General features: G+C 73.3%; 56 protein-coding genes (1 of these 56 cut by a window edge). 38 read left to right on the top strand and 18 right to left on the bottom strand.

Annotated elements, in window-relative coordinates; all coding sequences use genetic code 11:
* Positions 1–27: the beginning of a glycogen debranching protein GlgX gene (glgX, locus tag IR158_RS19220; protein ID WP_291816102.1), read on the bottom strand. The gene continues 2,181 nt to the left of window position 1, outside the view; 27 of the gene's 2,208 nt are visible here — the first part of the coding sequence; it begins with the start codon at positions 25–27; the stop codon falls past the left edge of the window.
* A 103-nt stretch (positions 28–130) separates the two neighbouring features.
* On the opposite strand from glgX, the gene IR158_RS19215 reads away from it, so the two are divergent.
* Both IR158_RS19215 and IR158_RS19210 read left to right on the top strand, forming a co-directional pair.
* Entirely contained in the window at positions 131–925 is a 795-nt protein-coding gene (locus IR158_RS19215) for an electron transfer flavoprotein subunit beta/FixA family protein (RefSeq protein WP_291816100.1), read from the top strand.
* A 50-nt stretch (positions 926–975) separates the two neighbouring features.
* Positions 976–1,956, top strand: a complete 981-nt coding sequence (locus IR158_RS19210; RefSeq protein WP_291816097.1) for an electron transfer flavoprotein subunit alpha/FixB family protein — start codon at positions 976–978, stop codon at positions 1,954–1,956.
* Positions 1,957–1,995: 39 nt separating this feature from the next.
* On the opposite strand, the gene IR158_RS19205 is transcribed toward IR158_RS19210, so the two are convergent.
* Complete coding sequence (locus IR158_RS19205; RefSeq protein WP_291816094.1) at positions 1,996–2,988, bottom strand: phosphotransferase; 993 nt, start codon at positions 2,986–2,988, stop codon at positions 1,996–1,998.
* 130 nt (positions 2,989–3,118) lie between these two features.
* Here IR158_RS19205 and IR158_RS19200 point away from each other — a divergent pair, with 130 nt between their 5' ends.
* From IR158_RS19200 to IR158_RS19170, 7 genes are all read left to right on the top strand, one after another.
* The gene (locus IR158_RS19200) at positions 3,119–4,324 is read left to right on the top strand and encodes a cysteine desulfurase family protein (RefSeq protein ID WP_291816091.1); all 1,206 of its coding nucleotides are present in this window, start codon (positions 3,119–3,121) and stop codon (positions 4,322–4,324) included.
* The gene (gene mnmA, locus IR158_RS19195) at positions 4,324–5,445 is read left to right on the top strand and encodes a tRNA 2-thiouridine(34) synthase MnmA (protein WP_291816088.1); all 1,122 of its coding nucleotides are present in this window, start codon (positions 4,324–4,326) and stop codon (positions 5,443–5,445) included. The genes IR158_RS19200 and mnmA overlap by 1 nt, the downstream gene beginning before the upstream one ends.
* Positions 5,442–6,461 (top strand): hypothetical protein, encoded by a 1,020-nt coding sequence (locus tag IR158_RS19190; RefSeq protein ID WP_291816086.1) that lies wholly within the window; start codon positions 5,442–5,444, stop codon positions 6,459–6,461. The genes mnmA and IR158_RS19190 overlap by 4 nt, the downstream gene beginning before the upstream one ends.
* Entirely contained in the window at positions 6,458–6,892 is a 435-nt protein-coding gene (locus IR158_RS19185; protein ID WP_291816083.1) for a hypothetical protein, read from the top strand. Before IR158_RS19190 ends, IR158_RS19185 begins: the two co-directional genes overlap by 4 nt.
* 61 nt (positions 6,893–6,953) lie before the next feature.
* On the top strand, positions 6,954–9,386 hold the full coding sequence (gene ligA, locus IR158_RS19180) for an NAD-dependent DNA ligase LigA (RefSeq protein WP_291816081.1): 2,433 nt from the start codon (positions 6,954–6,956) through the stop codon (positions 9,384–9,386).
* 38 nt (positions 9,387–9,424) lie between these two features.
* Positions 9,425–10,735, top strand: coding sequence for an N-acetyltransferase (locus IR158_RS19175; RefSeq protein ID WP_291816078.1), 1,311 nt, complete (start codon positions 9,425–9,427; stop codon positions 10,733–10,735).
* 81 nt (positions 10,736–10,816) lie between these two features.
* Positions 10,817–11,188, top strand: coding sequence for a hypothetical protein (locus IR158_RS19170; RefSeq protein ID WP_291816075.1), 372 nt, complete (start codon positions 10,817–10,819; stop codon positions 11,186–11,188).
* A gap of 38 nt (positions 11,189–11,226) precedes the next feature.
* On the opposite strand, the gene IR158_RS19165 is transcribed toward IR158_RS19170, so the two are convergent.
* Positions 11,227–11,715: a GNAT family N-acetyltransferase gene (locus tag IR158_RS19165; protein ID WP_291816072.1), complete on the bottom strand. Its 489-nt coding sequence runs from the start codon at positions 11,713–11,715 to the stop codon at positions 11,227–11,229.
* Positions 11,699–11,896, bottom strand: coding sequence for a hypothetical protein (locus tag IR158_RS19160; RefSeq protein ID WP_291816070.1), 198 nt, complete (start codon positions 11,894–11,896; stop codon positions 11,699–11,701). Before IR158_RS19160 ends, IR158_RS19165 begins: the two co-directional genes overlap by 17 nt.
* A gap of 218 nt (positions 11,897–12,114) precedes the next feature.
* Between IR158_RS19160 and IR158_RS19155 the strand changes: the two genes are divergently transcribed.
* On the top strand, positions 12,115–12,537 hold the full coding sequence (locus IR158_RS19155; RefSeq protein ID WP_291816067.1) for a pilus assembly protein CpaE: 423 nt from the start codon (positions 12,115–12,117) through the stop codon (positions 12,535–12,537).
* Here the strand turns inward: IR158_RS19155 and IR158_RS19150 are convergent.
* Complete coding sequence (locus IR158_RS19150; protein ID WP_291816064.1) at positions 12,509–13,249, bottom strand: hypothetical protein; 741 nt, start codon at positions 13,247–13,249, stop codon at positions 12,509–12,511. The two genes, IR158_RS19155 and IR158_RS19150, sit on opposite strands and share 29 nt — an antisense overlap.
* Positions 13,250–13,341: 92 nt before the next feature.
* Between IR158_RS19150 and gatC the strand changes: the two genes are divergently transcribed.
* From gatC to IR158_RS19120, 6 genes are all read left to right on the top strand, one after another.
* The gene (gene gatC, locus IR158_RS19145; protein WP_207340856.1) at positions 13,342–13,638 is read left to right on the top strand and encodes an Asp-tRNA(Asn)/Glu-tRNA(Gln) amidotransferase subunit GatC; all 297 of its coding nucleotides are present in this window, start codon (positions 13,342–13,344) and stop codon (positions 13,636–13,638) included.
* Between the two features lies 1 nt (position 13,639).
* Positions 13,640–15,157 carry an Asp-tRNA(Asn)/Glu-tRNA(Gln) amidotransferase subunit GatA gene (gene gatA / locus IR158_RS19140; protein WP_291816055.1) on the top strand — a complete coding sequence of 506 codons (1,518 nt, stop codon included), beginning with the start codon at positions 13,640–13,642 and terminating at the stop codon, positions 15,155–15,157.
* Complete coding sequence (gatB, locus tag IR158_RS19135; protein WP_291816053.1) at positions 15,157–16,668, top strand: Asp-tRNA(Asn)/Glu-tRNA(Gln) amidotransferase subunit GatB; 1,512 nt, start codon at positions 15,157–15,159, stop codon at positions 16,666–16,668. Before gatA ends, gatB begins: the two co-directional genes overlap by 1 nt.
* A 145-nt stretch (positions 16,669–16,813) precedes the next feature.
* Entirely contained in the window at positions 16,814–17,362 is a 549-nt protein-coding gene (locus IR158_RS19130) for a GNAT family protein (protein ID WP_291816050.1), read from the top strand.
* Positions 17,363–17,370: 8 nt separating this feature from the next.
* Positions 17,371–18,312, top strand: a complete 942-nt coding sequence (locus tag IR158_RS19125) for a 2-hydroxyacid dehydrogenase (RefSeq protein WP_291816048.1) — start codon at positions 17,371–17,373, stop codon at positions 18,310–18,312.
* Positions 18,313–18,372: 60 nt separating this feature from the next.
* Complete coding sequence (locus tag IR158_RS19120) at positions 18,373–19,920, top strand: peptide MFS transporter (RefSeq protein ID WP_291816046.1); 1,548 nt, start codon at positions 18,373–18,375, stop codon at positions 19,918–19,920.
* A gap of 60 nt (positions 19,921–19,980) precedes the next feature.
* Here IR158_RS19120 and IR158_RS19115 read toward each other — a convergent pair whose 3' ends face one another.
* Positions 19,981–21,009 carry a LacI family DNA-binding transcriptional regulator gene (locus IR158_RS19115; protein ID WP_291816045.1) on the bottom strand — a complete coding sequence of 343 codons (1,029 nt, stop codon included), beginning with the start codon at positions 21,007–21,009 and terminating at the stop codon, positions 19,981–19,983.
* A gap of 98 nt (positions 21,010–21,107) precedes the next feature.
* Here IR158_RS19115 and IR158_RS19110 point away from each other — a divergent pair, with 98 nt between their 5' ends.
* From IR158_RS19110 to ilvD (IR158_RS19090), 5 genes are all read left to right on the top strand, one after another.
* Entirely contained in the window at positions 21,108–22,412 is a 1,305-nt protein-coding gene (locus IR158_RS19110; RefSeq protein WP_291816043.1) for an extracellular solute-binding protein, read from the top strand.
* Between the two features lie 5 nt (positions 22,413–22,417).
* The gene (locus tag IR158_RS19105) at positions 22,418–23,464 is read left to right on the top strand and encodes a carbohydrate ABC transporter permease (protein WP_291816042.1); all 1,047 of its coding nucleotides are present in this window, start codon (positions 22,418–22,420) and stop codon (positions 23,462–23,464) included.
* Entirely contained in the window at positions 23,461–24,342 is an 882-nt protein-coding gene (locus tag IR158_RS19100; RefSeq protein WP_291816040.1) for a carbohydrate ABC transporter permease, read from the top strand. Before IR158_RS19105 ends, IR158_RS19100 begins: the two co-directional genes overlap by 4 nt.
* A gap of 120 nt (positions 24,343–24,462) precedes the next feature.
* Positions 24,463–26,745 carry a glycoside hydrolase family 3 N-terminal domain-containing protein gene (locus tag IR158_RS19095; protein ID WP_291816038.1) on the top strand — a complete coding sequence of 761 codons (2,283 nt, stop codon included), beginning with the start codon at positions 24,463–24,465 and terminating at the stop codon, positions 26,743–26,745.
* A gap of 139 nt (positions 26,746–26,884) precedes the next feature.
* Positions 26,885–28,747, top strand: coding sequence for a dihydroxy-acid dehydratase (ilvD, locus tag IR158_RS19090; protein ID WP_291816036.1), 1,863 nt, complete (start codon positions 26,885–26,887; stop codon positions 28,745–28,747).
* 7 nt (positions 28,748–28,754) lie between these two features.
* Here ilvD (IR158_RS19090) and IR158_RS19085 read toward each other — a convergent pair whose 3' ends face one another.
* Positions 28,755–29,297, bottom strand: coding sequence for a hypothetical protein (locus IR158_RS19085; RefSeq protein ID WP_291816034.1), 543 nt, complete (start codon positions 29,295–29,297; stop codon positions 28,755–28,757).
* 67 nt (positions 29,298–29,364) lie between these two features.
* Here IR158_RS19085 and ilvD (IR158_RS19080) point away from each other — a divergent pair, with 67 nt between their 5' ends.
* Positions 29,365–31,083, top strand: a complete 1,719-nt coding sequence (gene ilvD / locus IR158_RS19080; RefSeq protein WP_291816032.1) for a dihydroxy-acid dehydratase — start codon at positions 29,365–29,367, stop codon at positions 31,081–31,083.
* Positions 31,084–31,227: 144 nt separating this feature from the next.
* Positions 31,228–32,916 (top strand): carbohydrate-binding domain-containing protein, encoded by a 1,689-nt coding sequence (locus tag IR158_RS19075; protein ID WP_291816030.1) that lies wholly within the window; start codon positions 31,228–31,230, stop codon positions 32,914–32,916.
* A gap of 20 nt (positions 32,917–32,936) precedes the next feature.
* On the opposite strand, the gene IR158_RS19070 is transcribed toward IR158_RS19075, so the two are convergent.
* Positions 32,937–33,497, bottom strand: a complete 561-nt coding sequence (locus IR158_RS19070) for a TetR/AcrR family transcriptional regulator (protein ID WP_291816028.1) — start codon at positions 33,495–33,497, stop codon at positions 32,937–32,939.
* An 82-nt stretch (positions 33,498–33,579) separates the two neighbouring features.
* Here IR158_RS19070 and IR158_RS19065 point away from each other — a divergent pair, with 82 nt between their 5' ends.
* Both IR158_RS19065 and IR158_RS19060 read left to right on the top strand, forming a co-directional pair.
* Positions 33,580–35,319: an alpha-glucosidase gene (locus IR158_RS19065; RefSeq protein WP_291816026.1), complete on the top strand. Its 1,740-nt coding sequence runs from the start codon at positions 33,580–33,582 to the stop codon at positions 35,317–35,319.
* Between the two features lie 45 nt (positions 35,320–35,364).
* Positions 35,365–35,940: a pyridoxamine 5'-phosphate oxidase family protein gene (locus tag IR158_RS19060; RefSeq protein WP_291816023.1), complete on the top strand. Its 576-nt coding sequence runs from the start codon at positions 35,365–35,367 to the stop codon at positions 35,938–35,940.
* Between the two features lie 52 nt (positions 35,941–35,992).
* On the opposite strand, the gene IR158_RS19055 is transcribed toward IR158_RS19060, so the two are convergent.
* The 4 genes from IR158_RS19055 to IR158_RS19040 are packed head-to-tail and all read right to left on the bottom strand — an operon-like array spanning position 35,993 to position 39,374.
* Positions 35,993–36,709, bottom strand: coding sequence for a hypothetical protein (locus tag IR158_RS19055; protein WP_291816021.1), 717 nt, complete (start codon positions 36,707–36,709; stop codon positions 35,993–35,995).
* 22 nt (positions 36,710–36,731) lie between these two features.
* A complete protein-coding gene (locus tag IR158_RS19050; protein ID WP_291816020.1) occupies positions 36,732–37,766 on the bottom strand; it encodes an FAD-dependent oxidoreductase in 1,035 nt (344 codons plus the stop codon).
* 7 nt (positions 37,767–37,773) lie between these two features.
* The gene (locus tag IR158_RS19045) at positions 37,774–38,292 is read right to left on the bottom strand and encodes an isoprenylcysteine carboxyl methyltransferase family protein (protein WP_291816018.1); all 519 of its coding nucleotides are present in this window, start codon (positions 38,290–38,292) and stop codon (positions 37,774–37,776) included.
* Positions 38,293–38,294: 2 nt separating this feature from the next.
* Positions 38,295–39,374: a 3-oxoacyl-[acyl-carrier-protein] synthase III C-terminal domain-containing protein gene (locus IR158_RS19040; protein ID WP_291816016.1), complete on the bottom strand. Its 1,080-nt coding sequence runs from the start codon at positions 39,372–39,374 to the stop codon at positions 38,295–38,297.
* Between the two features lie 51 nt (positions 39,375–39,425).
* On the opposite strand from IR158_RS19040, the gene IR158_RS19035 reads away from it, so the two are divergent.
* From IR158_RS19035 to IR158_RS19005, 7 genes are all read left to right on the top strand, one after another.
* On the top strand, positions 39,426–40,307 hold the full coding sequence (locus IR158_RS19035) for a UbiA family prenyltransferase (protein WP_291816014.1): 882 nt from the start codon (positions 39,426–39,428) through the stop codon (positions 40,305–40,307).
* A 321-nt stretch (positions 40,308–40,628) separates the two neighbouring features.
* Entirely contained in the window at positions 40,629–42,497 is a 1,869-nt protein-coding gene (locus IR158_RS19030) for an acetolactate synthase large subunit (protein ID WP_291816012.1), read from the top strand.
* Positions 42,498–42,513: 16 nt separating this feature from the next.
* Positions 42,514–43,038 carry an acetolactate synthase small subunit gene (ilvN, locus tag IR158_RS19025; RefSeq protein ID WP_291816010.1) on the top strand — a complete coding sequence of 175 codons (525 nt, stop codon included), beginning with the start codon at positions 42,514–42,516 and terminating at the stop codon, positions 43,036–43,038.
* A gap of 72 nt (positions 43,039–43,110) precedes the next feature.
* Positions 43,111–44,139, top strand: coding sequence for a ketol-acid reductoisomerase (gene ilvC / locus IR158_RS19020; protein WP_291816008.1), 1,029 nt, complete (start codon positions 43,111–43,113; stop codon positions 44,137–44,139).
* Positions 44,140–44,297: 158 nt separating this feature from the next.
* Positions 44,298–44,846: an ASCH domain-containing protein gene (locus IR158_RS19015; protein ID WP_291816007.1), complete on the top strand. Its 549-nt coding sequence runs from the start codon at positions 44,298–44,300 to the stop codon at positions 44,844–44,846.
* A 53-nt stretch (positions 44,847–44,899) separates the two neighbouring features.
* Complete coding sequence (locus IR158_RS19010) at positions 44,900–45,964, top strand: 3-isopropylmalate dehydrogenase (RefSeq protein WP_291816005.1); 1,065 nt, start codon at positions 44,900–44,902, stop codon at positions 45,962–45,964.
* 127 nt (positions 45,965–46,091) lie between these two features.
* Positions 46,092–47,198, top strand: a complete 1,107-nt coding sequence (locus tag IR158_RS19005; RefSeq protein ID WP_291816002.1) for a branched-chain amino acid aminotransferase — start codon at positions 46,092–46,094, stop codon at positions 47,196–47,198.
* A 24-nt stretch (positions 47,199–47,222) separates the two neighbouring features.
* Here IR158_RS19005 and IR158_RS19000 read toward each other — a convergent pair whose 3' ends face one another.
* Positions 47,223–47,810, bottom strand: a complete 588-nt coding sequence (locus IR158_RS19000; RefSeq protein WP_291816000.1) for a hypothetical protein — start codon at positions 47,808–47,810, stop codon at positions 47,223–47,225.
* Positions 47,811–48,212: 402 nt separating this feature from the next.
* Here IR158_RS19000 and cimA point away from each other — a divergent pair, with 402 nt between their 5' ends.
* The 3 genes from cimA (at position 48,213) to IR158_RS18985 (ending at position 51,980) form a co-directional block, all read left to right on the top strand.
* A complete protein-coding gene (gene cimA, locus IR158_RS18995; protein WP_291815997.1) occupies positions 48,213–49,862 on the top strand; it encodes a citramalate synthase in 1,650 nt (549 codons plus the stop codon).
* Between the two features lie 97 nt (positions 49,863–49,959).
* Positions 49,960–50,868 (top strand): hypothetical protein, encoded by a 909-nt coding sequence (locus IR158_RS18990; protein WP_291815994.1) that lies wholly within the window; start codon positions 49,960–49,962, stop codon positions 50,866–50,868.
* 35 nt (positions 50,869–50,903) lie between these two features.
* Positions 50,904–51,980 (top strand): biotin/lipoate A/B protein ligase family protein, encoded by a 1,077-nt coding sequence (locus tag IR158_RS18985; RefSeq protein ID WP_291815992.1) that lies wholly within the window; start codon positions 50,904–50,906, stop codon positions 51,978–51,980.
* Positions 51,981–52,012: 32 nt separating this feature from the next.
* Here IR158_RS18985 and IR158_RS18980 read toward each other — a convergent pair whose 3' ends face one another.
* The 3 genes from IR158_RS18980 to IR158_RS18970 are packed head-to-tail and all read right to left on the bottom strand — an operon-like array spanning position 52,013 to position 53,543.
* Positions 52,013–52,372: a DUF202 domain-containing protein gene (locus IR158_RS18980; RefSeq protein ID WP_291815989.1), complete on the bottom strand. Its 360-nt coding sequence runs from the start codon at positions 52,370–52,372 to the stop codon at positions 52,013–52,015.
* On the bottom strand, positions 52,369–52,749 hold the full coding sequence (locus IR158_RS18975) for a DUF202 domain-containing protein (RefSeq protein ID WP_291815986.1): 381 nt from the start codon (positions 52,747–52,749) through the stop codon (positions 52,369–52,371). Before IR158_RS18975 ends, IR158_RS18980 begins: the two co-directional genes overlap by 4 nt.
* 41 nt (positions 52,750–52,790) lie before the next feature.
* On the bottom strand, positions 52,791–53,543 hold the full coding sequence (locus tag IR158_RS18970) for a YggS family pyridoxal phosphate-dependent enzyme (protein WP_291815982.1): 753 nt from the start codon (positions 53,541–53,543) through the stop codon (positions 52,791–52,793).
* Between the two features lie 147 nt (positions 53,544–53,690).
* Here IR158_RS18970 and IR158_RS18965 point away from each other — a divergent pair, with 147 nt between their 5' ends.
* The 3 genes from IR158_RS18965 to IR158_RS18955 all read left to right on the top strand — a co-directional run bounded on the left by IR158_RS18965 (position 53,691) and on the right by IR158_RS18955 (position 56,083).
* Entirely contained in the window at positions 53,691–54,242 is a 552-nt protein-coding gene (locus tag IR158_RS18965; protein ID WP_291815979.1) for a YqgE/AlgH family protein, read from the top strand.
* 150 nt (positions 54,243–54,392) lie between these two features.
* The gene (locus tag IR158_RS18960; RefSeq protein WP_291815976.1) at positions 54,393–55,583 is read left to right on the top strand and encodes an MFS transporter; all 1,191 of its coding nucleotides are present in this window, start codon (positions 54,393–54,395) and stop codon (positions 55,581–55,583) included.
* A 101-nt stretch (positions 55,584–55,684) separates the two neighbouring features.
* A complete protein-coding gene (locus IR158_RS18955) occupies positions 55,685–56,083 on the top strand; it encodes a YccF domain-containing protein (protein WP_291815973.1) in 399 nt (132 codons plus the stop codon).
* Positions 56,084–56,091: 8 nt separating this feature from the next.
* Here IR158_RS18955 and ybaK read toward each other — a convergent pair whose 3' ends face one another.
* Both ybaK and IR158_RS18945 read right to left on the bottom strand, forming a co-directional pair.
* Entirely contained in the window at positions 56,092–56,592 is a 501-nt protein-coding gene (gene ybaK, locus IR158_RS18950; RefSeq protein ID WP_291815971.1) for a Cys-tRNA(Pro) deacylase, read from the bottom strand.
* A gap of 17 nt (positions 56,593–56,609) precedes the next feature.
* A complete protein-coding gene (locus IR158_RS18945; RefSeq protein ID WP_291815968.1) occupies positions 56,610–57,221 on the bottom strand; it encodes a VIT1/CCC1 transporter family protein in 612 nt (203 codons plus the stop codon).
* Positions 57,222–57,481: the final 260 nt, after the last annotated feature.

Genomic DNA, 57,481 nt, shown 5'->3' with positions numbered 1-57,481 from the left:
CCGGCCGGTCGTCGCGGTGTCGCTCACGCGCCCATCGTGCCAGGGCGCGGGTCCGAGGCGTGTCCCGGGTGCTTCCACCAGGCGAACACCGGAGGCGAGGGCCGGGGGTGCGGGCGGTAACGTTCCCCGGGTGAGGATCGTCGTCTGTGTGAAGTTCGTGCCCGACATCCAGTCCGACCGGCAGCTCGGTCCCGACGGGCGCGTCGTGCGCGACGGCGGTGACGGCACCCTGAACGAGCTCGACGAGAACGCCGTCGAGGCCGCGCTGGCGCTCGCGGAGGAGCACGACGGGCAGGTGGTCGTGCTGACCGTCGGACCCGACGACGCCGTCGACGCCGTCCGCAAGGGCCTGCAGATGGGCGCCGACGAGGCCGTGCACGTCCTCGACGACGACATCGCCGGTGCCGACGCGATCGGCACGGCGACGGTCCTCGCGGCGGCCGTGCGGCGCCTGTCCGCCGACGCGCCGGTCGACGTGGTCGTCACGGGGATGGCGGGCCTCGACGGGCTGACGTCGTTGCTCCCGACCGCGATCGCCGAGGTGCTCGACCTGCCGGCGCTGCCGCTCGCGTCGAGCCTGACGGTCGACCCGATCGCCCGGACGGCGACGGTCACGCGCCGCCTGGACCACGCCACGGAGACCCTGACCGCGGACCTGCCGGTCCTGGTGTCCGTCACCGACGGGCTCAACGAGCCCCGGTACCCCAACTTCAAGGGCATCATGGCCGCCCGCAAGAAGCCCGTGACCACGTGGACGCTCGCGGACCTCGGCGTCGACCCCGCGACCGTCGGTGCTGCGGGCGCGCGCACGCGCGTGCTCGACGCCGCTCCCCGCCCGGCGCGCGAGGACCGCGTGCTGGTCACCGACACCGGTGACGCCGGCACCCGGCTGGCCGCCTGGCTCGTCGAGCGCAAGCTCGTCTGACGCCGGTCCCCACCCACCCCGACTGCTCGCACCACCCCGGAGGACCCGTCGTGACCGTCACCCCCGTGCTCGTCCTGCTCGACCACGCACCGGACGGCTCGCTGCGCCCGTCGGTGCGTGAGCTCCTGACCCTCGCGCGTGACATCGCGGGCGAGGCGGGCGTGCACGGCGTGTGGGCGGGTGACGAGGACCTCGACGTGGCGCTGCCCGTGCTCGCGGCCCAGGGCGTGTCGACGGTCCACCGCCTCGTCACCGCTGGCGACGTCCACCTGTCGGCGGTCCTCGCGGACGGGCTGGAGGCGGCGCTGGCCGCGTCGGGCGCGTCGGTGCTGCTGCTCGTGTCCTCGTTCGAGAACAAGGAGGCGGCGGCGCGGCTCGCGGTGCGCACCGGTGCGGGGGTCGTGACGGACGCCGACGGGCTGACGGTGCAGGACGGGAACGTCGTCGCGCACAAGACCGTGCTGGCCGGCACCTGGACGACGCGGTGCGCCGTCACCGCCCCGAGCGCGATCGTCACGGTCAAGGCCAACGCGGTGCCGGCGCAGGACGCCGCCTCGTCGTCGTCCCCGCAGGTCGTCGACCTCCCCGTCGAGGTCCGTGCCGGTTCGACCCGCGTGCGGCTCGTGGAGCGGACGGAGCACGCCGCGTCCGGCCGCCCGGACCTCGGCTCCGCGAACGTCGTGGTCGTCGGTGGGCGCGGTACCGAGGGTGACTTCACGGCCGTCGAGGAGCTCGCGGACGTGCTGGGCGGGGCGGTCGGCGCGACGCGCGTCGCGACCGACGAGGGCTGGATCGGTCACGACGCGCAGATCGGGCAGACCGGCGTGACCGTGTCACCGCGGCTCTACGTGGGCGCCGGCGTGTCCGGAGCGGTCCACCACCGCGGCGGCATGCAGGCCTCGGGCACGATCGTGGCGGTCAACTCCGACCCGGACGCGCCGATCTTCGAGATCGCGGACTTCGGGATCGTCGGGGACCTCTTCTCGGTGCTGCCGCAGGCCGCCGCCGAGCTGCGCAGGCTGCAGGGCTGAGCCCCGCGGGGCCGTCGGCGTCGGGGACGGACGAGCGGGTCAGCTCAGGTCGCGGAGCCAGCGCAGCGTCGCGCCGGCCTGGGCCGCCTGGAAGGCCCGCAGGTTGGGGATCCCGGGCGGCGCAGGCTGACCGGACGACCACGCGAAGTACCCGGCGAGTCCGGCGAGCGCGGCGCGCAGGTCGTCCGTGCTCACGCCCTGCGACGCCTCGCTGCGGGAGAACAGCCACGCCGGGTCGCCCGCGCCACCCTGCAGGGCCACGCTCGGCAGCATGAAGGCGAGGTCGATCCACGGTGCGCCCACGCTCGCGTGCGGCCAGTCGATCAACCACACGCGGTCGTGACCGTCCTCGATCATGACGTTGTCGGCGCGCAGGTCCCCGTGGACGAGCGTGTCGCCCGCCACGACGCGCAGCGCGTCCTGCTCCCACCGGGCCAGGTCGTCGAGGTGCTCCGCCGCCCACCGGCCGGGCTCGTCGACCAGCCCGGCGACGCGCTCGCGCTGCGCGGCCGTGGTCTGCTGCATCCTGCGCCAGCCGGTGAAGTCGTCGCGCAGGAGGTCCTCCGTGCGCGGCAGGTCGTGCCCCGGCGTCGGCGTGCACCGGGCCAGGTCGTCGAGCGCCGCGAGCACGAGCGCCAGGTCGTCCGCACGCCACGGGAGCTCGGGGGAGCGGCCGTGGACCGCGTCGAAACCGAGCAGCACCCAGTCGCCGTCGTCGTCCCACCAGCGCAGCGACGGCGCGGGAACCTGCGGCGGCAGCGCGCGCGACGCCCGGATCTCGGCGCGCGCGAGCTCCGGGGAGTGCGGGTTCTGGTCGGAGGACACGGCCTTGACGAACACCGCGCGCCCGTCGGTCAGCTCGAGCACGGCGCAGAACCCGGGGGAGAAGCCGCTGGTCGCGGACATCTCGGCCGTCACGCGGGCGCCAGCCAGCGTCTCGATGCGCTCGCGCACCGCCCGCGGTAGGTCACGCCAGTCGAGCCGCTGTCCGCCGAAGGCGAGCGGCAGCGCCATGACGTCGTCGGCACTCACGCGCCCATCCTGCCAGCAACCGGGCGTCCTGGACCCCAGCATGGTCGGTCACGGTGCGCAGGGGACGTGGCGGGAGCCGGTGGATGAGGTGCGGGGCGTCGCGAGCTGGACGCGTTCGTAGACTGGGGGAGTGAGTGCTCCCCGCCCCCGTGCGGTCTACCTCGACCATGCGGCGACCACGCCGATGCGCCCCGCGGCGCTCTCCGCGCTGACGGCGGCGCTCGCGCACACCGGCAACCCCTCGTCGCTGCACACCGCGGGTCGTGCGGCGCGCCGCACGGTCGAGGAGGCGCGCGAGCGGCTCGCCGCCGCGGTGGGTGCGCGACCGAGCGAGGTCGTGTGGACGGCCGGTGGCACCGAGGCCGACAACCTCGCGGTCAAGGGCCTGTTCTGGGCGCGTCGGACGGGTGACACGGCCCGTCGTCGCGTGGTCGTGTCCGCGGTCGAGCACCACGCGGTGCTGGACCCGGCGTTCTGGCTGGCGGAGCACGCGGGTGCCGAGCTCGTGCTGCTGCCCGTCGACGGCGACGGGGTCGTCGAGGTCGACGCGCTGCGTGCCGAGCTCGAGGCGCACGGCGACACGGTGGCGCTCGTGTCGGTGATGTGGGCCAACAACGAGGTCGGGGCGCTGCAGCCCCTGGACGACGTGGTGGCCCTGGCGCACCGGTACGGCGTGCCGGTCCACGCGGACGCGGTGCAGGCGGTCGGGCAGGTGCCGGTCGACCTGGACGCGTCCGGGCTGGACGCGCTGACCCTCAGCGGCCACAAGGTCGGGGGCCCCGGCTCGACGGGCGCGCTACTGGTCCGGCGGGGCCTGGAGCTGACGCCCGTGCTGCACGGCGGCGGTCAGGAGCGCGGCGTGCGGTCCGGGACGCTGGACCCGGCGCTGCTGGCGGCGTTCGCCGCGGCCGTGGACGAGGCCGTCGCCGAGCGCGAGGCCCACGCCGCGCGCGTCGGTGCGCTGCGCGACGACCTCGTGCGGCGGGTCCTGGCGGAGGTGCCGGGTGCGACGCTGCGCGGTCCCGCCGACCCGGCCCGTCGCCTGCCCGGCAATGCGCACGTGACGTTCGCGGGCTGCGAGGGCGACTCGCTGCTGTACCTGCTGGATGCCGCGGGCGTCGAGGTCTCGACGGGCTCGGCCTGCCAGGCGGGCGTGCCCCGCCCGTCCCACGTGCTGCTCGCCATGGGCGTGGGGGAGGACGACGCACGCGGTGCCCTGCGGTTCTCGTTCGGTCCCACGTCCACCGCGGACGACGTCGACTCCGCGCTCGCCGCGCTGCCGGGTGCCGTCGAGCGTGCCCGTGCGGCCGGGCTGACGTCGCTGGTGGGTGCCTGATGCGCGTGCTCGCGGCGATGTCCGGCGGCGTCGACTCGGCGGTCGCGGCCGCGCGCGCCGTGGACGCGGGCCACGACGTCGTCGGCGTGCACATGGCGCTGTCGCGCACCCCGGCGCAGGAGCGCACCGGCTCGCGCGGCTGCTGCTCGATCGAGGACGCGTCCGACGCGCGCCGTGCGGCCGACGTGCTCGGCATCCCGTACTACGTGTGGGACATGTCGGAGCGGTTCGAGAAGACGGTCGTCGCGGACTTCCTCGCGGAGTACGCGGCGGGCCGCACCCCGAACCCGTGCGTGCGGTGCAACGAGCACGTGAAGTTCGCGGCCCTGCTCGACAAGGCGCTCGCGCTGGGGTTCGACGCGGTGTGCACCGGCCACTACGCGCGGGTCGTCGACGGCCCCGGCGGCGTGCGGGAGCTGCACCGCGCGGCCGACGCGGCCAAGGACCAGTCGTACGTGCTCGCCGTCATGGGGCCCGAGCGCCTGGCACGCGCCGTCTTCCCGCTGGGTGACGTGGCCTCGAAGTCCGAGGTTCGCGCCGAGGCGGTCGCCCGCGGACTGTCGGTCGCCGCCAAGCCCGACTCGTACGACATCTGCTTCGTCGCCGACGGCGACACCCAGGGCTTCCTGCGCCGCGCGCTGGGCGAGCAGCCCGGCGAGATCGTCGACGAGCAGGGCGAGGTCCTGGGGACGCACGACGGGGCGTACGCGTACACGGTCGGGCAGCGTCGTGGGCTCGCACTCGGCCGCCCGGCCGCCGACGGCCGCCCCCGGTACGTGCTCGCGATCGAGCCCGTGCAGCGGCGCGTCGTGGTCGGTCCGGCGCAGTCCCTGGACGTCGCGCAGGTCAGCGGGGACGCCGCCGTGTGGTTCGGGGACGTCCCGGCGGTCGGCTCGGTGTGCACGGTGCAGGTCCGTGCGCACGGCGCCGACGTCCCCGCCCGCGTGCTGGATGCCGACGGGGCGACCGTCACGGTCGACGTCGCCGGCACCGGGCTGCGCGGCGTGGCCGCCGGGCAGTCGCTCGTGCTCTACGACGGCACGCGGGTCCTCGGCCAGGCGACCGTCGCGGCGACGCGTACCGCCGCGGACCTCGTGGCTGCAGCGGAGGCCGGCGCGTGACCGCCGTCAGCGGTATCGGCCCCTGGCCCGGGACCGACGCGCTCGAGGCCGCGACCACGGTCGTCGGCGACCTGGTGGACACCCCGGACGAGGTCGACGGTCTGCCGTTCGCCGTGCTGCTGCCGGCGCGCGGACCGTGGGGCGACGCCACCGGCGCCGCGATCGCGCTGCTCACCGACCTGCCCTCGGAGCTCGGGCCGCACGGGTGGAAGCTCGCCGACCGGCCGGGGCGCGACCTCGAGCGGGCCCGGGCCTTCGCGCGCGAGGACCTCGACGCGCTCGCGGTGGCCGCCCACGGCTACGCCGGCGGCTTCGTGCTGCCGGTCCTGGGGCCGTTCACGCTCGCGGCGGACGTCTACCTGGCGCGGGGCGACAAGATCCTCTCCGACCCCGGCGCGCTGCGGGACGTCGTCGTGTCGAGCAGCGAGGGGATCGCCGCACGGGTCGCGGACCTGCGGCGCGTGGTGCCCGGTGCCGACGTGCGCGTGCTGCTGCGCGAGCCGCTGCTCGCGCCCGTGCTGGCGGGCGCCGTCCCGGGGTTCTCGGGCCGCGCGCCGCTGCGACGGGTACCGGGACCGGTCGTCGCCGAGGGCCTCAGCGCGCTCGCGGACACCGTGCGTGCCGCCGGGGCGTCCACGGTCGCGGTGCACGGCGGCAGCGCCTGGTCCGCGCTCGCGGCCGTGCGCGCGTCGTCGGTGGACGCCGCCGCGCTCGCGGTCGGCGGCATCGGCGAACGCGGTTGGGAGGAGGTCGCGGGGGTCGTCGAGGCCGGCAAGGTGCTCTGGGCGGAGCTGCCGTCGCAGGCGTCGTCGCAGTGCGCCGGTCCGGACGTCGCCGGCCAGGCCGACGTCCTGCTGCGACCGTGGCGCACGGTGGGTCTGCCCGCCGGCGGCCTGCGGGACGTGGTGCTCCTCGCCGGGGCGCCGCCCGAGGGTGCCACCCCCGACGGTGCGCGTGGCGCGCTCGCCGGGCTCGTGCGGGCCGCGGGCATCGTCGCCGAACGGGCCGAGGCATGAGCGCCGGGCTGCCCCGCCGCCGTGTCACGTCGCGGCGTCGTGCACTCGCGCTGCTCGTCGCGTCGGGGCTCGCGCTGGTCGGGCTCGTCGTGCTCGCGGTCGGGTGGTTCGGCATCGGCACGACGACCCTGCGGGCGTCCGCCGCGGGCACCGAGCCGTGCGTCGCCGCGTACGAGGGCGGCGCGGGTGTGCAGATCCGCTACGAGCTGCTGCCCGCGCGTGCCGTGTGCGTGTGGGAGGTCGAGGGGACGCGGCAGGAGGTGGTCGTCGCGTCGGTGCCGGTGGCCGTGACGGCCGGTGCCCTGGTCCTCGCGGTGGGCGGGATCGCCGGGACGGTCGCCGCCCTGCGGCCGGTGCGGACCGTGCACCGGGCCTCCGGAGCAGGGCGGGACGGACGGACGGGCGCGGCACCGACCGTCGAGCCCTCATGACGTCGACGCGACCGACGCACGCCGGTCCGCCGGTGTCGGTGGCGCACGTCATGATGGGCACGTGAACGACGCGACCCCTGTGACCGACCAGCAGGACGTGCCGGCCGAGGCCCGGCACCGGTGGACGGAGCTGGCCGAGCAGGTCCGGGCCGACCAGTTCGCCTACTACGTGCGTGACGCGCCGAGCTCGTCCGACGCCGCGTACGACGCGCGGATGCGCGAGCTCGAGCGGCTGGAGGACGAGCACCCGGGCCTGCGGACGCCGGACTCGCCCACGCAGCGCGTCGGTGGCACGTTCTCCACCGAGTTCACGGCCGTGGACCACGTGCAGCGCATGCTGTCGCTCGACAACGCGTTCTCGCGCGAGGACCTGGTGGCGTGGGCGGAGCGGGTGCACCGTGACCTCGAGGGCGCCGGACCGGTCGAGTACCTGTGCGAGCTAAAGATCGACGGGCTCGCGATCGCGCTGCTGTACGAGAAGGGGCGCCTGGTGCGCGCGGCGACGCGGGGCGACGGCCGCACGGGCGAGGACGTGACGCTCAACGTCCGCACGATCCCGACGATCCCCGACGTGCTGGCGGGCGACCCCGCGACCCACCCCGACCTCATCGAGATCCGCGGCGAGGTCTTCCTGCCCGTCGAGGCGTTCGGTGAGCTCAACGAGGCGCAGGTGGCCGCCGGGAAGGCGCCGTTCGCCAACCCCCGCAACGCCGCCGCGGGGTCCCTGCGCCAGAAGGACCCGCGCGTCACGGCGTCACGCCCCCTGCGGATGTACGCGCACGGCATCGGGGCGCTGACGTGGGGGGAGGGGCGCGGCACCGGGATCGACCGGCAGTCGCAGGTGTACGACCTGCTGGCGGGCTGGGGCGTGCCGACGTCCTCCCACAGCCGTGTGGTCTCCGGGCTCGACGACGTCTGGGCGCGCATCGTCCACTTCGGCGAGCACCGGCACGACGTCGAGCACGAGATCGACGGAGTCGTCGTCAAGGTCGACGACATCGCGCTGCAGCGCCGCCTGGGCGCGACCAGCAGGGCGCCGCGGTGGGCGATCGCCTACAAGTACCCACCGGAGGAGGTCAACACGCGGCTGCTGGCGATCGAGCTCGGCATCGGCAGGACCGGCCGCGCGACGCCGTTCGCCGTCATGGAGCCCGTGCTCGTGGCGGGCAGCACCGTGCGGCAGGCGACGCTGCACAACCAGGACGTGGTCCGGGTCAAGGGTGTGCGCGTCGGCGACATGGTGGTGCTGCGCAAGGCCGGCGACGTCATCCCGGAGATCGTCGGGCCCGCGCCCCAGGCCCCGGACGACGACGTGCCACGCGTCGAGTGGCACATGCCCGCGGACTGCCCCGAGTGCGGGACGCCCCTGCGCCCGATGCGCGAGGGCGACGTCGACCTGCGGTGCCCCAACGCGCAGGGGTGCCCGGCGCAGGTCCGCGGGAGGCTCGAGCACATCGGGTCGCGCGGCGCGTTCGACATCGAGGTGCTGGGCGAGGTCACCGCCGCTGCCCTGACGCAGCCCGAGGTTCCCGAGACGCCGCCGGTGCCCAACGAGGCGTACCTCTTCGACCTCGTGGGCTACGGGCCGGACGCGCCCGCGGACGAGGTGGACCGGGTGCGCTCCGCGAGCCTCGCGCGGCTCGCGGAGGTCGAGGTCGTGGTCCGGGACGCGGAGACCGGGCTGCCCAAGGAGGACGCGGACGGCACGGTGCGCCGACGCACGCCGTTCCGGCGCACGCTCAAGCACACGAAGGCGCAGCGCGCGGCCGCCGAGGCGGACGGCCGGACCCTGCCCGACTGGGAGCCCTCGGAGGCGGCGCGCACCCTGCTCGACCAGCTGGACCTCGCGAAGACCAAGGACCTGTGGCGCGCGATCGTGTCGCTGAGCATCCGCAACGTCGGGCCGACGGCCGCCCGGGCACTGGCCCAGGAGTTCGGGTCGATGGCCGCGCTGCGGGCGGTGGTGGACCCGACGGCCCAGGACGGCGGCGAGCTCGACCCGGTGGCCGCGGTGGCGCGGCTCGCCGGGGTCGAGGGGGTGGGGCCGACGATCGCCCAGTCCCTGCTCGACTGGTTCGCCGAGCCGTGGCACCGCGAGATCGTCGACCGCTGGGCGGCGGCGGGGGTCGTCATGGCCGACGCAGCCGACGAGTCGACCCCGCGCACGCTGGAGGGCGTGACGGTGGTCGTGACCGGGAGCCTCGAGCGCTTCAGCCGCGACGGCGCCAAGGAGGCGATCCTCGTGCGGGGTGGCAAGGCCTCGGGCTCGGTGTCGAAGAAGACCGACTTCGTGGTCGTCGGCGAGAACGCCGGGTCCAAGGAGGCCAAGGCGCGTGAGCTGGGGCTGACCATCCTCGACGAGGCGGGGTTCGAGGCGCTGCTCGCCGGGGGCCCGGGCGCGGTCGCGACGCCTGCGGTCGAGGACGCCGACGGGGCCGCACCCGAGCACGCCACGACGGACGAGGTGGCGACCGGCACGTCGGCGGACCGGTGAGCGCCGCCGCCCCCGCCGGCCCGCCCACCGTGCGGCGCGTGACGGCCGCCGACCTCGCGCAGGTCGGCCAGGTGACCGCCCACGCCTACGTCGCCGACGGGCTCGTCGAGGCGGACCACTGGTACGTCGACGAGCTGCGGGACGCGGCTGCCAGGGCGGCGGCCGCCACCGTGCTCGTCGCCGTGGCGCGCGACGCCGACGGCGCGGCCGGAGAGCGGGTGCTCGGGACCATCACGCTGGCGACACCGGGGTCGCCCTACGCCGAGATCGCGCGCGACGGCGAGGTCGAGCTGCGCATGCTCGCGGTCGACCCCGCGGCGCGCCGGTCGGGCGTCGCCGAGCAGCTCGTCGTGGCGGCGCTGCGCGAGGCCGTCGGTCGCGGTGACCGCCGCGTGGTGCTGTCGACGCTCGAGACGATGCACGCCGCGCACCGGCTGTACGCACGACTCGGCTTCGTCGCCGAGCCGGACCGCGACTGGACCGACGAGCTCACGATGCGCGTGCACGCCTGGCACGCGCCGGTGCCGCCGTCCGCGGCCACCGAGTCCGCGTCGTGGCCACCGCTGCGCGTGGTCGAGGTCGACGGCTGGCGCGTCGGTCTGTCGGGCGGCGTGACCCGGCGTGCCAGCTCGACGCTGGCGCTGCGTGACGTCGACGACCTGGCGGGCACGGTCGGCCGGGTCGAGGGCCTGTACCGCGACGACGGCGCGCCCGCCGTGTTCCGGGTCGGCGACCCCGGGAACCCCGCAGGGCTCGCCGCCCTGCTCGACGCCCGCGGGTACGCGGTCGCCGCCGTCACCGACGTCCTGGTGCGGGACCTGGACGCCACCGTGCGTCCTGCCGACGGCGATCCGGGAACGCTCGGTGGCGGCGTGCGCGTCCGCGCCGCCGACGTCCCGGACGACGTCTGGCTCGACCTGTGGCTCGGCGGCAAGGGCGGCGCGCGCGAGCCGTCCCGTGCGATCGTCGCCGGTGCCCCCGCGCGGTACCTGACCGCGATCGGTGCCGACGGCACGGCGGTCGCCGTCATCCGGGCCGCGGTCGTCGACGACTGGGTCGCACTGTCGTGCCTGCAGGTCGTCCCGCAGGCCAGGCGCCGCGGGATCGGACGCGCGCTGACGCTGCAGGCACTCGCCGCCGCACGGGAGCACGGCGCGCGTCGTGCGTTCCTCCAGGTCGAGGCCCACAACGACCCGGCCTTGCGGATGTACGGGGCGCTGGGCTTCCGCCCTGCGCACCGGTACGCCTACCGCGTGCAACCGGGGCAGGACGTGCGGACCGGGCTGGAAGCCCGCGTGCGCTTAGATCAACCACGATCCACCCACCTGGGACGGGCGGCGAAGTTCTGAAGCCCTGCTCGTCAGGCCAGCCCGTCGCCCGTCGCAGCGTGTCGGAGCCACCGACCCGCGCACTCCTGAGACCGTAACTGCATGACGTACCGCCTGACTGACGCCAGCGTTAAGGTCCGCCTCAACGACGTCGTGCTCACGTACACGACCGAGGGCACCGAACCAACCCGTGGCGCCGTGCTGTACTCCACCACCTTCGTGAGTGAAGCAGGTGACGATGTCCGGCAGATCGGCTTCAAGCTCCTCGACAGCAGACTCATCGCGACCTTCTGGTCCGACCACGTTTCTCCCATGCAGTACGCCGCAGGGCCGAACGTCACTCCACAGCGGATTGGCAACACTCACACGATCGTCTTCCCGCTCGAAGCCCTAGGAAGCATCCGCGCCGGAAGCTGGCACGCGATCCTGAACGTGGATGGCGACGACGTGGACCGCGTCGAAGGATCGCTGTAGGCCCGACTAGCGGCCGTGCGTCGCGTCTGCCGCGCGGATCAGAGGTCACGAACGTATGACTCGTACCCCTCATACGTTCCGAGGAACTCGAAACCGGCGTCGACGCACATCTTCCTGCTCGCCACGTTGCGCGGGTCGACGTGCGTGAACACGCCACAATCCAACTCGTAGCGGGCCTTCGTGCGGCTCATCAGATCCAACGCGACAGTCAGAGCCTCGCGACCGAGGTGCTGCCCCCGGGTCCGCTGTGCACAGGCGACGGCCCAGATCATGAACTGCTGGTTGGTGTCGTCCAGCCCGAAATGAGCCGTGGCGGCGAGACCCTCGCCGTCGAAGCCAAGCAGAAGCGCCTCGTCCGCCGACACGGGGACCCGTAGACCGCGCAGGTGACTCTGCACTTCGAGTTCCCACGGTTTCGGGTGATGCTTGCCGCGGTGCTTCTCGTACTGCTTCTTCGCCGGGTCCGTACAGATGAACTGAGTCAGCGCAACCTTGTGCTCGGCCCGCGCGCTAGACCAGCGCAGCACGCTTCCGGCGAAGCCACTCGGCCACGTCAGACAATTCCTGCTCGCTCGCAACCATCGAGCGGCGGTACCGGCGCGCTAGTTCGACGCGCTCCCAGTCGGTGAGACCGTCCGCGGCAGCGCCATCCGCAACGCGTACGCGAACTTCGCGAACATCGAGGCACATGGTGTCGAGGAGGGCCATAGCCCGGACCATACCCGTGCGACCTGGTAGTAGCTCACTCTGCGAGCCGTTTCACCCGAACTGATGCGACTCAGATCACTACGCGTGCCGGCGAGAGGGAGAACGCGGGGCGCACCGGCAGTCAGGAGAATCGAGAGGCTTGGGGAGTCTGCTGACTAGCCGCGCCCACGGTGCACGTCCGGGCGGCCGATCGCACGCGCACCCTCGATACTGGTCCCATGCTGTCGACGGACAACGCCGTGGCCCTCGAGGCCGCCGGGCTGCAGTGGCACCCTCGAGCCGGTGACCGGTTCGTGATCCGCGGTGCCGACATGGGGGGCGAGGTCTTCACGATCTCCGAGATGGTCGTCGAGGCCCACGAGTACTCGACCGGGACCGTCCTCGGGTTCAACGGCACCACCGAGTGGGCGCTGGACTCCGTGCGCCAGGAGGACGCGCTCTGGCTGCCGCGCGAGGACCAGATGCGTGAGCTGCTCGGGGGCACCTTCCGCAGCCTCGCCCGGTCGACCGACGGGCGGTACCAGGTGCTCGTGGAGGTCGCCGGCGGCCCGGAGCGCGTCTTCACCGCCGACGACGCGGCGGACGCCTATGCCGAGGCGCTGCTCGCCCTCGTCAGCGCGGCGACGTCGCAGGTCGGCTGACCGCAGGCAGGTCCAGCGTCGCGATCTTCTGCCAGATCTTCGTCGACATGCCGCCCGTGACGTTCTCGACGGTGCTGACCGTGTCGAGCACGACTGCGTCCGTCGACTCCTCGGCGCACAGCGCGGCCGCCTTGGCGACCAGGCTGAGCAGCTCGGTGCAGTAGTCGAGGTACGCGGCGAGGCCGTCGGCGTCCAGGCCGACGTCCACGGACTGCGACGTGGTGCGGAACCCCGGGCGCAGCCGTTCGGGGTCCTTGGTGAGCTGGTGCATGTCGATGACGTGCGCGAGCGAGCGCAGCCGGTGCAGCCGGCGCAGCGTCGCCGCGCGCTGCAGCCGCGCGGGGACCGCGAGCAGGAACCACACCGCGATCCCGGCGAACACGGTGTCGTTGATGGCGCTCTCGACCACGGGCAGCCACTCGAAGGCCCGCAGCGACGTGGCGGCGGCGACGGCGTCGCGCACCGCCATCACCAGGGCGAACACGGTCGCCCCGACGACGAGCACGACCGCCACCAAGGACGCGACACGGGCCACGTGCTCGTGCCGCCGGGTCCGGGCCTCCTGCTCACCCACGTCGCTGACGAGCCCCGCGAGCTCGGCGGCGACGTGTCGCAGGTTGCGGTCGGGGAAGCGGGTGGCGATGCGTGCGTGCAGGCGGTCGACCGTGGCGCACACCGCCGCGGGGTCGAGCCGCTCGTAGCGTCCGGTCACGGGCGTCACGGTAGCGGCGGGGTGCCGGCCGTCGGTGGTGCCGCGGCGTAGGGCGGACAGGGGTCACCCACCCACGACTAGACTCATGGACCATGTCCACCCTCTCCCGCGACGAGGTCGCGCGCGTCGCCGCGCTCGCCCGGATCGACCTGACGCCCGCCGAGCTCGACCGGCTGGCGGGGGAGCTCGACGTCATCGTCGAGTCCGTCGCCCGCGTGTCCGAGGTCGCCACCCCGGACGTCCCCGCGACGAGCCACCCGCTGCCCCTGACCAACGTGTTCCGTGCCGACGAGCCGGTCACGCCGCTCGACCGTGACGAGGTGCTCGCCCAGGCCCCCGCGGCCCGTGACGGCAAGTTCCTCGTCCCGCAGATCCTCGGGGAGGAGTGACGTGACCGACCTGACCCGGCTGACCGCAGCCGAGCTCGCCGACCGACTGGCCGCACGCGAGGTGACCAGCGTCGAGGCGACGCAGGCGCACCTGGACCGCATCGCCGCCGTCGAGCCCGCCGTCCACGCGTACCTGCACGTCGCGGGTGACGAGGCGCTCGCGACCGCGGCCGACGTCGACGCGCGACGCGCCGCGGGCGAGGACCTGCACGTGCTGGCGGGTGTGCCGATCGCCGTCAAGGACGTCGTCGTGACGCGGGGCCTGCCCACCACCGCCGGCTCGCGCATCCTCGAGGGCTGGGTGCCGCCGTACGACGCGACCCTCGTCCAGCGCCTCAAGGCCGCGGGCCTGCCGATCCTCGGCAAGACCAACATGGACGAGTTCGCGATGGGCTCGTCCACCGAGCACTCGGGCTACGGCAACACGCACAACCCCTGGGACCTCGACCGGATCCCGGGCGGCTCCGGCGGCGGCTCGGCCGCGGCCGTCGCGGCGTACGAGGCGCCCCTGGCGATCGGCACGGACACCGGCGGCTCGATCCGCCAGCCCGCAGCCGTCACGGGCACCGTCGGCGTCAAGCCGACGTACGGCAGCGTGTCGCGCTACGGCCTCATCGCGCTGGCCAGCAGCCTCGACCAGGCAGGGCCGTGCACGCGCACGGTCCTCGACTCGGCGCTGCTGCACGAGCTGATCGGCGGGCACGACCCGCTCGACTCGACGTCGCTGACCGACCCCGCGACGGGCTACGTCGCGGCGGCGCGTGCCGGCGCGGGCGGCGACCTGCGCGGCGTGAAGGTGGGCGTCATCCGTGAGCTGCAGGGCGAGGGCTACCAGGCGGGTGTGCTGGCACGCTTCGAGGAGTCCCTCGACGCGCTGCGCGGTGCGGGCGCCGAGGTCGTCGAGGTGTCCTGCCCCTCGTTCGCGTACGCGCTGGCCGCGTACTACCTGATCCTCCCCGCGGAGGCGTCGAGCAACCTCGCGAAGTTCGACGGCATGCGCTTCGGCCTGCGCGTCGAGCCCTCCGAGGGCCCGGTGACGGCCGAGCGGGTCATGGCCGCGACCCGCGGCCAGGGCTTCGGCGACGAGGTCAAGCGCCGCATCATCCTCGGCACGTACGCGCTGAGCGCGGGCTACTACGACGCCTACTACGGGTCGGCGCAGAAGGTCCGCACGCTCATCCAGCGGGACTTCGCGGCGGCGTTCGAGGCGGCCGACGTGCTGGTCTCCCCGACGGCGCCGACCACGGCGTTCAAGCTGGGCGAGAAGCTGGACGACCCGCTGGCGATGTACCTCAACGACGTCGCGACGATCCCGGCGAACCTCGCCGGGGTGCCGGGCATGTCGCTGCCGAACGGGCTGTCGGACGACGGCCTGCCGGTCGGGTTCCAGATCCTCGCGCCGGCGCGCGAGGACGCCCGGCTGTACCGCGTGGGGGCGGCGCTCGAGGCGCTGCTCGAGACGAGCTGGGAGGGCCCGCTGCTGGGCCGCGCCCCTGAGCTGGCCGGAGGGGCAGCCTGATGAGCACGACGACCGACGTCGACCTGGTCGACTACGACGACGCGGTGGCCCGGTTCGACCCGGTCATCGGCATCGAGGTGCACGTCGAGCTCGGCACGCGCACCAAGATGTTCGACGGTGCCGCGCAGTTCTTCGGCGAGGAGCCGAACACGCAGATCACGCCCACGAGCCTGGGCCTGCCCGGTGCGCTGCCGGCGGTCAACGGCACCGCCGTCGAGTACGCCATCCGCATCGGGCTGGCGCTGAACTGCTCGATCGCCCAGTCCTGCCGGTTCGCCCGCAAGAACTACTTCTACCCGGACGTGCCGAAGAACTTCCAGACGTCGCAGTACGACGAGCCCATCGCGTACGAGGGCTTCGTCGACGTCGAGCTCGAGGACGGCACGGTGTTCCGGGTCGAGGTCGAGCGCGCGCACATGGAGGAGGACGCCGGCAAGAACACGCACGTCGGCGGCGCCACCGGGCGCATCCACGGCGCGGAGTACTCGCTGGTCGACTACAACCGCGCCGGCGTGCCGCTCGTGGAGATCGTCACCAAGCCGATCACGGGTGCCGGCGAGCGGGCGCCCGAGGTGGCGCGCGCGTACGTGCAGACCCTGCGCGACATGTTCCGCGCGCTCGGCGTGTCCGAGGCGCGCATGGAGCGCGGCAACGTGCGCGCCGACGTCAACGTGTCCCTGCGCGCGACGCCCGACTCGCCGCTGGGCACGCGCACGGAGACCAAGAACGTGAACTCGTTCCGGTCGGTCGAGCGGTCCGTGCGCTACGAGATCAGCCGCCAGGCGGCGATCCTCGACGCGGGCGGCACGATCGTCCAGGAGACGCGGCACTGGCACGAGGACACCGGCATCACGACGGCCGGACGTGTGAAGTCCGACGCCGAGGACTACCGCTACTTCCCTGAGCCGGACCTCGTCCCGATCGTGCCGGACCGCGCGTGGATCGAGGAGATCCGCGCTGCGCTGCCCGAGCTGCCGGCCGCGCGTCGGCGTCGCCTGCAGGGCGAGTGGGGCTACGCCGACGCCGAGATGCGCGACGTCGTCAACGCCGGTGCGATCGAGCTGATCGAGGCCACGGTGGCGGCGGGCGCGAGCCCGGCCGCCGCGCGCAAGTGGTGGATGGGCGAGCTGGCGCGCACCGCGAAGCAGCAGGAGGTCGAGCTCGCGGACCTGCCGATCACGCCGGCCCAGATCGGCGCGCTGCAGCAGCTCGTGGACGCCGGGCGCATCAACGACAAGCTCGCGCGGCAGGTGCTCGAGGGCGTCCTGGCCGGCGAGGGCGATCCCGAGCAGGTCGTCGTCGCCCGCGGCCTGGAGGTCGTGTCCGACGACGGCCCGCTGCTCGAGGCGATCGACGCGGCCCTCGCGTCGCAGCCGGACATCGCGGAGAAGATCCGCGGCGGCAACCTCGGCCCGGTCGGCGCGATCATCGGCTCGGTCATGAAGGCGACCCGGGGCCAGGCGGACGCGGGCAGGGTGCGCGAGCTCGTCCTGGAGCGCGTCAACGCCTGACGGCAGGACCCGACCCGCCCGTCCGGCGTGCGTCGTGTCGCAACCTCCCGGTCACGCGGGATTTGTACGATGCGACGCACGCCGGAGGGCAGTCGGTGGTGGTGTCCCATGCGGAGGCACCGATGGTGAGCCGACGGAGGTCACGATGCAGAAGCCGAGCCTGCAGGGCGAGATGATCGTCCTGCGACCGATCCGGCCCGACGACGCCGACGCGATGTGGGACATGCTCACGGACTCCGAGGGCAACCGTCTGACCGGGACGACGCGCGTCTTCACGCAGGACGAGGTCCGCGCGTGGTGCGCGAGCCGTGAGGCGGCGCAGGGGCGCTACGACTTCGCGGTCACGACCAGCGCGGACGACGAGTACCACGGCGAGATCGTCCTCAACGACGTCGACGAGGACGTCCGGTGCGCCGGGCTGCGCCTGGCCATGCGCCCCGCCTACCGGGGCCGTGGCTACGGCACCGAGGCGATCGAGCTGGTGCTCGGGTTCGCGTTCGACGGGCTCGGGCTGCACCGCGTCGAGCTGGAGGCGCTGAGCATCAACACGCGTGCGATCTCCCTGTACGAGAACATCGGGTTCCGGCGCGAGGGCCGTCGCCGCGACGCGTACCGCGACGGTGAGGGCTGGTGCGACGCCGTCGTGATGTCGATGCTCGAGGACGAGTACCGCGCCGGACGCGTGGGCGGCTGACGACGACCGTGCTCACCGCCACCGTCCCGGACGACGACCTGCTGCACCGGCTCGGTGACCTCGCGGCGGCGCACCCCGACGACCTGCGGCTCGTCCGCTGGGACCTGGAGGGTGCGCTGGACGCCCGGACGGCCGCCGACGTGGACCTGGTCGTGATCCCGCACTACTTCGTCCGTCCCGGCGGCTTCGACGTGCTGCGCGACCTGCCGCGGCTGCGCTACGTGCAGCTGCCGAGCGCGGGCTACGAGCACGCACGCCCGCACCTGCCGCCGGGTGTGGTGCTGTGCAACGGGCGTGGCGTCCACGACGCCGGCACGGCCGAGCTCGCCGTGGGCCTGACGCTGGCCGTGCAGCGTGACCTGCCCCGTGCGGTCCGTGCCATGGGGGAGGCGCGGTGGGACAACCCGTTCGGGCCGTCGCTGGCCGACCGCCGGGTGCTGGTCGTCGGGCAGGGGTCGGTCGGGCGGGCGGTCGTGGCACGGTTCCGGCCGTTCGAGGTGGACCTGGTCCGCGTCGCGCGGACGGCCCGTGACGACGCGGACGGGCACGTGCACGGCGTCGCCGAGCTGGGGGACCTGCTCCCGGAGGCGGACGTCGTGGTGCTGGCGATCCCGCTGACGCGCGAGTCGTACCACCTGCTCGACGCCGCCGCGCTCGCCCGGATGAAGGACGGTGCGCTGCTCGTCAACGTCGCGCGCGGCAAGGTCGTGGACACCGACGCGCTGCTCGTCGAGCTGCGCGCCGGCCGGCTGCGTGCGGCGCTCGACGTCACCGACCCCGAGCCCCTGCCGTCCGACCACCCGCTGTGGCACGCACCGCACCTGCTGCTGACGGCCCACCAGGGCGGCAACACGGACGCCACGTTCCCACGGGTCGCGGCTCTCGTGCGCCGCCAGCTGACCGCGTTGCTGGCGGGCGAGCCGCCCGTCAACGAGGTCGCCCGCACCTGAGACCGCGCGTGCGGGGCCCGCCGGGGTGCGGGCCGCTCACGCCGACGTCACGATGGCGTGATGAGCGAAGCCGCGGACGTGCAGGCCGGGGACGACGCACCGGGGGTGGGGGCCCGCCGCGGCGTGACCTTCTTCGGGCACCCGTTCGGGCTGTTCACGCTCTTCACCACCGAGCTGTGGGAGCGGTTCAGCTACTACGGCATGCGCGCGATCCTCTTCTACTTCCTCACCGACACGTTCGCGAACGACGGGCTCGCGCTCGACGACGCGACGGGCGCGGCGCTCGTCGCCGTGTACGGCTCGGCCGTCTACCTCGTGACCGTCATCGGCGGCTGGTTCGCCGACCGCGTGATCGGCGCACGCCGGGCCGTGCTGGCCGGTGGCGTCGTGATCGCCGCGGGGCACGTCAGCCTGGCGGTCCCCGCGCACTGGACCGCGTACGCCGGGATCATCCTCGTCGCGCTCGGCACCGGCCTGCTCAAGCCCAACGTGTCGAGCATGGTCGGCGAGCTGTACCGGCGGGACGACCCGCGACGCGACTCGGGGTTCTCCATCTTCTACATGGGCATCAACATCGGTTCGTTCTCGGCCCCGTTCCTCGTGCAGCTCGCCCGCGGGATCGGCGGGTACCACGCGGGCTTCGCGGTCGCGGCCGTCGGCATGGCGATCGCGCTGGTGGCCTTCGTCCTCGGTCGCAAGGCCCTGCACGGAGCGGGTGACACGGTGCCCAACCCGCTGACGCGCGCCGACCGACCGGGCGTCGTCCGCATGGCAGGGCTGATCGCCCTGGCCGTGATCGCGGCGACAGGGCTCGCGTGGCTGGTCACCCGGTCGGGTGGGCAGACGAGCGGCGTCCTCGGCGTCGTCATCGACGCGCTGTCCTACCTCGCGTTCGCGGCGCCGATCGTGATGTTCCTGGTGATGTTCCGGTCGCCCCGCGTGAACGCGGCCGAGCGGTCGCGCCTGCGGGCGTACATCCCGCTGTTCGTCGCGGCGATGCTCTTCTGGATGATCTTCGAGCAGGCGTCGAACACGCTCTCGCAGTACGCCCGGGACGACACCGACACGACCGTCTTCGGCGTGACGTTCTCGCCCGTGCTCTACCAGTCCGTGAATCCCGCGTCCATCATCCTGCTCGCGCCGGTGTTCGCGTGGCTCTGGGTGCGCCTGGGGGACCGGCCGTCGACCGCCGTGAAGTTCGCGATCGGGCTGACCCTCGCGGCGCTGAGCTTCGTGTTCCTCGCGGGGGCCTCGGCCCTGGCCGGTGACGGTCGTTCGCCGTGGTGGGTCCTGGTGGTCGTGTACGTCGTGCAGACGCTCGGGGAGCTGTGCCTGTCACCGGTCGGCCTGGCCGCGACGACGCTGCTCGCGCCGCTGGCCTTCCGTGGCCAGGCGATGGCGCTGTGGTTCCTGGCGCCGGCTGCGGGGCAGGCGATCACCGCCCAGCTGATCACCGTGACCGACGGGGTCAGCCGGACCGCCTTCTTCGGTGGGATCGGGCTCGTGAGCCTGGTGCTGGCCGGTGCGATGTTCGCGCTCGCGCCCTGGGTGACCCGGCGCATCCGGGAGGGCGCGGAGACGGACGAGGAGGTCGCTGCGCGTCGGTGACATGGTGCGGTGCGCGCCGGTGCGCAGACCTCACCCCGTCGGCGGCGTGTCGCTCGCCCGTCAGTCGTCGGTGCGCGGTGGTGCGGTCGAGGCGCGGGGGACGAGCTCGGTGGGCAGCCGGCGGTGGTTCGGGACGTCGTTGCCGGCGATCAGGTCGACGAGCAGGACCAGTGCCGCGGCCCCCATCGCCTGCAGGGGCTGCGCGACGGTCGTCAGCGGTGGCGAGCTGAGCGCCGACTCGGGGACGTTGTCGAAGCCGATGACCGACAGGTCGGTGGGGACCCGGAGTCCCAGGTCGCGGGCGACGTCCAGCACGGCCAGCGCCGACAGGTCGTTGGCGGCGAAGACGGCGGTGGGCCGGTCCGGGCGGTCGAGCAGCGCGCGCGCCGGCTCCTGCGACGTCCCCCTGCGGTAGTCGCCCATCCCGACGAGGGTCTCGTCGACAGGGACCCCGGCGTCGGCCATCGCGCTGCGGAAACCCTGGTCACGAAGTCGCGCGGACGCCAGGTCGGGACGGCCGCCGAGGAAGGCGATCCGGCGGTGGCCGAGCTCGAGGAGGTGCCGGGTCGCGAGGACCGCACCTGCGAGGTTGTCGGAGTCGACGGTCGGCAGACCGGTCGGACCGGCGTGCGGGTCGACCGCGACGACGGGCACGCCGGGGCGCGCCTCGACCACCGTCGGGGTCACGATGATGGCGCCGTCGATGAGCGTGCCGGACAGGCGCGAGAGGTACCGACGCTCCCAGCCGACCTCGGCGGAGCCCCCGCCTCCCGAGTACGCCAGCAGCTCGTAACCGGTCGCCATGACCGCGGCGCCGGCGCCCTTGAGGAGCTCTGCGGAGAAGGGCTCGAACTCGGCGACCAGGATGCCGAGGACATTGGTCCGGAAGGACCGCAGCGAGCGCGCGCCGAGGCTCGCCTCGTAGCCGAGGTCCGCGATCACTTCCTGCACTCGCTCAAGTGTGCGCTGTGAGACGCCGTAGCGTCCGTTGACGACCTTGGAGACAGTGGCGACGGAGACCCCGGCGGTTCGGGCGACATCGGCCATCTTGACGCGGGGGAGCGAGTCCACGCGGTGATCATAGGACATCGTGTCGATAACGTTATCGACATCGATTGACACCACTCCTGGACCGCTGTCAACCTAGGCGCCGTCCGACCTCTCAGCGACGACGAGGAGATTCAAAGATGAAGAGGACTGCGGCACTGCGCGCGGTCGCGCTCGGCGCAGCGGTAGCGATGATCGCGACCGCCTGCAGCTCCGGGAGCGCCGGCGACGACGCCACCGATGGTTCCGGCGACGAGAACGTCACCCTCACGTGGTGGCACAACTCGAACACCGGCGCCGGCAAGGACTACTACGACGAGCTGGCCGACAAGTTCGAGTCGGAGCACCCTGGCGTCACGATCGAGGTGAGCGCCCTCCAGCACGAGGACATGCTGACCAAGCTCGACGCCGCGTTCCAGTCGGACTCCGCGCCCGACATCTACATGGAGCGTGGCGGCGGCGAGCTCAAGTCGCACGTCGAGGCAGGTCTGACGAAGGACATCACCGAGTCGGCCGCTGACACGATCTCGGCGATCGGTGGCTCGGTCGACGGCTGGACCGTCGACGACCGCGTGTACTCGCTGCCGTTCTCGATCGGCGTGGTCGGGTTCTGGTACAACAAGGCGATGTTCGCGCAGGCGGGCATCACCGAGAACCCGACGACGATGGACGAGCTGTACGACGCCGTCGACAAGCTGAAGGCCGCGGGCATCGAGCCCATCTCGGTCGGCGCGGGCGACGGCTGGCCGGCGGCGCACTACTGGTACTACTTCGGTCTGCGCCAGTGCTCGAAGGACGCGCTCGAGGCCGCGACGCAGGAGTTCGACTTCACGGACGACTGCTGGGTGCGTGCGGGCGAGAGCCTCGAGGAGCTCATCTCGAAGCAGCCGTTCAACACGGGCTTCGAGGCCACCGAGGCCCAGGGCACGCCTGAGTCGGCCTCCGGTCTCCTCGCGAACCGCAAGGTCGCGATGGAGCTCGCCGGTCACTGGGAGCCCGGCGTCATGCAGGGCCTGACGGAGGACGAGCAGGGCCTCGGCGAGGACACCGGCTGGTTCCCCTTCCCCGAGGTGGAGGGTGGCGAGGGTGACCCCGCCGCGCAGCTCGGTGGCGGTGACGCGTGGGCGTGCTCGGAGAAGTCGCCCGACGTCTGCGTCGACTTCATCGAGTTCCTGCTGGCAAGCGACCAGCAGAAGCGTTTCGCGGAGCTCGACATGGGTCTGCCGACCCTCCCGTCGGCCACGGCCTTCGTCGCAGCGCCTGAGCTTGCTCAGCTGCTGAGCTTCCGCAACGAGGCGCCGTACGTCCAGCTGTACTTCGACACGGCCTTCGGCGAGAACATCGGCGGCGCCATGAACGACGCCATCGTCTCGGTGTTCAACTCGAACGGGACGTCGCAGGGCATCGTCGACGCGATCACGTCCGCAGCTGCACTCGAGCAGTGACCGACGTGGCAGGAGACCTGACCCCCCGCGGGGGGCACGCAACCAGGGCTGCTGCCGCCACCGCAGTGAACCCGGGTGCCACCGACCAGGCCACGGCCTGGTCGGTGGCCTCCGGGCCGCGGGGGCGCGGAGCGTCGTCCAACGCATGGCGCAAGCGCCTCGAGATCTTCTTCTTCGTGGCGCCCGCGCTCCTGCTGTTCGCCACCTTCGTCCTGCTGCCCGTGGTCCAGGCCGCGCGCTACTCGGTCTTCCGGTGGAACGGCCTGGGACCGATGGACAACTTCGTCGGCTTCCAGAACTACGTCATGGCGCTGGGCGACACGATCTTCCAGCGGTCCGTGACCAACAACCTGACGATCGCGGTCCTGTCGATCGCGATCCAGCTGCCGATCGGCGTCCTGATCGCGCTGCTCCTCAACCGCAAGTTCCCGGGACAGACCGCGATGCGCGTCATCGTGTTCGTCCCCTACGTCCTGGCCGAGGTCGTGGCCGGCGTCATCTGGAAGCTCCTGCTGCAGCCGTCCGGCGGCGTCAACGCGTTCCTCGAGGCCATCGGCCTCGGCGGCGTGACGCAGGCGTGGCTCGCCAACTCCAGCGTGGCGCTGTGGACCGTCATGGGTGTCCTCACCTGGAAGTACTGCGGTCTGGCGATCGTCCTGCTCCTCGCCGGCCTCCAGGGGGTTCCCGAGGAGCTCAACGAGGCAGCGTCGATCGACGGCGCGAGCTGGTGGCAGACGCAGCGCAAGATCACGATCCCGCTGCTCGGCCCGACCATCCGCACCTGGATGTTCCTGTCGATGATCGGCTCGCTGCAGCTGTTCGACATGGTGTGGATCCTCACCAAGGGCGGTCCGGACAACGCGACCTCCACCATGGCGACCTACCTGATCCGCCAGGGCACGGAGCGCAGCCAGTACGGCTACTCGTCCGCGGTCGCGATCATCCTCTTCGTCATCTCGTTCGTCATCGCGGGGCTCTTCCAGAAGCTCGTGATGAACCGCGACGCGGGAGACGACAAGCCGAAGCAGCGCCGGAAGAAGGTGTCCCGATGACCTCCGTCGTCGCCCCGCCGTCACGCGGCTCGCGGGGGGCCGCCCGGTCCGGTTCGCAGAGCCGGCGTTCGGTCAGCCCGTGGGTCTACGTCGCCTCCGTCCTGATCGGCGGCATCACGCTCGCGCCCGTCGTGTACGCCGTCCTGAGCGGGTTCCGCTCGAACGGTCAGCTCGGGGCCAACCCGGTCGGCCTGCCGGACCCGTGGATCTTCACCAACTACACCGGCGTGCTGACGTCCGGAAGCTTCTGGCAGTACGCGCTCAACTCGGTCATCATCGCGGCGGTCACCACGGCGATCGTCGTGGTCGCCGGTGTGATGGCGGCCTACCCGCTCGCGCGTTACCGCTTCAAGGGACGCCAGGCTCTCTTCAACGTGTTCGTCATCGGCCTGATGTTCCCCCTCACGGTCGCGATCATCCCGTTGTTCCTCATGGTCCGTGACCTGCATCTCACCAACACGTACTGGGGTGTGGCACTGCCGCAGGCGGCGTTCGCGCTCCCGATGACGATCGTCATCCTCCGGCCGTTCCTCATGGCGCTGCCGAACGAGCTGGAGGAGGCGGCGATGCTCGACGGCGCGTCGCGCATCGGGTTCTTCTGGCGGATCCTCGTCCCGCTGTCGGGGCCTGGCATGGTGACCACCGGTGTGCTCGCGTTCGTGGGCTCCTGGAACGGCTACCTGCTCCCGCTGCTCCTGCTCAACGACCCCAAGCTCAAGACGCTGCCGCTCGGGGTCGCGGACTTCTCCACCCAGTACTCGGCCGACACGGCCGGTGTGCTCGCGTTCACCTCGCTCGCGGTCATCCCGGCGCTGGTGTTCTTCCTGACGATGCAGAAGCGCATCGTCAGCGGTCTGCAGGGGGCAGTGAAGGGCTGAGCCCTTCCCCCTGACGATCCCCACCCTGGTCTGTCCGGGGGCTCCGTGCGCCGTGCGCGCGGGGCCCCGGACGGCCCGTGCCCGCATCGTGGCGGACGCGCACCTGAAGGAGACAGTCCCGTGACTCAGCTCGAGTTGCCCGTCGGCACCCACGTCTCGGACCGGGTGCGCGACCTCCTGGCCCGCATGACGCTCGACGAGAAGCTGGCGCAGATCGTCGGCTTCTGGGAGAAGAGCGAGGGCGAGGCCGTCGCTCCGCTCCAGGGCGAGTTCGAGGCTCCCCGTGGTCTCGACGAGTCGATCCAGGACGGCCTCGGCCATCTCACGCGCGTCTACGGCACCCGCCCGGTGGACGCGGCCGAGCGCGCGGCATGGCTCTGGGACAAGCAGCGGTGGTTCGTCAACGAGACCCGCCTCGGCATCCCGGCGCTCGTGCACGAGGAGTGCCTCACCGGGCTGTCGGCCTGGGGCGCCGCGACGTTCCCGACGCCGCTGGCCTGGGGTGCGTCCTTCGACGCGGACCTCGTGACCCGCATGGGCGAGCTCATCGGCGAGTCCATGCGCTCGCTGGGCATCCACCAGGGGCTGGCGCCGGTGCTCGACGTGATTCGCGACCCGCGCTGGGGTCGCGTGGACGAGTGCATCTCCGAGGACCCCTACCTCGTCGGCACGCTCGGCACCTCGTACGTGCGTGGGCTGCAGTCGACGGGCGTGCACGCCACGCTCAAGCACTTCGTCGGCTACTCCGCCTCCCGCTCCGGCCGCAACTTCGCGCCGGTGCACGCCGGCGGCCGCGAGCTCGCCGACGTCCTCCTCGTGCCGTTCGAGATGGGGGTGCTGGACGGCGGCGTGCGGTCGGTGATGTCGTCGTACAACGAGATCGACGGAGTCCCGGTGGCCTCCGACCCCGCCCTGCTGACCGGGCTGCTGCGCGAGCGGTGGGGCTTCGACGGCACGGTGGTGGCCGACTACTTCGGCGTCGCGTTCCTCCAGCTGCTGCACCACACCGCGCAGGACCTGGCGGGTGCCGCCGGGCAGGCGCTCGCGGCCGGCGTCGACATCGAGCTGCCGACCGGTGACGCGTACCTGGCCCCGTTGGCCGCGGCGGTGCGTGCCGGGCAGGTCGACGAGGCGCTCGTCGACCGCGCGGTGCAGCGCGCGCTCGCGCAGAAGGAGGAGCTCGGGCTGCTCGACGCGCGGTTCGACGACGAGCCGCCCACGGACGTCGACCTCGACTCGCCGGCGCACCGCGAGGTCGCCGCCCTGCTCGCCGAGCGGTCGCTCGTGCTGCTGAGCAACGACGGCACGCTTCCGCTCGCACCGGACGCGCGCGTGGCGGTGGTCGGCCCCAACGCGGACCGGGCCGCCGCGCTGTTCGGCTGCTACTCCTTCCTCAACCACGTGCTCGCGCACCACCCCGGCACCCCGGTGGGCATCGAGACGCCGACCGTGCTCGAGGCGCTGCGGCGCGAGCACAGCGACGGCGAGATCACCTACACGCCGGGCTGCGCCGTCGACGACGACGACCGCTCGGGCTTCGACGCGGCCGTCGCGGTGGCGAGCGCCGCGGACGTCGCGGTCCTGGTGGTCGGCGACCACGCCGCCCTGTTCGGCCGCGGCACGGTCGGCGAGGGCTGCGACCGGGACGACCTCGAGCTCCCCGGCGTCCAGCGCGAGCTCGTCGAGGCGGTGCTCGCGACGGGCACACCGGTCGTGCTCGTGATGCTCACCGGCCGTCCCTACGCGGTCGACTGGGCACTCGACCGGTGCGCCGCCGCGGTCCAGGCGTTCTTCCCGGGCGAGGAGGGTGGCAACGCCCTCGCGGGTGTCCTCACCGGTCGGGTCAACCCCTCCGGGCGTCTGCCCGTCAGCCTGCCGCGGTCCGCCGGTGCGCAGCCGTACACCTACCTGCACCCCGCGCTGGGCGGCGACGGTGACGTCACCAACCTCAGCACCGTGCCGACCCTGCCCTTCGGGCACGGCCTGTCGTACACGACGTTCACCCACGCCGACCTGCGCGTCGCGCCCGGGGCGTCGACCAGCGGCGGCCTGACGGTGACCGTCACGGTGACCAACACGGGTGAGCGTGCGGGAGCCGACGTCGTCCAGGTGTACGGCAAGGACGTCGTCGCGAGCGTGACGCGGCCGGTCGCGCAGCTCCTCGGCTACCACCGGGTCGAGCTCCAGGCGGGCGAGAGCGCCGACGTGCTGCTCACGATCCCCGCGGCACGCCTCGCGTTCACCGACCGCTCGGGCCGACGCGTCGTGGAGCCGGGCGAGCTCGAGGTGTGGGTCGGGCCGTCGTGCGCGCAGCGCGACGTCGAGGCGAGCGTCGTGCTCGCGGGGGAGACGTACCCGGTGACCCTCGACGACCCGCGCTGGACCGGCGTCACGGTCCTCTGAGACGTCCGCCGGCGGTGTGAGCAGCGACCGCCGGCGGATCACAGGTCGGACGCGCGACACGCCGTGCGACGTGGCGACGTAGCGTGTCGGGGCGTCACCGCGAGGTGGCGTCGTCACCCGTGCGAAGGAGACCCCCGCGATGAGCCGTCCACTGCGCTCTCGTACCTCGACCCACGGTCGCAACATGGCCGGCGCGCGCGCGCTGTGGCGTGCGACCGGCATGAGCACGGAGGACTTCGGCAAGCCGATCATCGCGATCGCGAACTCGTACACGCAGTTCGTCCCCGGGCACGTGCACCTCAAGGACATGGGTGACCTCGTCGCGGGCGCGATCCGCGAGGCGGGTGGCGTCGCGAAGGAGTTCAACACGATCGCCGTCGACGACGGGATCGCGATGGGCCACGGCGGCATGCTCTACTCGCTGCCGAGCCGCGACCTGATCGCCGACTCGGTCGAGTACATGGTCAACGCGCACTGCGCCGACGCGATCGTGTGCATCTCCAACTGCGACAAGATCACCCCCGGCATGCTCAACGCCGCGCTGCGGCTGAACATCCCGGTGATCTTCGTGTCCGGCGGGCCGATGGAGGCCGGCAAGGCCGTGGTCGCCGACGGCGTCGCGAGGACGCCGCTGAACCTCGTCAACGCGATCAACTACTCGGCCGACGACGCCGTCTCCGACGAGGCGCTGGGCCGCGTCGAGGAGAACGCGTGCCCCACGTGCGGCTCGTGCTCCGGCATGTTCACGGCCAACTCGATGAACTGCCTCACCGAGGCGCTCGGGCTCTCGCTGCCCGGCAACGGCTCGACGCTCGCGACGCACACCGCGCGCCGTGAGCTGTTCCTCGAGGCCGGCCGGACCATCGTCGACCTCGCGCGCCGCTACTACGACGACGAGGACGACACGGCGGCGCCCCGGTCGATCGCGACCAAGGCGGCCTTCAGCAACGCCATGACCCTCGACGTGGCGATGGGCGGCTCCACCAACACGGTGCTGCACATCCTCGCCGCCGCGCAGGAGGCGGAGCTCGACTTCACGCTCGCCGACATCGACGCCATCAGCCGCCGCGTGCCCTGCCTGTCGAAGGTCGCACCCAACCACCCGGACTTCCACATGGAGGACGTGCACCGGGCGGGCGGCATCCCGGCGCTCCTGGGCGAGCTGGACCGGGGCGGGCTGCTCGACCACGACGTGACGAGCGTGCACACCCCGACGCTGCGGGCGTGGCTCGACGACTGGGACGTCCGGGGCGGCAAGGCCACGCAGCGGGCGCTGGACCTGTTCCTCGCGGCGCCGGGTGGCGTCCGCACGACCCAGGCGTTCTCGACGTCGAACGTCTGGGAGTCCCTCGACACCGACGCCGCGAACGGGTGCATCCGCGACGTCGCGCACGCGTACACGGTCGAGGGTGGTCTGGCGGTCCTGCGCGGCAACCTCGCCGAGGACGGCGCGATCATCAAGACCGCCGGCATCGACCCGGACGTGTTCCACTTCGTCGGGCGCGCGCTGGTGTGCGAGTCGCAGGACGAGGCGGTCGACAAGATCCTGCGCAAGCAGGTCGAGCCCGGGCACGTCGTCGTGGTGCGGTACGAGGGCCCCGCGGGCGGACCCGGCATGCAGGAGATGCTGTACCCGACATCGTTCATCAAGGGCCGTGGCCTGGGCAAGGTGTGCGCGCTCATCACCGACGGCCGGTTCTCCGGCGGGTCGTCGGGCATCTCCGTGGGGCATGTCAGCCCCGAGGCGGCGGCCGGCGGCACGATCGGGCTGATCGAGGACGGCGACGAGATCGAGATCGACGTCGAGACGCGGCTCATCCGCGTCAACGTGCCGGACGCCGTGCTGGCCGAGCGTCGCGCCAAGATGGAGGCGCGCGAGAACCCGTGGCAGCCGGTCGACCGCGACCGCTACGTGTCGCCGGCACTGCAGGCGTACGCGGCGATGGCGACGAGCGCCGACCGGGGTGCCGTGCGCGACGTGAGCCGGCTGCGGCGGGGCTGACCCGCTCTCAGCAGGCCTCGTCGGAGCGCTCGTCCAGGACCCAGTGGCCGTCGCCCGGCTGCAGGACGACGAGGCCGCAGCTGCCGGCCGAGTACGTGACGTGCAGGACGGCGCTGTCGGCCGTCTGCTCACGCAGCTCGACCAACGTCTCGGACGACTGGCCGGCGGCGGCGTAGAAGGCGGCCGTGGTCTCGATCATGGACGGGCAGTCGGTGATGCCCGGGAACACCGCGCCGATCTCGTCAATCATGCGCTGCGTGAGCTCAGGGGTCATGTAGGCGCACGCGGTGGCCGCGTCGGGCGCGCGGCTCGCGGCGAGCCACGTGCGGAAGCTCGCCTCGGGTCCGCCGTCGCCGACGGGCGCCGCGGGCTCCGCCTCGGCCGGGGGCGCCTCGGGGGTCGCCGACGGCGTGGTGCTCGGTGCGGCGGTCGGCGTGGAGGTGGGGTCCGCGGTGTCCGCGGGATCGCCCTGCGAGCACCCGGACAGGAGCACGGCGCACAGGAGCGGTGCGATCATCCACGGGCGGCGGGCGGTGAAGGGCATGGTCACGTCCCTATCCTGACATCGTCGCCGCGGCGTCCGGGCGCCGGGCGCGCGGCGTGACTAGGGTCGGCCCATGACGTCATCGCACGCGCAGCCGGCACCGGGCATCGACATCAAGCCGCGGTCGAGGCAGGTCACCGACGGGCTCGAGGCGACCGCCGCGCGCGGCATGCTCCGGGCCGTCGGGCTCGGGGACGACGACTTCGCGAAGCCGCAGATCGGCGTCGCCAGCTCGTGGAACGAGATCACGCCGTGCAACCTGTCGCTCGACCGGCTCGCCAAGGCGGTGAAGAACGGCGTGCACGCGGCGGGCGGGTACCCGCTGGAGTTCGGCACGATCTCGGTGTCCGACGGCATCTCGATGGGCCACGAGGGCATGCACTACTCGCTGGTCAGCCGGGACATCATCGCGGACAGCGTGGAGACCGTGATGATGGCCGAGCGGCTCGACGGCTCGGTGCTGCTGGCCGGCTGCGACAAGTCACTGCCCGGCATGCTCATGGCCGCGGCGCGTCTGGACCTGGCGTCGGTGTTCCTCTACGCCGGCTCGATCATGCCCGGCTGGGTGAAGCTGTCGGACGGCACCGAGAAGGACGTGACGATCATCGACGCGTTCGAGGCCGTCGGGGCCTGCGCGCGCGGGCTGATGAGCCGCGAGGACGTCGACCGGATCGAGCGCGCGATCTGCCCGGGCGAGGGCGCGTGCGGCGGCATGTACACGGCCAACACCATGGCGTCGGTCGCGGAGGCCATCGGCATGTCGATCCCGGGCTCCGCGGCGCCGCCGTCGGCGGACCGGCGGCGCGACCAGTTCGCGCACCGGTCCGGCGAGGCCGTGGTCGAGCTCCTGCGCCGGGGCATCACGGCACGGCAGATCATGACCAAGGAGGCGTTCGAGAACGCGATCGCCGTCGTCATGGCGTTCGGCGGGTCGACCAACGCGGTGCTGCACCTGCTGGCGATCGCGCACGAGGCCGAGGTCGAGCTGACGCTCGACGACTTCAGCCGGGTCGCGGCGCGCGTGCCGCACCTGGGTGACCTCAAGCCGTTCGGTCGCTACGTCATGAACGACGTCGACCGGGTCGGCGGCGTGCCGGTCGTGATGAAGGCGCTGCTCGACGCGGGCCTGCTGCACGGCGACTGCCTGACGGTCACCGGACGCACGGTGGCGGAGAACCTCGCCGACATCGCCCCGCCCGACCCGGACGGCAAGATCCTGCGGGCGCTCGACAACCCGATCCACCGCACGGGCGGCATCACGATCCTGTCCGGGTCGCTGGCTCCCGAGGGCGCGGTGGTGAAGTCCGCAGGCTTCGACTCCGACGTCTTCGAGGGCACCGCACGGGTCTTCGAGCGCGAGCGTGCCGCGCTCGACGCGCTCGAGGACGGCACGATCCAGGCCGGTGACGTCGTCGTCATCCGGTACGAGGGCCCCAAGGGCGGTCCCGGGATGCGCGAGATGCTCGCCATCACGGGCGCGATCAAGGGGGCGGGCCTCGGCAAGGACGTCCTGCTCGTGACCGACGGCCGCTTCTCGGGAGGCACGACGGGCCTGTGCGTGGGGCACATCGCGCCGGAGGCCGTCGACGCCGGCCCGATCGCGTTCGTCCGTGACGGCGACCGCATCCGGCTCGACGTCGCCCACGCGACCCTCGACCTGGTCGTCGACGAGGCGGAGCTCGCGGCACGACGCGACGGCTGGGCCCCGCTGCCCCCTCGGTACACCCGGGGCGTGCTCGGCAAGTACCAGAAGCTCGTGCAGTCCGCGTCGAAGGGTGCCGTGCTGGGGTGAGGCGTCCGACTGCGATGTTTCGGTCAGGACCCTGAACGTTTCGCAGGCAGACGCCGTGACGCCGAGGCGCTTGCCTGGTCCCGTGTGCGGGCAGCACACCGGACGAAGGAGCGACGGATGCGACGAGGGACCACAACCGCGGCGGTGGCTGCAGCGATCGTGACGAGCGTGCTCGGGACGGCGCCGGCAGCGGCGGACACCACGGAGCAGGTGGTGCAGGAGGTGCTCGCCGCCAACGTGGCGGCGCACGGCACCGACCACGCGCTGGACTGGGACACGGCCAGCGAGACGGCGATCGACCTGGCCGGCGGGACGGCGGCCGTCACCGGCGCGGGCGCGAGCGCGCAGGGTGGGACGGTGACGATCTCCGCACCCGGCACGTACCGCGTCCGGGGCGCCCTGACCGACGGTGCTCTCGTCGTCGCGTCGGCCGGCGAGGGGACCGTGCGGATCGTGCTGGACGGCGCGTCGGTCACCTCCACCACGAGCGCGCCCCTGCAGGTCAGCGAGGCGGGTGACGTCGTCGTCGTGCTGCAGGACGGGACGACGAACGCCCTCACGGACGCCGCCACCTACACGTACCCCGAGGGGGAGGACGAGCCGAACGCGGCCCTCTTCTCCACGGCGGACCTCACGATCACGGGCGGCGGGTCGCTCACGGTGCGCGGCAACGCGAACGACGCGATCGCGTCGAAGGACGGTCTCGTCGTCGCGGGCGGGGACCTCACGGTCGTCGCCGCGGACGACGGCGTGCGCGGCAAGGACTACCTCGTCGTGACGGGCGGCACGCTCGACGTCGCCGCAGGCGGGGACGGCCTGAAGTCCGACGACGACGCCCCGGAGAAGGGTTTCGTCCACCTCGCGGGCGGTGCCGTGCGCATCGTGTCGGGGGACGACGGCGTCACGGCCGCCTCGGACGTCGTCGTCTCCGGCGGGCACCTCGACGTGACGTCGGGCGGTGGTGTCGCCGGTGCCGGGGACGGCGCGAAGGGCGTCGTCGGAGACGTGGCCGTCGTGATCGGCGGCGGCACGTCCAGCGTGGACGCGTACGACGACGCCCTGCACTCCGACGGCACGATCACGGTCGCGTCGGGCAGCGCCACGCTCGCGACGCTCGGGGACGGTGCGGACGCGGCCGAGCGGCTCGTGGTGAGCGGCGGTGCGCTGTCGGTCACGCGGTCGCACGAGGGGCTCGAGGCCAAGGTCGTCGAGATCTCCGGCGGCCTGGTGGGCGTCACCGCGACGGACGACGCGGTCAACGCGTCCGACCCCGCGTCGCCCGACGCCGTGGGTGCCGTCCCGGGGGTGACGGTCACCATCAGCGGGGGCCGCATCCTGCTCGACTCCGCGACCGGTGACGGCCTGGACTCGAACGGCACCGCCGCGATGTCCGGCGGACTCGTCGTCGTCAACGGCCCCACGGAGTTCATCAACAGCGCGGTCGACGTCAACGGTGACTTCCAGATCACGGGGGGCACCGTGGCGGGCGTCAGCTCCGGCGGCCTCGTCGGCACGCCGGCCGCGTCGTCGCCCCAGACGTGGGTGTCGCTCAGCTCCGAGCAGCCGGCGGGGGTCCTCCTGCACGTGCTGGCCGCGGACGGGACGGTGGTGACGTCGTTCCGCACGAGCAAGCCGACCGGCAACGTCGTGGTCTCGCACCCGAGCCTCGTGGTCGGCGCGCAGTACCGGCTCGCCGTCGGCGGCACCGCCGGCGGCCCGACGCTCGGCGGGTACCACGAGACGCCCGGCGATGCGACGACGGCGTCGGTCGTGGCCACCGCGACCGCGGGCAGGGCCGGCGGCTGGGGCGGCGGGACCTGGCCTCCCCGCTGAGCCGGCGCGCGGCCCTTCCGTCAGTCGGCGGCAGGGGTGGGGGTGGCCAGCCGCAACGTCTGCCGCACGATCGTGGCCAGCACGTCGTCCGGGGTGTCGGGCTGGGAGCGGACCAGCGCCACGAGCCCGTGCACGAGGACGACGAACGTCTCGCGCACGTGCGCGATCTCGATGGTGTGCCGAGCCGCGTAGGCGGGGATGGTGGTCTGCTCGAGCGTGTCGACCACCGCCTCGACCGCGCGGTCGAGGAACTGCAACGACGTCGCGACGTCGTCGAGACGTGGTGAGGGCGCCGTGCCGTCGGCGTGGACGTGGCGCCGGAGGAGGGCGACGCACTCCACGACGGCGCCGTCGATGTCGCCGGGACGGCGCGCGGCGTCCCACCGGCGCACGTCCGCGACGAAGTCGGCGATGGACGCGTCCACGACCAGCTCGACGAGAGCGTCCATGTCGCCCACGTAGTGGTAGACGAGGCCACGCGTGACACCCACGCGGTCGGCCACGTGCTGGAACGTGGTCCCGCGGACGCCGCGCGCGGCGAACTCCTCGCGTGCCGCGCGCACGATCTCCTCGCGCCGCACGTCCGGAGGAGGCGGAGCGCGTGCGCGGGAGCGGCGACCGTGCGACGGTCGAGGCACCCCCGAGAGAAGGAGCGCCTCTGCCATGACCTTCACCGTCGACGACGCCCCCTGGTGGACCGGCGCGGTCGTCTACCAGATCTACCCGCGGTCCTTCCAGGACTCCGACGGCGACGGCGTGGGGGACCTGCGGGGCGTCCTGCAGCGGATCGACCACCTGGTCGAGCTCGGGGTCGACGTCGTCTGGTTCTCCCCGATCTACCGCAGCCCCCAGGACGACAACGGGTACGACATCAGCGACTACCAGGACGTCGACCCGCTGTTCGGCACCCTGGCGGACCTCGACGAGGTGGTCGCCGCCCTGCACGCCCGGGGCATCAAGGTGGTGATGGACCTCGTCGTCAACCACACGAGCGACGAGCACCCGTGGTTCGTGGAGTCCCGGTCGTCCGTGGACTCCCCGAAGCGCGACTGGTACTGGTGGCGCCCCGCCCGGCCCGGCATGGCGCCCGGCACGCCCGGTGCCGAGCCGACCAACTGGGGATCGTTCTTCTCCGGCCCGACGTGGGAGTACGACGAGGCGACGGGCGAGTACTACCTGCACCTGTTCAGCCGCAAGCAGCCCGACCTCAACTGGGAGAACCCGCAGGTCCGGCAGGCCGTCTACGCGATGATGCGCTGGTGGCTCGACCGGGGTGTCGACGGGTTCCGCATGGACGTCATCAACCTCATCTCGAAGGTGGTCGCCGAGGACGGCTCACTCGCCGACGGCCCGCCGACGACGGGCGCGCTCGGCGACGGGTCCGCGCAGTACGTGCACGGCCCCCGGCTCCACGAGTACCTGCAGGAGATGCACCACGAGGTGTTCGACGGGCGTCGTGACGGCCTGCTGCTGGTGGGGGAGACGCCGGGGGCGACCGTCGAGGACGGCGTCCTGTTCACCGACCCCGCGCGCCGCGAGCTCGACATGGTGTTCACGTTCGAGCACGTCGGTCTCGACCACGGCCCCGGCGGCAAGTACGACCCGCGCCCGCTGGACCTGCGGGACCTCAAGGCCGTGCTCGGCCGCTGGCAGGCCGGGCTCGCCGACGTGGGCTGGAACTCGCTCTACTGGGACAACCACGACCAGCCGCGGATCGTGTCGCGCTTCGGCGACGACGGGGAGTACCGCCGCGAGTCGGCGACGATGCTCGCCACCGTGCTGCACCTGCACCGCGGGACGCCGTACGTCTACCAGGGCGAGGAGCTCGGGATGACGAACGCGCACCTGACGTCGCTCGACGACTACCGCGACATCGAAGCCCTGCGGTACGTCGCCGAGACGCGGGAACGAGGGCACGTCAGCGACGACGTCGTCCTGGCGGGCCTCATGGCGATGAGCCGCGACAACGCGCGCACGCCCGTCCAGTGGGACGCCTCGCGGCACGCCGGGTTCACGACGGGCGAGCCGTGGCTGCCCGTCAACCCCAACCACCGGTCCGTCAACGCCGCGGCGGAGCGTGCCGACCCGTCGTCGGTGTTCCACCACTACCGTCGCCTGATCGCGCTGCGGCACGACGACCCGGTCGTGCGACTCGGGGACTTCACCATGCTGCTGCCCGGCCACCCGCACGTGTACGCGTTCACGCGGGCGCTCGACGGTGTGCGCCTGCTCGTGCTCGGCAGCTTCACCGGCGACGAGCAGACCGTCGAGGTCGGGCCCGGCTGGGACGACGCCGAGGTCGTCCTGGGGAACCACGCCGAGCCGGCCCGGGTGGCCGGGGGAGCGGTGACCCTGCGGCCGTGGGAGGCCGTCGTGCTGCGCACCGGTGCGCCGACCGGGTGACGGACCCGCCCGTCACGCGCGAGTGACGGCTGGCATGATGCGCTGATGGCCAAGGTGCACGAGCACATCGGTGACCGCATGCGCGCGTGGCTGCTCGCGCAGCACGTCTTCTTCGTCGCGACGGCGCCCAGCGGGCCGGACGGGCACGTCAACGTCTCGCCCAAGGGCGTCGGCGGCACGTTCGCGGTGCTCGACGAGCGCACGGTCGCCTACGTGGACCTCACCGCGTCGGGGTCGGAGACCATCGCGCACCTGCGCGAGAACGGCCGCGTCACGCTGATGTTCTGCGCGTTCGAGGGTCCGCCGGACATCGTGCGTCTGCACGGCCGCGGCCGGTTCGTCACGCTGTACGACGACGGGTTCGACGACCTCCTCGCCCACTTCGACGGTGACCTCGACGAGGCCCGGGGAGCGCGCGCGGTCGTCGTCGTGGACGTCGAGCGCGTCTCCGACTCCTGCGGGTACGGCGTCCCCCTCATGGACTACCGCGGCGAGCGCGACCTGCTGCCGCAGTACATGGCTCGCAAGGGGGTCGAGGGTCGCGCGGCGTACCGCCGGCTGAAGAACCGCACGAGCATCGACGGTCTGCCTGCGTTCGACATGGACCCCGCGGAGGGCTGACACCCACGCGCGGGTGGGCGCTCTCGTCGCGCTCGCTCGCGGTGGCCGGGACCTAGTCGTCCTGGACGTCGACGACCACGCGCACGGGGTCGGCGAGCACCAGCACCCGGTACGGCCGCGGCGCGTCGTCGACGCCGATGAAGGACTGGGTCATGCCCTCGAAGGTGAGGGGCCGCACGACGTGGTCGACGTCGCCTCCGGTGGGGCGCAGGTCCTGCGAGAACTCCGGGGGGCCACCCTCCGCGGGGTACGTCGTCCCGACGATCCAGACCTGCAGGATCGCGTCGCCGTCGACCTGCCGCACCTCGCCGCTCGGGTCCTCGACCGCCTGGTCGACGTAACCCACGCGGTAGCCCGGCGTGCCCTCGCCGCCCGCGAGCTCGTACACGACGCGGTCGTAACCCTCGTGCTCGCCGGTGCGCACCTGGGTCACGACGTACGCCGCGGCGTCGCCCTCGGCGGTGGCCTCGGTGCCGGGCGGTGTGAAGCCGTCGAGCCCGGCGGTCGGTTCGGCACCTGCGGGCGCGGAGGCGGCCGGCGACGGGCCGTCCGAGGTCGTCGCGCTCGGTGCCGGAGCGGCGGACGACGGCGCCGCCGTCGGTGTCGCGGTCTCCGGCGTCGTCCCCGAGCCGCCCGAGCACGCGGTCAGGAGGAGGGCGAGGGCCGCGCCCGTGGTCGTCGTGCCCACCCTGCCTGCCGTCGTCGTCCGCACGGTCCCACCGCCCTCGTCGTCGTCGCAGCGCCTCGCACCACCGTACGGGGCAGTCACCAGGCCCACCTCGACGTACGCGTCACGCGGCGAGTCGCTCGACCACGGCCGCGAACAGGGCGGGGGCCCGGCGCGCGACCGGCAGGAGCGTCGGGCGCAGCGGGGACGCCGCCCAGGCCACCAGGGCGGACGTCAGGACCCGGTAGTCGCGCGTCGCCGTCCGCCACGCCCGCTCGTACGCCGCCGGGTCGTCGAGCGTCGCCACGGCCGCCCGCGCCTGCGCGAACCCGACCCGCAGCCCCTCGCCGGTCAGCGCGTCCACATAGCCCGAGGCGTCGCCGACGAGCCGGACGGGCCCGGCGGCGCGGCGGGTGCTGCGCTGCCGCAGCGGCCCGGCCCCCCGCACCGGACCGGCGTGCGCACCGTCCAGGCGAGCGGCGAGCTCGGGGAGCGACGCGAGGGCCGCCTCGAGGGTCACCCCCCGGGGCCCGAGCAGGGCGACGCCGACGAGGTCCGGGCCGACCGGCGTCACGTACACCTCGGCGGCCGGGGACCAGTGCACCTCGACCAGGTCGGTCCACGGGGCGAGCCGGTAGTGCCGCCGCAGGCCGTAGCGCCGACCGTCCTGGCGGCCGTCCCGACGGCGTCGGGCGGCCGGCTCCAGCCCCACGAGACGCCGGACGGTCGAGTGCAGCCCGTCGCACGCGAGCAGGTGGCGTGCGGAGATCCCGCCCGCCACGACACCCGCGGGGGTCACCCGGACGTCGTCGGCCCGCCCTCCCACCGTCACGGCACCGAGCGCCGCGGCGCGTCCCCGCAGGGCGTCGTGCAGGACGGTGCGTCGCACGCCCCGGCCCGACGGGCCACGGAACCGGTGGTCGACGTGGCCGCCGGGGGAGCGGTAGCTGATGCCGACGAGCGGATGACCCGGCGGGTCGACGTCCCACTCCTGCAGCAGCCGGAGCGCGCCCGGCATGAGGCCCTCGCCGCAGGCCTTGTCCACGGTGCCGGCGCGCGGCTCCAGGACGACGACCTCGAGACCGCGCCGGCGGACCTCGATCGCGGCCGCCAGACCGACGGGCCCGCCTCCGACGACGAGGACGTCCGTGTCCGGCACGGTCGCCCTACGCCGACACAGTCTGGAGCGCGCGCTCCTCGGCGGGGATCCGGAAGCGCAGCAGGAGCACGGCGTTGAGCAGCGTGAACACCAGCGCGGTCACCCACGCGGTGTGCACGAGCGGCAGTGCGATGCCCTCGACGACGACCGCCACGTAGTTGGGGTGCCGGAAGAAGCGGTACGGCCCGCGCGAGACCAGCGGCAGGTCCCGCACGACGATGACCCGCGTGTTCCAGCGCGGGCCGAGCGTGGCGATGCACCACCAGCGCAGGGCCTGGCTCGCGACGACCAGCACCAGCGCGGGCCAGCCCAGCCAGGGCAGGAACGGGCGGTCCGCGACCAGCACCTCCACGACGCAGGCGACGAGCAGCGCGGTGTGCAGGAGCACCATGGCCGGGAAGTGGCCGCGGCCGCTCTCCACGCCGCCCCGGTCGAACGACCACTGCGCGTTGCGGTTGGACACGACGAGCTCGACGAGACGCTCCACGGCGGTGAGGCCGACGACCACGAAGTAGAGGGTGAGCACGTTCAGCCTTTCGTCGGGGACCACTGCAGCAGGAGCATCTCGACGCTGACCCCTGGGCCGAACGCGAGCAGGACGCCGGGCGAGTCGCCGGGTGGACCGTCGCGCAGGGTCCGGTCGAGGACGTCGAGCACCGAGGCCGAGGACAGGTTGCCCACCGCGGCGAGCGACGCCCGGCTCGCGTCGAGGGCGTCGGGCGGGAGGGCCAGTGCGTCCTGGACCGCGTCGAGGATGCGGGGACCGCCGGCGTGGACGACCCAGCGGGTGACGTCGCCCGGCTTGAGGTCGTGGGCGGAGAGGAGGTCTTCGACGTCGGCGGCGACCTGCGCGTGCACGACGTCCGGGAGGCCGGCCGACAGCACGATGCGGAACCCCGACGCGCGCACCCGCCAGCCGAGGTCGTCCTGCGTGCCGGGGTACAGGCGGCTGCGGGTGGCGACGACGCGCGGACCGGTGGCGCTCGACGCGGCCGGGTGCTGGTCACCCACGAGGACGGCGGCGGCCGCACCGTCACCGAACAGGCCGCTCGCGACCAGCGCGGCGGCGTCGGCGTCGTCGTGCTGCAGCGTCAGGGAGCACAGCTCGAGGCAGACGACCAGCGCGGTGTCGTGCGGGTGCCCCGCCAGGTAGTCGTGCACGCGCGCCAGGCCCGCGGCGCCCCCGCTGCAGCCGAGCCCGAACGACGGCAGCCGCTTGACGTCGCCGCGCATCCCGAGCCGTCCCACGAGCGACGCGTCGACCGACGGCGCGCCGATTCCCGTGACGGAGGTGAACAGCATGAAGTCGACCTCGGCGGGGTCGACGGCCGCGCGGTCGAGGGTGTCGCGCACCGCGCGCTCGGCCAGGTCCGTCCCGACGGACAGGTAGAGGTCGTTCGCCTGCCCGAAGTCGCAGATCCCCGCGTACGCGTCCGGCGCGAGCGCGAGGTGACGGGTGCGCACGCCGCTGTTGTCGTGCAGGCGGCGCAGCAGCCGGCCCGCGCGCGCGTCGTCGCCGGTGACGAGGGGGACGACGATCTCGCTGATGGCGTGCTGGTCGCGCGGCGGGCCGGGGAGGGCCGTGGCGACGGCGAGCAGACGCGACATTTGGGAATCGTGCCACGGGCGCCGTCGGACGGCGCGGGATACGGTCGCACCGTGCCCGACACCTCGACGGACGCCGCGCGGGTCGCCGGCCCGCCGGTCCGACGCGCCGTGGTCGCACTGGCGCGCGCGAGCCACCTCGGCCCGACTGTGGTCGTGACGACGCTGTGCACCGCGCTCGCGGTCGCGGTCGGCACCCCGGCCGGCACGGTGCCGCTCGTGCTCGGGGTCGTCCTGGCCGGGCAGCTCTCGATCGGCTGGTCCAACGACTGGCTCGACGCGGCCCGCGACCACGCGGTGGGCCGTGCCGACAAGCCGGTGGTCGCCGGCGCCGTGACTCCGGAGACGCTGCGCCGTGCGGCCTTCATCGCGCTCGTGGTCAGCGTGCTGCTGGCGCTCGCGTGCGGGCCGCCGGCCGCCGCGGCGCACGGGGCCGTCGTGGCGATGGGCTGGGCCTACAACCTCGGCCTGAAGTCGACGGCCTGGTCGTGGCTGCCGTACGCGGTCGCGTTCGGTGCGCTGCCCGCATTCGTCGTGCTCGCCCGGCCGGGGGACGGGCTGCCCGCGGGGTGGCTGGTCGCCGTGGGTGCCGTGCTGGGCATCGGTGCGCACCTGGCGAACGTGCTGCCGGACCTCGAGGACGACGCCGCGACGGGCGTCCGCGGCCTGCCTCACCGGCTGGGTCTGCGGGTGACCGCGGTCCTGGCGCCGGCGGTGCTCGCGTGCGCGGTCGTGGTCGCGGTCCTCGGTCCGCCCGGCGCGCCGCCCGGCACCGCGACCGCGGTGGGTGTCCTGGCGGTCGTGGTGGCCGTCACCGCGGGCGCCGCCGGGGTGCTGCGGTCGGGCAGCAGGCTGCCGTTCACCCTGGCGATGGCCGTGGCGGCGCTGTGCGTGGTCGCGCTCGTGGCGGGCGGTGCGCGGGGCGCGGTGGTCTGACCTGCCGGCGCGGCGTCACCGGCCCGCTGGCCAGAGCGACGCCGTCCGATCAGTGGACGCGTGAACCAGCATGTGAGACAGCCCTGGAGTGAGATGACATCTGCCGTCCCGCGGGCGTAGGGTGACGGCGTGCAGATGATCCTCGTAGTACTTCCTGAGCGCGCCGGCTGACGCCACCCGCCCAGGTCGCTCGTCGCGCGCGCTCGCCCCTCGTCCAACCCGGTGCCTCGGGTCGAGGGGCTTTTTCGTGCCCGGCGTCCGTCCGGCGCGGCCCCCTCGCACCGGACGACCACACCCGCACTCGACCCGCAGGAGACGACGATGGTCCAGGGTCCCCATCCCGCACCCCCCCGCAGCCCCGTGCGCCCCGCGCGCCCGGTCGCGGACGGGCTGCCCCGCCCCGTCGAGTCGCCGGCCGACGCGCCGCGACACGTCGGGCCCGAGAAGGTCACGGGCGCGCAGTCGATCGTCCGGTCCCTGGAGGAGGCGGGCGTCGAGGTCGTGTTCGGGATCCCGGGCGGCGCGATCCTGCCGACCTACGACCCGCTCATGGACTCGACCAAGGTGCGGCACATCCTCGTGCGGCACGAGCAGGGCGGCGGGCACGCGGCGGCGGGCTACGCCTACGCGACGGGCAAGGTCGGGGTCACCATGGCGACGTCGGGGCCGGGGGCGACCAACCTCGTGACCGCCATCGCCGACGCCAACATGGACTCGGTGCCCATGGTGGCGATCACCGGCCAGGTCGGTGCCTCGATGATCGGCACGGACGCGTTCCAGGAGGCCGACATCGTCGGCATCACCCTGCCGGTCACCAAGCACAACTACCTCGTGACCGACCCCGACGACATCCCGCGGACCATCGCCGAGGCCTTCCACATCGCGTCGACGGGCCGTCCCGGACCCGTCCTGGTCGACATCGCGAAGTCGGCGATGCAGGCGCAGACGACGTTCTCCTGGCCGCAGGACATCGCGCTGCCGGGCTACCACCCGGTGACCAAGCCCCACGCCAAGCAGATCCGCGAGGCGGCGCGCCTCATCGCGACAGCGCGCCGGCCCGTGCTGTACGTGGGTGGCGGCGTGGTCCGCTCGGGGGCCTCCGACCTGCTGCGTCGTCTGACGGACGCGTCCGGTGCGCCTGTCGTGACCACGCTCATGGCGCGCGGCGCGCTGCCCGACTCGCACCCCCAGCACCTGGGCATGCCCGGCATGCACGGGACCGTGGCCGCGGTCGCGGCCCTGCAGAAGGCCGACCTCGTCGTGGCGCTCGGCGCACGGTTCGACGACCGGGTGACCGGTCTGCTGTCGTCGTTCGCCCCGCTCGCGACCGTGGTGCACGCGGACATCGACCCGGCCGAGATCGGCAAGAACAAGCGTGTCGACGTGCCGATCGTCGGTGACCTGCGCGAGGTCATCGGGGACCTGCTGCCGGAGCTCGAGCGTGAGCACGGCCAGCACGGCAAGCCCGACCTCGAGGCGTGGTGGCAGCAGCTCGACGCCTGGCGCGAGACGTTCCCCCTGGGCTTCGACGAGCCGTCGGACGGGCACCTGGCGCCCCAGCACGTCATCTCCCGCATCGGGGAGATCTCCGGGCCGGAGTCGATCTACGTGGCCGGCGTGGGGCAGCACCAGATGTGGGCGGCGCAGTTCATCAAGTACGAGCGCCCCGGCGCGTGGATCAACTCCGGCGGGCTGGGCACCATGGGCTTCTCGGTGCCCGCCGCGATGGGCGCGAAGGTCGGTGACCCCGCCCGCACGGTGTGGGCGATCGACGGCGACGGCTGCTTCCAGATGACCAACCAGGAGCTCGCCACCTGCACGATCAACGAGATCCCGATCAAGGTCGCGGTCATCAACAACAGCTCGCTCGGCATGGTCCGGCAGTGGCAGACCCTCTTCTACGAGTCGCGCTACTCCAACACCGACCTGAACACCGGCCACGGCACGGCGCGCGTCCCCGACTTCGTGAAGCTGGCGGACGCGTACGGCGCCGTGGGTCTGCGGTGCGAGACCAAGGCGGACGTCGACGCGACGATCAAGCGGGCCATGGAGATCGACGACCGGCCCGTCGTCGTGGACTTCACGGTCTCGCGCGACGCCATGGTCTGGCCCATGGTCGCCGCCGGGGTCAGCAACGACGCCATCCAGTACGCGCGTGGCATCAGCCCCGCGTGGGACCGCGAGGACTGAGGAAGGTAGCCGAGCCATGACCCGCCACACCCTGTCCGTCCTCGTCGAGAACAAGCCCGGCGTGCTCACGCGCGTCGCGGGCCTGTTCGCCCGGCGCTCGTTCAACATCCACTCGCTCGCGGTCGGCCCGACCGAGCACGACGAGATCAGCCGCATCACCGTCGTCGTGGACGTCGACGCGCTCCCGCTGGAGCAGGTGACCAAGCAGCTGAACAAGCTGGTCAACGTCATCAAGATCGTCGAGCTCGAGGACGCCGCGTCGGTCCAGCGCGAGCTGCTGCTCGTCAAGGTCAAGGCGGACGTCACGCAGCGCACGCACGTGCTCGAGGTCGTCCAGCTGTTCCGCGCGCACGTCGTCGACGTCGTGCCGGACACCGTCGTCATCGAGGCGACGGGTGGTCCCGGCAAGCTCGATGCGCTGCTCGCAGCCCTGGAGCCGTTCGGCATCCGTGAGATCGTGCAGTCCGGCACCGTCGCCATCGGCCGCGGCTCGCGGTCGATCACCGACCGCGCGCTCGAGCGCGTGGGCCGGTCCGCGTGACGTTCCGTCCCATCCGTTCCCCCCGCACCACCTCCGTACGCACGACCGAAGACACAACCGAGGAGATCCACCGTGGCTGAGCTGTTCTACGACGACGACGCCGACCTGTCCGTCATCCAGTCCAAGAAGGTCGCCGTCATCGGCTACGGCAGCCAGGGGCACGCGCACGCGCTCAACCTGCGCGACTCCGGCGTCGACGTCACCGTCGGCCTGCGCGACGGCTCGTCCTCGCGCGCCAAGGCCGAGAACGAGGGCCTGAAGGTCGCCTCGGTTGCCGACGCGGTCGCGGGTGCCGACGTCGTCGTCATCCTCGCGCCCGACCAGGTCCAGCGGATCGTGTACCGCGAGGAGATCGAGCCGAACCTCAAGGACGGCGCGGCGCTCGTCTTCGGCCACGGCTTCAACATCCGCTACGGCTACATCAAGCCGGCCGCGGACCACGACGTGCTCATGGTCGCCCCCAAGGGCCCGGGTCACCTCGTGCGCCGCGAGTACGTCGACGGGCGCGGCGTGCCGGTCATCGTCGCGGTCGAGCAGGACGCGTCGGGCACCGCGTGGGAGCTCGCGCTGTCGTACGCCAAGGCCATCGGCGGCCTGCGCGCGGCGGGCATCAAGACGACGTTCACGGAGGAGACCGAGACCGACCTCTTCGGTGAGCAGGCCGTCCTGTGCGGTGGTGTCTCGCAGCTCATCCAGTACGGCTTCGAGACCCTGACCGAGGCGGGCTACCAGCCCGAGGTCGCGTACTTCGAGGTGCTGCACGAGCTCAAGCTCATCGTCGACCTCATCTGGGAGGGCGGCATCACCAAGCAGCGCTGGTCCGTCTCCGACACCGCCGAGTACGGCGACTACGTCTCGGGCCCGCGGGTCATCACGCCCGAGGTCAAGGCGAACATGCAGGCCGTGCTCGCGGACATCCAGAACGGCAAGTTCGCCGAGCGCTTCATCGCGGACCAGGACGCCGACGCGCCCGAGTTCAAGGAGCTGCGCGCCAAGGGCCAGAACCACCCGATCGAGCCGGTCGGCCGTGAGCTGCGCAAGCTCTTCGCCTGGGTCAAGCCGTCGGACACCGACTACCAGGAGGGTTCGGCCGCGCGCTGACCCACCCCCCGCATGAGCGCGAGAGAGCAATCCAGTGCGACTGGGTTGCTCTCTCGCGTCCGGGGAGGAGGTGCGGCGGGGCAGGTCCTGAGGGAGGATCACGGCGCGGCCTCGCCCGGCGGGGCTCTCGCACACGCGGACGACGACGAGGGGTGACCATGACCGACCAGCCGACGGCGGGTGCCGAGACCGGCACGCAGGACACGCGCATCAGCGACTTCTGGGACGCGGCGCGCGGGCACCTGGGCTGGGGCAAGCTCGACACGGTGCTGGGGGAGTCGGTCGACGGTGCCGTGCCGCCTCCCGCCTGGTCGTTCGGCGACGACGCGCGGCTCGCCGACGAGCTCCTGGGGCTGGTCCTCGACGGGCGCAAGACCGCGACGTCCACCGCGCTGGTCGAGTTCACGTCCGGCGACGAGCCGCTGCCGCGGGTGGGTGACGTGTCGATCGTGCTGGACTCCGCGGGCGACCCGCGGGCACTGCTGCGCACGACCGAGGTCGAGGTCGTGCCGTTCGACCGGGTCGGTGCGGAGCACGCCGCCGCGGAGGGTGAGGGGGACCGCTCGCTGGCGTCGTGGCAGCGGGAGCACGAGGTGTACTGGCGCCGGGTGCTGGGCGACGAGGGCTTCGCGCCGACGATGGACGTCGTGACGGAGCGGTTCGAGCTCGTCTACCCGAAGGACGGTCCGGCGCCCGCCGTCGACTGACCGAACCGTGAGACGGTGATTCCGAGGCGTGGACACCGGGTTACGCTGGTCCCATGGCTGACACGACCCCGTCCTCGCTCCTGAACCTGGCCGTCGTGGCTGGTGACGGCATCGGCACGGAGGTCGTCGAGCAAGGGCTCCTCGTGCTCGAGCAGGTCCTGCACGGGACGGGCACGACGGTCCGCACCACCGACTTCGACCTCGGCGCGCGCCGCTGGCACGCCACCGGACAGACCCTCACGGACGAGGACCTGGCGGCGATCCGCACGCACGACGCGATCCTCCTCGGGGCGATCGGCGACCCGGGCGTCCCCTCCGGGGTGCTCGAGCGCGGGCTGCTGCTCAAGCTGCGCTTCGCGCTCGACCACTACGTGAACCTGCGCCCTGGCAAGCTCTTCCCCGGGGTGACGAGCCCGCTGGCCGCCCCCGGTGACGTCGACTTCGTCGTCGTGCGCGAGGGCACCGAGGGCCCGTACGTCGGCAACGGTGGCGCGATCCGCGTCGGCACGCCGCACGAGGTGGCCAACGAGGTCAGCGTGAACACCGCGTTCGGTGTCGAGCGCGTGGTGCGGGACGCCTTCGCGCGTGCCGCGGCCCGCCCGCGCAAGAAGCTCACGCTCGTGCACAAGCACAACGTGCTCGTGCACGCGGGGCACCTGTGGCGCCGGACGGTCGAGGCCGTCAACGCCGAGTTCCCGGACGTCACCGTGGACTACCTGCACGTGGACGCCGCGACGATCTTCCTGGTGACCAACCCGTCGCGCTTCGACGTCATCGTCACGGACAACCTGTTCGGCGACATCCTCACCGACCTGGCGGCAGCGATCACCGGCGGCATCGGGCTGGCGGCCTCGGCCAACATCAACCCCGACCGCACGGCCCCGAGCATGTTCGAGCCCGTGCACGGCTCCGCGCCGGACATCGCCGGCCAGGGCAAGGCCGACCCCACGGCGACGGTGCTGTCGGTCGCCATGCTGCTCGACCACGTCGGCCTGCCCGCCGCCGCGCGCGCGGTCGAGGCAGCGGTCGCCGCCGACCTGGCCGAGCGCGGTGCGGCCGAGCGAGTACGCTCGACGGCCGAGGTGGGCAAGGACCTCGCCGCCCGCGTCGCCGGCTGACCCTCGGGGTCGAGCCGACCGCGGCAGGCGCGACGCGTCCGTCGGTCCGCAGGCTCCTGCCTGCACCTGTCCACCCGGCCGTCCGCACCGGTACCGTCGACGTCGACCCTGGTGAAAGGCCCCCCTGATGAGCACGGTGACGACCCCTTCGTCCGACACGTTCCGGATCAACCGCAGCGACGCGCCCGCGTCCGTCGCCGACCGCGAGGCCGCGCTGGCCTCGCCGCAGTTCGGCGTCGTCTTCACCGACCACATGGCGCGGGTGTCCTGGACGCACGCCGCCGGCTGGACGGACCGCCGGGTCGAGAGGTACGGCCCGCTGCAGCTCGACCCCGCCACCGCGGTCCTGCACTACGGGCAGGAGATCTTCGAGGGTCTCAAGGCCTACCGGCAGCCCGACGGCTCGGTGTGGTCGTTCCGGCCGGAGGCCAACGCCGCGCGCTTCGCCCGGTCAGCGCGTCGGCTCGCGCTGCCCGAGCTCTCCGCGGCCGACTTCCTCGGCGCGATCACCGCGCTGGTCGACGTGGACCGCGACTGGGTCCCGTCGGGCGAGGAGACGAGCCTGTACCTGCGCCCGTTCATGTACGCCTCGGAGCCGTTCCTGGGCGTGCGGGCCTCGCGGCAGGCGGAGTTCCTGGTCATCGCGTCGCCCGTCGGCCCGTACTTCGCCGGCGGGGTGAAGCCCGTCTCCATCTGGGTGTCGCGGGAGTACCACCGGGCCGGGGCCGGCGGGACGGGCGCCGCCAAGTGCGGAGGCAACTACGCGGCGAGCCTGCTGCCGCAGCAGGAGGCGTACGCCAAGGGCTTCGAGCAGGTGTGCTTCCTGGACGACCGCACGGGCACGCAGCTCGAGGAGCTCGGCGGCATGAACATCGTCGTCGTGAACGCCGACGGGTCCGTGGTGACACCCCCGGTGTCGGGCACGATCCTCGAAGGCGTCACGCGCTCGTCCATCCTCACGCTGCTCGCCGAGGCGGGCCACGAGGTCGCCGAGCGGCCCGTGCTCCTGGACGACCTGCGCGCGGGACTCGCCGACGGCAGCATCACCGAGGTGTTCGCGTGCGGCACCGCAGCCGTGATGACGCCCATCGGCCGGCTCGCGAGCGACGACTTCGACCTCGTCGTGGGCGACGGGACCGCCGGCCCGGTGACGACGCGCATCCGCGCACAGCTCACGGACATCCAGTACGGCCGCGCCGCCGACCCGCACGGCTGGATGCACCGGCTCGTCTGAGGGGGCCCGCCGGGCGGCCGGTCGTCAGACGGCCACCCGGCGGACCGTCCAGCCCAGGACGCCCGTCAGCAGCGACCACACGGCGATGCCGATGAACAGGTTGACCACGCCCGACGCGATCGCCGACCCGAGCGCGTCGGTCCACGTGAGGGGCAGCAGTGTCGCCACGACGGTGGCCAGGCCGAGGATCCAGCCGAAGAACGCCCGCGGACGCGGGGTCGTCAGCACCAGGAGCTGCAGCAGGGCACCGGCGGCCACCGCGACGAGGATCCCGCCGAGGACGTACGCGCCCATCGGTGACCCGGCGCCGAAGGGGTCGCGGAACACCAGGTCGATGCGCAGGATCTGGTCGAGCACGATGACCCCGACGACGCCCACGAGCGCGGCGACGAGGGCGGTGGCCGCGACACCGGCCCAGAACCGACCCGTCTCGACGGTGAGGCGGGTCTCGGTGCGTGCTGCCGCGGGCGCGGCGGGCCCTGCGGGAGACACGGCCGGCGGGCCACCGGCTGATGCCGCCGAGGTCGGCCGAGGGGCTGCGGCGGCCGGGGGGACCGCCTCGTACCTGCGGGTCGGCTCGTCCTGCGGCCGGCCGGAGGTGGGGATCGACATCGTCGGCTCCTGTCTCGCACGGGACGTCGGGACGCGCGGACGCGTGACGTCGCAGCACACGCTAGCGACCGGGCGCCCGTTCGGCACCGGTTGCTCCCGGTTCACGGGGCCGCCCCGCACCGGAACCACTCGTCCGCATGATGGACGGGCTGCCGCGGAGGCGCCTGGTGTGCCACCATCGCCCCTGTGACCCGCTTCACTCTCATCATCGTGTAGCGCGTCGGCCGACCAGCCGACGCGCAGACCTCCCGCACCCCCGGGGGGTCTTTTTGTTGGTCCAGACACCGTGGGCACCACCCCCGCCCGCGGTCCGTCGACGAGGCACCGGCACCACCCCCCGCCGGACGCGCACCCGCTGCCACGCTCGCCGACGCACGCCCGTACCGCACCGAGGAGCCCTGCGTGACCCAGTCCACGGAACCCACGTCGACCGGCCCGACCCCGCCGTCGACGTTCCACGTCTACGACACGACCCTGCGCGACGGCGCCCAGCAGGAGGGCATCAACCTGTCGGTGGCCGACAAGCTGACGATCGCGCCGATGCTCGACGAGCTCGGCGTGGGGTTCATCGAGGGTGGCTGGCCGGGCGCCGTGCCGAAGGACACGGAGTTCTTCAAGCGGGCCGCGAAGGAGCTGGACCTGCGCAACGCGGAGCTGGCCGCGTTCGGTGCGACGCGCAAGGTCGGGGTCCGGGCGGCCGAGGACCCGCAGGTCCGTGCGCTCCTGGACTCCGAGGCGCCCGTCGTGACGCTCGTCGCGAAGTTCGACGTCCGGCACGTCGAGCGTGCGCTGCGCACGACCCCGGACGAGGGCCTGGCGATGATCGCGGACACCGTGACGTTCCTCCGGCGCGAGGGCCGCCGCGTCTTCGTCGACGCCGAGCACTTCTTCGACGGCTACCGGTACGACGCGGACTTCTCCCGCCGCGCCGTGACGACGGCGTTCGAGGCAGGTGCCGAGGTCGTGGCGCTGTGCGACACCAACGGCGGCATGCTGCCTGACTGGGTCCGGCAGATCGTGCACGAGGTGCGCTCGGTCGCGGGCCCCGACGCGCTGCTCGGCATGCACGCACACAACGACTCCGGGTGCGCGGTCGCCAACACGCTCGCCGCCGTCGACTCGGGCTGTACGCACGTGCAGGGCACGGTCAACGGGTACGGCGAGCGCACCGGCAACGCGGACCTCCTGTCGGTCGTCGCGAACCTCGAGCTCAAGCTCGGCCGCCAGGTGCTCGCGCGCGACCCCGACGTGGCGGGTGGGCTGGCCGAGCTGACGCGGATCGCGCACGCCATCAGCGAGATAACGAACATCTCGCCGTTCGCCCGCCAGCCGTACGTCGGGGCGAGCGCCTTCGCGCACAAGGCGGGCATCCACGCATCGGCGATCAAGGTCGACCCGGACCTGTACCAGCACGCCGACCCGGAGCTCGTCGGCAACGACATGCGCATGCTCGTCTCCGACATGGCGGGCCGGGCGTCCATCGAGCTCAAGGGGCGGCAGCTCGGCATCGACCTCGCGGAGCACCCGGACGTCCTGTCGCGCGTGATGCACCGTGTGAAGGACGCCGAGGCCTGCGGCTACACGTTCGAGGCGGCCGACGCGTCGTTCGAGCTGCTGCTCGTCGAGGAGCTCGACGGCGCGCGGCCGGCCTACTTCACGGTCGAGTCGTGGCGCACGATCGTCGAGCGCAACGGCGGACGGGGGACGGCCGCGACGGCGGAGGCGACCGTCAAGCTGCACGCGGGCGGCGAGCGCATCATCACCACCGGTGAGGGCAACGGGCCCGTCAACGCGCTCGACCACGCGCTGCGGCTGGCGCTGGGGCGCGTGTACCCGGAGCTCGCGGAGTTCGAGCTCATCGACTTCAAGGTCCGCATCCTCGACCAGATGCAGGGGACCGACGCGGTGACGCGTGTGCTGATCGAGAGCACGGACGGTCAGACGTCGTGGAGCACCGTCGGTGTCGGGCCCAACCTGATCGAGGCGTCGTGGGAGGCGCTCACCGACTCGGCGATCTGGGGTCTGCGCCATCACGGGGTCCGGCCGCGCTGATCGGACGCATGTCCAGCGGGTCGTCGCGCCGGGGGCGCGCGCACGGCCTAGCCTCGGGTTGGCACCGAGGCCTGAGCGAACGGAAAGGAGTCCCCGCGTGTCCGGCACCGCCCCCGAGCCGTCCGACGCCGCGAGGACGCGCCCGGACACGCCTCCGGAGGACGGCGACCTGGCGGATCCAGCGCCCAGGGGCGCCCGCGGGTGGCGGTGGCTCGTCGCGGCGCTCGTCGTCGTGCTGGTCGCCCTCCTCGCGTGGCGGCCGTGGGACGCGCCCGATCCGGTGGTCGTGCCCTCGCCCGATGCCGTGACGACGCTCGAGACCCCGGTCGAGCCGACGCCGGAGGCGACGCCGAGCCCGACGTCGAGCCCGGCGCCGCGGCCGGGTGCCAACGCCGTCTTCGACCCGACGACGGCCGCCACGCTGTTCTCGACGAGCGCGGACCTCGAGGCAGGCGTTCCGGCGGCGGCGGCGGGTGTCTCGCGAGGGCTGGAGCCGGGGAGCCGGCCGTGGGGGCTGCGCGACGGCGCCCGGGTCGAGCCCGCGTCCTGCACAGCGGCGGTCACGGTCGTGTCGGTGCCGCCGTCGCACCACGACGCGGCGTCGTGGGGCAACGAGGAGTTCACGTTCGAGGAGGACGTGGTGCTGCTGCTGGACCCGGCAGCGGCCCGGGCCGCGTTCCGTGCGCTGGTGACGACCGTGGACGAGTGCCCGCGGTACGCGCTCGTCGAGCCCGGGACGGACGGCACCCGGTGGACGGCCGAGCCGGCACTCGAGGGGCAGGGGGTCTTCCCCGCGATCGTGCACGACGTCACCGCGGAGGTCGACGGCGACACGTTCCAGCAGACGACCGGTCACGTCCTGGTCGGCAACGCGATCCTCACGTGGACCGCGACCGCGCTCGACGCGGAGGACCGCGAGGCGGCCAGGGCGGTGCTGGGCGAGCCGGCCGCGCTCAGCGAGATGGTGGAGCGGCGGGCGCTCGCCGCGGTCCGCGGGATCACCTGACACGGGCGCACCACCGGCGCACCTAGGGTGGTCCTGTGCACGGTGAGTACAAGGTTCCCGGTGGCAAGCTCGTGGTCGTCGATCTCGAGGTCGGTGAGGGTCTGCTGCGGGACGTGAGCGTCTCGGGCGACTTCTTCCTCGAGCCCGACGACGCGTTGGGAGTCCTCTCGGACGCGCTGGACGGTGTGGCCGCGGACGCGGGTGTCTCCCAGCTCGCCCGTGTGCTCGACGACGCTCTCTCCCTCGCGGTCGACCAGGGCCGGATCGCCGGGCCGGTCGCGATGGTCGGGTTCGACGTCCGCTCGGTCGCGCTGGCCGTCCGGCGTGCCCTCGGGCGCTCGACGGCGTGGGGGGACCACGAGTTCGCGCTGCTGCACCCTGGCCCCATGCCCCCGGCGATGCACGTCGCTCTCGACCAGGTGCTCACCGAGGAGCTCGACGCGGGCCGGCGGGGTCCCACCCTGCGCTTCTGGGAGTGGGACGAGCCCGCGGTCGTCATCGGCTCGTTCCAGTCCCTGCGCAACGAGGTGGACCTCGAGGCGGCGGAACGCCTGGGCGTCACCGTGGTGCGGCGGATCTCCGGCGGCGGTGCCATGTTCATGGAGGCGGGCAACTGCATCACGTTCTCGCTGGTCGTGCCCGGGTCGCTCGTCGACGGGATGTCGTTCGAGGACTCGTACGCGTTCCTCAACGACTGGGTGCTCGGTGCGCTGGCCGACGTGGGCGTCACCGCGACGACGACCGGCCTGAACGACATCTCGTCCTCGGCGGGCAAGCTGGCCGGGTCCGCGCAGAAGCGGCTCGCGGGCGGGGCCGTGCTGCACCACGTGACCATGGCGTACGACATCGACGCGGACAAGATGCTGCAGGTGCTGCGGATCGGACGCGAGAAGCTGTCCGACAAGGGGACGCGGTCGGCGAACAAGCGGGTCGACCCCGTGCGCTCGCAGACCCACCTCCCGCGTGAGCAGGTCATCGACGCCTTCGTCGCGCACTTCCGGTCGCGCTACCGCACCGTGGACGACGACCTGCGCCCGGCCGAGCTCGAGCGGGCACGCGAGCTGATGTCGACACGGTTCACCGACCCGGGGTGGACCGCCCGCGTGCCCTGAGGTCGCTGCGGAGCGAGGGTCGCCCGGCCGGGTCACCGGGCCAGGTCGGCGGGCCAGGTCAGCACGACGACGAGCGCGGCGACGCCGAGGAGCACGAGGGCCGCGGCGCAGGCCGTGACCAGTCGACCACCCGGCTCGCGGCCGACGGCCGGTGACGCCCCGGGCGCGGGCCGGCGTCTGCTGTGGAGATCGGACCGGCGGCGCCGCGCAGCGCGCAGCAGGACGACGGCCAGGAGCGTCCCGGCGAGCGTCACCGACCAGGCGGCGACCCCCCAGATCTCGACCAGCAGGCGACCGGCGGCCGCCGACCCGGCGACGAGCCCCAGCGCCGTCCGCCGCCACGCCAGTGCCGTGCGCTCGGCAGCGAGGGACGGGTGCGGGCGTGCGGTCATGCGCGCAGCAGGCCGAGCAGGACGAGCACGCCCGCGACGCCGACGCCGACGACCAGGAGGCCGAACCCGACGGGTGCGGGCAGCGGGTCGCTGCGGCGCATCGCCCGCTCGGTTCGAGACCACCCCCACCACGCCACGGCCGGAGCGAGCGTCCCCACGGCGATGAGCAGGACGGCCGCGGCGAGCCGCAGCCCGCGCTCGACGGGCAGGTCGAGAGCCTCGAGGGCGACGCCACCGGCCAGCAGCGCGAGGCCGGTGCGCGCCCACGCGAGGAAGGTGCGCTCGTTGGCGAGCGAGAACCGGGCGTCGGGCTCGGAGCCGGCGCCGTACACCCACCGCGGGAAGCGTCGGTCGGCACGTGGCTGTGCGGGCTCCATGCGCCCATCCTCCCGGCCGGCTGGCTCCGGCGCCCGGGCGGTCACCCGTGTGCCTCGGCCGCAGGTCGGGAGCCGAACACCGCGGTCCCCACCCGGACGACCGTGGCGCCCTCCGCGACGGCGATCTCGAGGTCGCCGCTCATCCCCATGGACAGGCCGTGCGCACCGGCCGTGCCCGGCGCCCCGGAGCCGACGACCTCGTCGCGGACGCCCCGCAGCCGCGCGAACCCGGCGCGCACGACGCGCTCGTCGTCGCTGCGTGCACCCACGGTCATGAACCCGGCGAGCCGGAGCCCGGGCAGCGCGGCGACCCGTGCCGCCAGCTCCGCCGCGTCGTCGGGGCGAGCGCCGTGCTTGCTCGCCTCGCCCGACACGTTGACCTGGACCCAGACGTCGAGCGGCACGTCGCGCTGCTGCATCCGCGCGGACAGGCGCTGCGCGAGCGCGTCGTCCGCAACGGACTCGACGGCCGCCGCCCACCGCAGCGCGGCGTTCACCTTGTTCGACTGCAGGGGGCCGATGACGTGCCACGTCGGGGTGAGATCCACGAGGGCCGGGGCCTTCGCGACGAGCTCCTGCACGCGGTTCTCGCCCAGGAGGACCGGCGGGGTCGCCGAGCCTGCGGCCCTGGCGGCGGCGTCGGCCAGCAGGGCGGCGCGCACCGTCGCCACGTCCATCGTCTTGGACGCGAGCAGCACCTGGACCTCGGACGTCACGCGCCCCGCCGCGGCGCACGCCGCTGCGACCCGCTCCTGCACCTGCGCCAGACGGCGCGCCACGTCCTCGCTGCTCACGCCCCGACCGTACCGGCCGGTGCGCTTCCGGCCTGTCGTGTGCCCGGCGTGCCCGCCACCGGGCAGCGTCGAACCGTACGGGCGAAACCGCGGCCCGTCTCGGCGCCTGTGTGGCGCGCGGGGGCGCGCCGGTCGCATGCTGGCGGCATGGAGGGGTGCACGGGGCGGCTGCTCGTCGCGACACCGGGGCTGCAGGACCGCAGCTTCCGGCGTGCGGTCGTGCTCGTCCTCGAGCACACGGACACGGGTGCGTTGGGTGTGGTCCTCGACCGACCGCTCGACCTCGACGCGAGCTCGGTGCTGCCCCAGTGGCAGGACCACCTGAGCGCACCGGGCCGCCTGTTCCAGGGCGGTCCCGTGGCACGGGACACGGCGCTCGCACTCGCCGACCTCCCGGACGCCGACCCCCCGCCCGGCGTGCAGGCGCTGAACGACCGGCTCGGTGTGGTCGACCTCGAGGCGCCGCCCGCGCTCGTCGTCGACGGCGTCCGTGGCCTGCGCGTCTTCATCGGGTACTCCGGCTGGTCCGCCGGGCAGCTCGACCGCGAGATCGAGCTGGGCGGGTGGTTCGTGGTCGACCCCGAGCCCGGCGACGTGTTCAGCGCCGACCCGCGCGGCCTGTGGCGCCGCGTCCTGCGCCGCCAGCCGGGCGACCTGGCGCTGCTGTCGACGGCTCCCGACGACCCGTCGATGAACTGACCCTCGGCACGGCGGGGGCACCACGTCGGCGTGCGGGTGCTAGCGTCCGCGCGATGCTCTGGACCCTCGCGCCGATCGACGTCGACGCGGACCCCACGGTCGCGGGGTAGCGCGATGTCTCACGGGCACGCCGGTGGTGGTGCCGCACCGGTGACGATCTGGTCGCGCGGCTTCGTCCACGTCCTCGTGATCAACCTGGGCGTCAGCGTCGCCCAGCTCATGGTCAACACGCTCGTGCCCAAGCTCGCGGTCGTGCTCGGCGCGTCGGCCGTGGTCGTGGGCGTCGTGTCGGGGATGTTCGCGGTCACGGCGCTCGGCGTGCGTCCCGTGGTCGGGCCCGCGACCGCCCGCATCCGGCTGAACCACCTGCTCCCCGGGACCACCGGGGTGATGCTGCTCGCGTTCGTCACGTACGCCGTGGCCGACAGCATCCCGGTGATGATGGCGGGGCGGCTGCTGCACGGCGCGGGGATGGGCTTCCTCGCGCCGGTCATGCTGGCGCTCGCGAGCGAGAACCTGCCGGAGCGGCGGATGGCGTCCGGGATCGGCGTGTTCTCGCTCGGGCAGGCCGCGGCCACGGCGATCGGTCCGTCGATCGGTCTGGCCCTGCAGCCCGTGATCGGCTACGAGGGCACGTTCCTCGTCGGTGCGGCCGTGCTCGCGGTCGCCCTGCTGCTCGCGCTGCGGGTGCCCACCCACCCGCCCGTGGACGCGGCCGGCCGCGTGTTCTCCTGGCGGGCCTTCGTCGCGGTGGAGGCGGTCGTGCCCGCCGTCGTGCTCTTCTTCCTCGCCGGCGCCTACTCCGGCGTCAACTCGTTCGTCGTGCTGTACGGGGAGGCGCGCGGCGTGACGGACATCGGGTTGTTCTTCACCGCGTACGCGGTCTTCGTCCTCGTCTCGCGTCCCGTCGCCGGCAGGATCGCCGACCGGCACGGGCTGGGCACCGTGATCGTGCCCGGCATGCTGGTCTTCGCGGCGTCCTTCGTGCTCCTGAGCCGGGCGCGCACGCTCACCGACTTCCTCGTGGCCGGGGCGGTCTCGGCGTTCGGGTACGGCGTGTGCCAGCCGTCCGTCCAGACGATGGCCCTGATGTCGGTCGACAGGACCCGCCGGGCGGTCGCCGGCAACACGAGCTACATCGGCGTCGACGTCGGCTACCTCGTCATGCCGGTGGCTGCCGGGTCGGTCGTGTCGGTCGTCGGGGCGCGGGGGGCGGACCTGGCGACGAGCTACTCGGCCATGTACCTGGCGCTGGTCGTGCCCGTCGTGCTGGGCCTGCTCGTGTACGTCGTCCACGGCCGACGGGCAGCGCGGGTCCGGGAGGCGGGCCCCGACGGCTGAGGCGCCGGACCGCCGCACCCAGGGAGCCCGGGTGGCGGTCCGGGTCGAGATCGGGGAGGTCCCGGATGCCGCGCGACGGCGACCGGTGGGAGAGTCGTCGTGTGAAGACCCTGCTGAACGTCATCTGGCTCGTGTTCGCCGGCGCGTGGCTCGCCCTGGGCTACGTGGCTGCCGGTGTCGTCTGCTGCGTGCTGATCGTCACGATCCCGTTCGGCATCGCGTCGTTCCGCATCGCGAGCTACGTGCTGTGGCCCTTCGGGCGCACGATCGTGGAGAAGCCGACCGCGGGGGCGATGTCGGCCATCGGCAACGTCATCTGGGTGATCGTCGCGGGGATCTGGCTCGCGATCGGTCACGTCGCGACGGCGATCCCGCTGTTCGTGTCCATCATCGGCATCCCCATGGGCATCGCGAACCTCAAGCTCATCCCGGTGTCCCTCGTGCCGCTGGGCAAGCAGATCGTCCCGACGGACCGCGCGTTCGCCGCGTACGGGCACTGACGGGCGGATCAGCTCCGGCCCACGTCAGCGACGACCGCGTCGGTGAGTCGCACGAGGTCGTCGGGCGCGAGCTCGACGTCCAACCCGCGCCGCCCGCCGGAGACCAGCACGGTGTCGAAGAGCCACACGGTCTCGTCGACGACCGTCCGCAGCGCGGTCCGCTGGCCCAGGGGCGAGATGCCGCCGACGACGTAGCCGGTCGCACGCTCGGCGGCGTGCGGGTCGGCCATCGCGGCGCGCTTGCCGCCCACGGCGGCGGCGAGCGCCTTCAGGTCGAGCCTGCCCGTGACCGGCACGACCGCGACCGTCAACGTGCCGTCGACCTCGGCGACGAGCGTCTTGAAGACCTGCTCGGGCGGGACCCCCAGCACCTGCGCGGCCTCGAGCCCGTAGCCCAGGTCGCTCGCGGGGTCGTGCTCGTAGGTGTGCGCAGTGTGCGGCACGCCGGCCGCCACGAGTGCCACCAGTGCGGGGGTCCCGGTGCTCGCGCGCGCGTCCTTCCTGGCCACCCGCCCAGGGTAGGGCGTCAGAGGGCGACGCCCACGAGGGCGCCGATCCCGTAGGTCACGGCCATCGCGAGCGAGCCGCCCAGCACGTTGCGCAGCACCGAGCGGCCCTGCGGCGCACCGGTGAAGCGCGAGGACGCCCAGCCGGTGATGACCAGCGCGACCAGCACCGCCGCGAACGTCACCGGCACGCGCGCTGCGGTGCTCCACGGGGCCAGCACCACGAGCAGCGGGATCAGCGCACCGAGCGTGAACGCGGTCATCGACGCGAGCGCCGCGTGCCACGGGTTCGTGAACTCGTGGTCCACGTCGTTGATGGGCCGGCCGGACTCGGCGGCGACCCGCTCCGCGTCGCGCTGGCTGCTCACGGACACGTACTCGCCCGACGCCATCGACAGCGCGCCGGCGACGAGGGCGGCACCCCCCGCCAGCGCGATCGTCGACGTCGACGCCGCAGCCCCGGCGACACCCACGACCGTCGCCGCGACCGACACGATGCCGTCGTTGGCGCCCAGCACACCGGCGCGCAACCAGTTCAACCCGGCGTTCGACGCCGCCGGCGCGGGGCCCGAGGGGCGCCTGCCGTGCAGCAGCGCGCCGAGGCCTGAGGGACGCTCCGTGGTCGTGGTCATGGGCCACCGTAGGCACGACCCGACGCGTCTGTCACCGCAGGAAAGGCTGACCTGACCTGCACGAATGCAGGTGTGCCTACCCTTCGTCCGCTTTTCCGCGACGCGTCCCCCCGCCCGCGGAGGTGACTGGATTGCTCCCTCGCGGGGGGGGGGGGGGGGGGGGGGGCCCCCCCCCCCCCCCCCCCCCCCGGGGGGGGGGGGGGGGGTGGGATTCAGGCCCGGGGGTGTGGGGGGGGGGGGGTTTGCTCTCCCGGGGGGGG

This window comes from Cellulomonas sp., assembly GCF_015234515.1.
In the GTDB taxonomy this organism is placed as follows: Bacteria; Actinomycetota; Actinomycetes; order Actinomycetales; family Cellulomonadaceae; genus Cellulomonas.
Note: the sequence above shows the minus strand (reverse complement) of the source record. Positions and strands in the feature narration are given on the sequence as shown.

Coding starts and splice junctions, on each gene's coding strand:
- IR158_RS19185 (WP_291816083.1), top strand. CDS start 6,458: ATGAGCGCCGGGCTGCCCCGCCGCCGTGTCACGTCGCGGCGTCGTGCA.
- IR158_RS19100 (WP_291816040.1), top strand. CDS start 23,461: ATGACCTCCGTCGTCGCCCCGCCGTCACGCGGCTCGCGGGGGGCCGCC.
- IR158_RS19040 (WP_291816016.1), bottom strand. CDS start 39,374: ATGTCGCGTCTGCTCGCCGTCGCCACGGCCCTCCCCGGCCCGCCGCGC.
- mnmA (WP_291816088.1), top strand. CDS start 4,324: ATGCGCGTGCTCGCGGCGATGTCCGGCGGCGTCGACTCGGCGGTCGCG.
- ilvN (WP_291816010.1), top strand. CDS start 42,514: ATGACCCGCCACACCCTGTCCGTCCTCGTCGAGAACAAGCCCGGCGTG.
- IR158_RS19030 (WP_291816012.1), top strand. CDS start 40,629: ATGGTCCAGGGTCCCCATCCCGCACCCCCCCGCAGCCCCGTGCGCCCC.
- IR158_RS19015 (WP_291816007.1), top strand. CDS start 44,298: ATGACCGACCAGCCGACGGCGGGTGCCGAGACCGGCACGCAGGACACG.
- ilvD (WP_291816032.1), top strand. CDS start 29,365: ATGACGTCATCGCACGCGCAGCCGGCACCGGGCATCGACATCAAGCCG.
- IR158_RS19115 (WP_291816045.1), bottom strand. CDS start 21,009: ATGTCCTATGATCACCGCGTGGACTCGCTCCCCCGCGTCAAGATGGCC.
- IR158_RS19000 (WP_291816000.1), bottom strand. CDS start 47,810: ATGTCGATCCCCACCTCCGGCCGGCCGCAGGACGAGCCGACCCGCAGG.
- IR158_RS19120 (WP_291816046.1), top strand. CDS start 18,373: ATGAGCGAAGCCGCGGACGTGCAGGCCGGGGACGACGCACCGGGGGTG.
- ilvD (WP_291816036.1), top strand. CDS start 26,885: ATGAGCCGTCCACTGCGCTCTCGTACCTCGACCCACGGTCGCAACATG.
- gatC (WP_207340856.1), top strand. CDS start 13,342: ATGTCCACCCTCTCCCGCGACGAGGTCGCGCGCGTCGCCGCGCTCGCC.
- IR158_RS19110 (WP_291816043.1), top strand. CDS start 21,108: ATGAAGAGGACTGCGGCACTGCGCGCGGTCGCGCTCGGCGCAGCGGTA.
- IR158_RS18975 (WP_291815986.1), bottom strand. CDS start 52,749: ATGGAGCCCGCACAGCCACGTGCCGACCGACGCTTCCCGCGGTGGGTG.
- IR158_RS19065 (WP_291816026.1), top strand. CDS start 33,580: ATGACCTTCACCGTCGACGACGCCCCCTGGTGGACCGGCGCGGTCGTC.
- IR158_RS19005 (WP_291816002.1), top strand. CDS start 46,092: ATGAGCACGGTGACGACCCCTTCGTCCGACACGTTCCGGATCAACCGC.
- IR158_RS19160 (WP_291816070.1), bottom strand. CDS start 11,896: ATGGCCCTCCTCGACACCATGTGCCTCGATGTTCGCGAAGTTCGCGTA.
- IR158_RS18965 (WP_291815979.1), top strand. CDS start 53,691: ATGGAGGGGTGCACGGGGCGGCTGCTCGTCGCGACACCGGGGCTGCAG.
- IR158_RS19155 (WP_291816067.1), top strand. CDS start 12,115: ATGCTGTCGACGGACAACGCCGTGGCCCTCGAGGCCGCCGGGCTGCAG.
- IR158_RS19060 (WP_291816023.1), top strand. CDS start 35,365: ATGGCCAAGGTGCACGAGCACATCGGTGACCGCATGCGCGCGTGGCTG.
- gatB (WP_291816053.1), top strand. CDS start 15,157: ATGAGCACGACGACCGACGTCGACCTGGTCGACTACGACGACGCGGTG.
- IR158_RS18980 (WP_291815989.1), bottom strand. CDS start 52,372: ATGACCGCACGCCCGCACCCGTCCCTCGCTGCCGAGCGCACGGCACTG.
- IR158_RS19010 (WP_291816005.1), top strand. CDS start 44,900: ATGGCTGACACGACCCCGTCCTCGCTCCTGAACCTGGCCGTCGTGGCT.
- IR158_RS19130 (WP_291816050.1), top strand. CDS start 16,814: ATGCAGAAGCCGAGCCTGCAGGGCGAGATGATCGTCCTGCGACCGATC.
- IR158_RS18945 (WP_291815968.1), bottom strand. CDS start 57,221: ATGACCACGACCACGGAGCGTCCCTCAGGCCTCGGCGCGCTGCTGCAC.
- IR158_RS19170 (WP_291816075.1), top strand. CDS start 10,817: ATGACGTACCGCCTGACTGACGCCAGCGTTAAGGTCCGCCTCAACGAC.